The 56547-nt window shown below is 66.1% G+C and carries 51 protein-coding genes and 1 tRNA gene (1 of these 52 cut by a window edge); 29 read left to right on the top strand and 23 right to left on the bottom strand.

The window, feature by feature from the left end; all coding sequences use genetic code 11:
• Both AC3FKG_RS00500 and AC3FKG_RS00495 read right to left on the bottom strand, forming a co-directional pair.
• Nucleotides 1-78 carry the 5' portion of a hypothetical protein gene (locus tag AC3FKG_RS00500; protein ID WP_483708800.1) on the bottom strand. 324 nt of this gene lie to the left of the window's left edge, so 78 of the gene's 402 nt are visible here — the first part of the coding sequence; its start codon is at nt 76-78; its stop codon lies off the left edge, out of view.
• Nucleotides 79-301: 223 nt separating this feature from the next.
• Nucleotides 302-1243, bottom strand: a complete 942-nt coding sequence (locus tag AC3FKG_RS00495) for an LOG family protein (RefSeq protein WP_483708799.1) — start codon at nt 1241-1243, stop codon at nt 302-304.
• 4 nt (nt 1244-1247) lie between these two features.
• Here AC3FKG_RS00495 and polA point away from each other — a divergent pair, with 4 nt between their 5' ends.
• From polA to AC3FKG_RS00475, 4 genes are all read left to right on the top strand, one after another.
• Nucleotides 1248-4067, top strand: coding sequence for a DNA polymerase I (gene polA, locus AC3FKG_RS00490; protein ID WP_483708798.1), 2820 nt, complete (start codon nt 1248-1250; stop codon nt 4065-4067).
• A 217-nt stretch (nt 4068-4284) separates the two neighbouring features.
• Nucleotides 4285-5619, top strand: coding sequence for an NAD(P)/FAD-dependent oxidoreductase (locus tag AC3FKG_RS00485; RefSeq protein WP_483708797.1), 1335 nt, complete (start codon nt 4285-4287; stop codon nt 5617-5619).
• Between the two features lie 119 nt (nt 5620-5738).
• Nucleotides 5739-6614 (top strand): dienelactone hydrolase family protein, encoded by an 876-nt coding sequence (locus AC3FKG_RS00480; protein ID WP_488742149.1) that lies wholly within the window; start codon nt 5739-5741, stop codon nt 6612-6614.
• A gap of 175 nt (nt 6615-6789) precedes the next feature.
• Nucleotides 6790-7602, top strand: coding sequence for a ZIP family metal transporter (locus AC3FKG_RS00475; RefSeq protein ID WP_483711522.1), 813 nt, complete (start codon nt 6790-6792; stop codon nt 7600-7602).
• Nucleotides 7603-7617: 15 nt separating this feature from the next.
• Here the strand turns inward: AC3FKG_RS00475 and AC3FKG_RS00470 are convergent, their stop codons facing one another.
• From AC3FKG_RS00470 to AC3FKG_RS00460, 3 genes are all read right to left on the bottom strand, one after another.
• The gene (locus AC3FKG_RS00470) at nt 7618-8481 is read right to left on the bottom strand and encodes a sulfurtransferase (RefSeq protein WP_483708795.1); all 864 of its coding nucleotides are present in this window, start codon (nt 8479-8481) and stop codon (nt 7618-7620) included.
• A gap of 34 nt (nt 8482-8515) precedes the next feature.
• Nucleotides 8516-9439: a DMT family transporter gene (locus tag AC3FKG_RS00465; protein WP_488742148.1), complete on the bottom strand. Its 924-nt coding sequence runs from the start codon at nt 9437-9439 to the stop codon at nt 8516-8518.
• A gap of 196 nt (nt 9440-9635) precedes the next feature.
• Nucleotides 9636-10739, bottom strand: coding sequence for an aromatic ring-hydroxylating oxygenase subunit alpha (locus tag AC3FKG_RS00460; protein ID WP_483708793.1), 1104 nt, complete (start codon nt 10737-10739; stop codon nt 9636-9638).
• Nucleotides 10740-11104: 365 nt separating this feature from the next.
• Between AC3FKG_RS00460 and AC3FKG_RS00455 the strand changes: the two genes are divergently transcribed.
• From AC3FKG_RS00455 to folE2, 4 genes are all read left to right on the top strand, one after another.
• The gene (locus AC3FKG_RS00455; RefSeq protein ID WP_483708792.1) at nt 11105-11407 is read left to right on the top strand and encodes an exodeoxyribonuclease VII small subunit; all 303 of its coding nucleotides are present in this window, start codon (nt 11105-11107) and stop codon (nt 11405-11407) included.
• A complete protein-coding gene (locus AC3FKG_RS00450; RefSeq protein WP_488742147.1) occupies nt 11404-12288 on the top strand; it encodes a polyprenyl synthetase family protein in 885 nt (294 codons plus the stop codon). The genes AC3FKG_RS00455 and AC3FKG_RS00450 overlap by 4 nt, the downstream gene beginning before the upstream one ends.
• 43 nt (nt 12289-12331) lie before the next feature.
• A complete protein-coding gene (dxs, locus tag AC3FKG_RS00445; RefSeq protein WP_488742146.1) occupies nt 12332-14248 on the top strand; it encodes a 1-deoxy-D-xylulose-5-phosphate synthase in 1917 nt (638 codons plus the stop codon).
• Between the two features lie 234 nt (nt 14249-14482).
• The gene (gene folE2 / locus AC3FKG_RS00440; RefSeq protein WP_483708789.1) at nt 14483-15295 is read left to right on the top strand and encodes a GTP cyclohydrolase FolE2; all 813 of its coding nucleotides are present in this window, start codon (nt 14483-14485) and stop codon (nt 15293-15295) included.
• A gap of 70 nt (nt 15296-15365) precedes the next feature.
• Here folE2 and tsaD read toward each other — a convergent pair whose 3' ends face one another.
• Nucleotides 15366-16400, bottom strand: a complete 1035-nt coding sequence (gene tsaD / locus AC3FKG_RS00435; RefSeq protein ID WP_483708788.1) for a tRNA (adenosine(37)-N6)-threonylcarbamoyltransferase complex transferase subunit TsaD — start codon at nt 16398-16400, stop codon at nt 15366-15368.
• A gap of 163 nt (nt 16401-16563) precedes the next feature.
• Here tsaD and AC3FKG_RS00430 point away from each other — a divergent pair, with 163 nt between their 5' ends.
• From AC3FKG_RS00430 to dnaG, 3 genes are all read left to right on the top strand, one after another.
• Nucleotides 16564-17814 carry a BaiN/RdsA family NAD(P)/FAD-dependent oxidoreductase gene (locus AC3FKG_RS00430; RefSeq protein WP_488742145.1) on the top strand — a complete coding sequence of 417 codons (1251 nt, stop codon included), beginning with the start codon at nt 16564-16566 and terminating at the stop codon, nt 17812-17814.
• A gap of 225 nt (nt 17815-18039) precedes the next feature.
• Nucleotides 18040-18486, top strand: a complete 447-nt coding sequence (locus AC3FKG_RS00425; protein WP_488742144.1) for a GatB/YqeY domain-containing protein — start codon at nt 18040-18042, stop codon at nt 18484-18486.
• Nucleotides 18487-18679: 193 nt separating this feature from the next.
• A complete protein-coding gene (dnaG, locus tag AC3FKG_RS00420; RefSeq protein WP_488742143.1) occupies nt 18680-20494 on the top strand; it encodes a DNA primase in 1815 nt (604 codons plus the stop codon).
• 97 nt (nt 20495-20591) lie between these two features.
• Here dnaG and AC3FKG_RS00415 read toward each other — a convergent pair whose 3' ends face one another.
• Nucleotides 20592-20996: a hypothetical protein gene (locus tag AC3FKG_RS00415; RefSeq protein ID WP_483708784.1), complete on the bottom strand. Its 405-nt coding sequence runs from the start codon at nt 20994-20996 to the stop codon at nt 20592-20594.
• Between AC3FKG_RS00415 and rpoD the strand changes: the two genes are divergently transcribed.
• The 6 genes from rpoD (at nt 20986) to AC3FKG_RS00385 (ending at nt 27673) form a co-directional block, all read left to right on the top strand.
• Nucleotides 20986-23256, top strand: coding sequence for an RNA polymerase sigma factor RpoD (gene rpoD, locus AC3FKG_RS00410; RefSeq protein ID WP_488742142.1), 2271 nt, complete (start codon nt 20986-20988; stop codon nt 23254-23256). The two genes, AC3FKG_RS00415 and rpoD, sit on opposite strands and share 11 nt — an antisense overlap.
• Before the next feature lie 10 nt (nt 23257-23266).
• Nucleotides 23267-23345: transfer RNA gene (locus tag AC3FKG_RS00405), tRNA-Ile, on the top strand.
• A 134-nt stretch (nt 23346-23479) separates the two neighbouring features.
• Nucleotides 23480-23863 (top strand): single-stranded DNA-binding protein, encoded by a 384-nt coding sequence (locus AC3FKG_RS00400; protein WP_483708782.1) that lies wholly within the window; start codon nt 23480-23482, stop codon nt 23861-23863.
• 214 nt (nt 23864-24077) lie between these two features.
• Entirely contained in the window at nt 24078-25415 is a 1338-nt protein-coding gene (locus AC3FKG_RS00395) for an MFS transporter (protein WP_483708781.1), read from the top strand.
• A gap of 1 nt (nt 25416) precedes the next feature.
• Entirely contained in the window at nt 25417-26655 is a 1239-nt protein-coding gene (locus AC3FKG_RS00390) for a metal-dependent hydrolase family protein (RefSeq protein ID WP_488742141.1), read from the top strand.
• Nucleotides 26656-26773: 118 nt separating this feature from the next.
• Entirely contained in the window at nt 26774-27673 is a 900-nt protein-coding gene (locus AC3FKG_RS00385) for a LysR substrate-binding domain-containing protein (RefSeq protein WP_483708779.1), read from the top strand.
• Between the two features lie 34 nt (nt 27674-27707).
• Here AC3FKG_RS00385 and AC3FKG_RS00380 read toward each other — a convergent pair whose 3' ends face one another.
• Both AC3FKG_RS00380 and AC3FKG_RS00375 read right to left on the bottom strand, forming a co-directional pair.
• Nucleotides 27708-28637: a 2-hydroxyacid dehydrogenase gene (locus AC3FKG_RS00380; RefSeq protein WP_483708778.1), complete on the bottom strand. Its 930-nt coding sequence runs from the start codon at nt 28635-28637 to the stop codon at nt 27708-27710.
• A gap of 1 nt (nt 28638) precedes the next feature.
• Nucleotides 28639-29418, bottom strand: coding sequence for a class II aldolase/adducin family protein (locus AC3FKG_RS00375; protein WP_483708777.1), 780 nt, complete (start codon nt 29416-29418; stop codon nt 28639-28641).
• A gap of 117 nt (nt 29419-29535) precedes the next feature.
• Between AC3FKG_RS00375 and AC3FKG_RS00370 the strand changes: the two genes are divergently transcribed.
• The 4 genes from AC3FKG_RS00370 (at nt 29536) to AC3FKG_RS00355 (ending at nt 34354) form a co-directional block, all read left to right on the top strand.
• On the top strand, nt 29536-30216 hold the full coding sequence (locus AC3FKG_RS00370; RefSeq protein ID WP_483708776.1) for a Crp/Fnr family transcriptional regulator: 681 nt from the start codon (nt 29536-29538) through the stop codon (nt 30214-30216).
• Nucleotides 30217-30324: 108 nt separating this feature from the next.
• Nucleotides 30325-31080 carry a histidine utilization transcriptional repressor HutC gene (gene hutC / locus AC3FKG_RS00365; protein ID WP_483708775.1) on the top strand — a complete coding sequence of 252 codons (756 nt, stop codon included), beginning with the start codon at nt 30325-30327 and terminating at the stop codon, nt 31078-31080.
• Nucleotides 31081-31291: 211 nt separating this feature from the next.
• Nucleotides 31292-32965 (top strand): urocanate hydratase, encoded by a 1674-nt coding sequence (hutU, locus tag AC3FKG_RS00360; protein WP_483708774.1) that lies wholly within the window; start codon nt 31292-31294, stop codon nt 32963-32965.
• Nucleotides 32966-33055: 90 nt separating this feature from the next.
• Nucleotides 33056-34354 (top strand): MFS transporter, encoded by a 1299-nt coding sequence (locus AC3FKG_RS00355; RefSeq protein ID WP_488742140.1) that lies wholly within the window; start codon nt 33056-33058, stop codon nt 34352-34354.
• 19 nt (nt 34355-34373) lie between these two features.
• On the opposite strand, the gene AC3FKG_RS00350 is transcribed toward AC3FKG_RS00355, so the two are convergent.
• A complete protein-coding gene (locus AC3FKG_RS00350) occupies nt 34374-34583 on the bottom strand; it encodes a hypothetical protein (protein ID WP_488742139.1) in 210 nt (69 codons plus the stop codon).
• Nucleotides 34584-34938: 355 nt separating this feature from the next.
• On the opposite strand from AC3FKG_RS00350, the gene AC3FKG_RS00345 reads away from it, so the two are divergent.
• A complete protein-coding gene (locus AC3FKG_RS00345) occupies nt 34939-36432 on the top strand; it encodes a DEAD/DEAH box helicase (RefSeq protein WP_483708771.1) in 1494 nt (497 codons plus the stop codon).
• A 50-nt stretch (nt 36433-36482) separates the two neighbouring features.
• Here the strand turns inward: AC3FKG_RS00345 and gluQRS are convergent, their stop codons facing one another.
• Together gluQRS and AC3FKG_RS00335 are read right to left on the bottom strand one after the other, a co-directional pair.
• Entirely contained in the window at nt 36483-37388 is a 906-nt protein-coding gene (gluQRS, locus tag AC3FKG_RS00340) for a tRNA glutamyl-Q(34) synthetase GluQRS (protein ID WP_488742138.1), read from the bottom strand.
• 15 nt (nt 37389-37403) lie between these two features.
• Nucleotides 37404-38327 carry a LysR family transcriptional regulator gene (locus AC3FKG_RS00335; RefSeq protein ID WP_483708769.1) on the bottom strand — a complete coding sequence of 308 codons (924 nt, stop codon included), beginning with the start codon at nt 38325-38327 and terminating at the stop codon, nt 37404-37406.
• Between the two features lie 151 nt (nt 38328-38478).
• Here AC3FKG_RS00335 and AC3FKG_RS00330 point away from each other — a divergent pair, with 151 nt between their 5' ends.
• Together AC3FKG_RS00330 and AC3FKG_RS00325 are read left to right on the top strand one after the other, a co-directional pair.
• The gene (locus AC3FKG_RS00330; RefSeq protein ID WP_488742137.1) at nt 38479-39177 is read left to right on the top strand and encodes a pirin family protein; all 699 of its coding nucleotides are present in this window, start codon (nt 38479-38481) and stop codon (nt 39175-39177) included.
• Nucleotides 39178-39406: 229 nt separating this feature from the next.
• On the top strand, nt 39407-40402 hold the full coding sequence (locus AC3FKG_RS00325) for a CobD/CbiB family protein (protein ID WP_483708767.1): 996 nt from the start codon (nt 39407-39409) through the stop codon (nt 40400-40402).
• A 17-nt stretch (nt 40403-40419) separates the two neighbouring features.
• On the opposite strand, the gene AC3FKG_RS00320 is transcribed toward AC3FKG_RS00325, so the two are convergent.
• From AC3FKG_RS00320 to AC3FKG_RS00310, 3 genes are read right to left on the bottom strand one after another with little or no spacing between them, the layout of a single operon-like run.
• Nucleotides 40420-40725 (bottom strand): putative signal transducing protein, encoded by a 306-nt coding sequence (locus AC3FKG_RS00320; RefSeq protein ID WP_488742136.1) that lies wholly within the window; start codon nt 40723-40725, stop codon nt 40420-40422.
• A gap of 42 nt (nt 40726-40767) precedes the next feature.
• Entirely contained in the window at nt 40768-41739 is a 972-nt protein-coding gene (rsgA, locus tag AC3FKG_RS00315) for a ribosome small subunit-dependent GTPase A (protein ID WP_488742135.1), read from the bottom strand.
• Nucleotides 41736-42983 (bottom strand): M48 family metallopeptidase, encoded by a 1248-nt coding sequence (locus AC3FKG_RS00310; protein WP_488742134.1) that lies wholly within the window; start codon nt 42981-42983, stop codon nt 41736-41738. Before AC3FKG_RS00310 ends, rsgA begins: the two co-directional genes overlap by 4 nt.
• A 191-nt stretch (nt 42984-43174) precedes the next feature.
• Between AC3FKG_RS00310 and orn the strand changes: the two genes are divergently transcribed.
• Entirely contained in the window at nt 43175-43798 is a 624-nt protein-coding gene (gene orn / locus AC3FKG_RS00305; protein WP_483708763.1) for an oligoribonuclease, read from the top strand.
• 84 nt (nt 43799-43882) lie between these two features.
• Complete coding sequence (locus tag AC3FKG_RS00300) at nt 43883-44764, top strand: AEC family transporter (RefSeq protein ID WP_483711521.1); 882 nt, start codon at nt 43883-43885, stop codon at nt 44762-44764.
• Nucleotides 44765-44792: 28 nt separating this feature from the next.
• Here AC3FKG_RS00300 and mog read toward each other — a convergent pair whose 3' ends face one another.
• Together mog and yjgA are read right to left on the bottom strand one after the other, a co-directional pair.
• Nucleotides 44793-45431, bottom strand: coding sequence for a molybdopterin adenylyltransferase (gene mog, locus AC3FKG_RS00295; protein WP_488742133.1), 639 nt, complete (start codon nt 45429-45431; stop codon nt 44793-44795).
• Entirely contained in the window at nt 45428-46036 is a 609-nt protein-coding gene (yjgA, locus tag AC3FKG_RS00290; protein ID WP_488742132.1) for a ribosome biogenesis factor YjgA, read from the bottom strand. The genes mog and yjgA overlap by 4 nt, the downstream gene beginning before the upstream one ends.
• Before the next feature lie 57 nt (nt 46037-46093).
• Here yjgA and pmbA point away from each other — a divergent pair, with 57 nt between their 5' ends.
• Entirely contained in the window at nt 46094-47461 is a 1368-nt protein-coding gene (pmbA, locus tag AC3FKG_RS00285) for a metalloprotease PmbA (protein WP_483708760.1), read from the top strand.
• 149 nt (nt 47462-47610) lie between these two features.
• Here the strand turns inward: pmbA and AC3FKG_RS00280 are convergent, their stop codons facing one another.
• The 4 genes from AC3FKG_RS00280 to AC3FKG_RS00265 form a co-directional block, all read right to left on the bottom strand.
• Complete coding sequence (locus tag AC3FKG_RS00280) at nt 47611-47868, bottom strand: hypothetical protein (RefSeq protein ID WP_488742131.1); 258 nt, start codon at nt 47866-47868, stop codon at nt 47611-47613.
• Between the two features lie 303 nt (nt 47869-48171).
• Entirely contained in the window at nt 48172-48672 is a 501-nt protein-coding gene (locus AC3FKG_RS00275) for a dihydrofolate reductase (protein WP_483708758.1), read from the bottom strand.
• Nucleotides 48669-49463, bottom strand: a complete 795-nt coding sequence (locus AC3FKG_RS00270) for a thymidylate synthase (protein WP_483708757.1) — start codon at nt 49461-49463, stop codon at nt 48669-48671. The genes AC3FKG_RS00275 and AC3FKG_RS00270 overlap by 4 nt, the downstream gene beginning before the upstream one ends.
• A gap of 130 nt (nt 49464-49593) precedes the next feature.
• Nucleotides 49594-50307 (bottom strand): TerC family protein, encoded by a 714-nt coding sequence (locus AC3FKG_RS00265; RefSeq protein ID WP_483708756.1) that lies wholly within the window; start codon nt 50305-50307, stop codon nt 49594-49596.
• 530 nt (nt 50308-50837) lie between these two features.
• On the opposite strand from AC3FKG_RS00265, the gene egtD reads away from it, so the two are divergent.
• Nucleotides 50838-51956 (top strand): L-histidine N(alpha)-methyltransferase, encoded by a 1119-nt coding sequence (gene egtD, locus AC3FKG_RS00260; protein WP_488742130.1) that lies wholly within the window; start codon nt 50838-50840, stop codon nt 51954-51956.
• An 82-nt stretch (nt 51957-52038) separates the two neighbouring features.
• Entirely contained in the window at nt 52039-53295 is a 1257-nt protein-coding gene (locus AC3FKG_RS00255; RefSeq protein WP_488742129.1) for an SUMF1/EgtB/PvdO family nonheme iron enzyme, read from the top strand.
• A 101-nt stretch (nt 53296-53396) separates the two neighbouring features.
• Here the strand turns inward: AC3FKG_RS00255 and AC3FKG_RS00250 are convergent, their stop codons facing one another.
• The gene (locus tag AC3FKG_RS00250; RefSeq protein ID WP_483708753.1) at nt 53397-55265 is read right to left on the bottom strand and encodes a DEAD/DEAH box helicase; all 1869 of its coding nucleotides are present in this window, start codon (nt 55263-55265) and stop codon (nt 53397-53399) included.
• An 831-nt stretch (nt 55266-56096) separates the two neighbouring features.
• Nucleotides 56097-56321 carry a hypothetical protein gene (locus tag AC3FKG_RS00245; RefSeq protein WP_488742128.1) on the bottom strand — a complete coding sequence of 75 codons (225 nt, stop codon included), beginning with the start codon at nt 56319-56321 and terminating at the stop codon, nt 56097-56099.
• Nucleotides 56322-56547 lie beyond the last annotated feature (226 nt).

The raw sequence follows: 56547 nt of genomic DNA, 5'->3' as shown, positions 1-56547 counted from the left end.
CAACACCGCGGCGGCCAGGGCAAGGCGCGGCGTCCGTGCGGTGGCCTTCTCTGCGGACCGGAGTGAGGGGGAGTTCATCAGGGGCTCCTGTGCGGCGCAGCGGTCGGGACGGCACGCTGCGCGGCGGAATGGGGCGTTGGCTGCAACCCGGGACGCCGGGCTTTGGCAAGCGGATACCTCCCATTCTAGCAATTCCTGCCGCGAAAGGGCCGCTGCCGTGGCCTCTGGGGCACCCGGGCAACGCCGCATCGGGTGGCCCTTGCGCCGGTGACGCAGGGCTCCCTTGTCCACCACTCTTGTCTTACAGGTAGAACATTTCTTCCTTGGGCGGGATCGGCTTGTCGCCGCCGCGGCGCTCGTAGTATTCGTAGACCGCTTCGAGCACTTCATGCGGCTCGTCGACGATCTTCATCAGATCGAGGTCGTGTTCCGCAATGAGTCCCATGGGCAGCAGCGTGAAGCGGAACCAGTCAAGCAGGCCCTTCCAGAAGCGGCTGCCGAACATCACCACGGGCACCGAACGCGACTTGCCGGTCTGCACCAGCGTCAGCACCTCGGCGAGTTCATCGAGCGTGCCGAAACCGCCCGGCATGACGATGAAGGCGTCGGAGTTCTTGACGAAGGTGACCTTGCGCGTAAAGAAATGGCGGAACCGCATGGCAATGTCCTGGTACGGATTGCCCTGCTGTTCGTGCGGCAGTTCGATGTTCAGGCCGACGCTGGCCGACTTGCCGGCGTGCGCGCCCTTGTTGGCCGCTTCCATGATGCCGGGGCCGCCGCCGGAGATCACGGCGAAGCCGGCGTCGGAGAACAGCCGCGCGATTTCGATGGTGCGCTGGTAGTAAGGCGAGTCTTCGCGCAGGCGCGCGCTGCCATAGATCGACACCGCTGGCCGGATCTCCGACAGGTACTCGGTGGCCTCGATGAACTCTGCCATAATCGTGAACATTTGCCACGAGGCGCGCGCCTTCTTTGCGGTGGCGCGATCTTCGTCGGCCAGCGCACGCAGGCTCGGAATCATCTTGCGCGGATTCGCGCGCGAGCCCGCCGTGCCATCGGCCGGCGCCTGCGCGGGGTGGCCCGCGGCGGCGGCGTCGGCCGCGGCGGCCACGGCCGCGGCGTGTTCAGCAGCAGCTTCCGGCGGGGGTTGGACGGTATCGCCGGAGATATCGGAAACATCCGGGTCGGCAAGGGGGGCGGTCGAGGCACCGCCAGCTGCAGCACCAGTCAATTTAGAGTCCATGGGAATGTCGGATAGTCCAAAAACACTCTTGCTCGTCGATGGATCGAGCTATTTGTATCGCGCTTATCACGCGCTGCCGGACCTGAGGAATGGTGAGGGTCTGCCCACAGGGGCAATCTACGGCATGATCAATATGCTGCGCAAGCTGCGCAACGATTACCCGGCAGAGTATAGCGCCTGCGTGTTCGACGCCAAGGGCAAGACCTTCCGCGATGACATGTATCCGGCGTACAAGGAGCATCGCCCGTCGATGCCCGAAGACCTGGCGCGCCAGATCGAGCCGATCCACGAAGCCGTGCGCGCGCTCGGCTGGCCGATCGTCGTGGTCGACGGCGTGGAGGCCGACGACGTGATTGGCACGCTCGCGCGGCAGGCGTGCGAGCAGGGCGTGCGCACGGTGGTGTCCACCGGCGACAAGGATCTTGCGCAGCTCGTCAACGACCACGTCACACTGGTCAACACCATGAGCGGCGAAGTGCTCGACCCGGCCGGCGTCAGCAACAAGTTCGGCGTGCCGCCGGAACGCATCGTCGACTACCTGTCGCTGATCGGCGATGCGGTCGACAACGTGCCCGGCGTGCCCAAGGTCGGCCCCAAGACCGCCGTGAAATGGCTGAACGAACACGGCACGCTCGACGCGATCATGGCGAACGCCGCGGGCATCAAGGGCGTGGTCGGCGAGAACCTGCGCAATACGCTGGACTGGTTGCCGAAGGCGCGCGAGCTGGTCACGGTGAAGACCGACTGCGACCTCAACGCATCGGTGGCGGATTTCCACGCGCTGCGCGAAATGGGCGAGGACAAGGAAAAGCTGATCGCGTTTTTCACGCGCTATGGCTTCAAGACGTGGCTGCGCGAGGCGACCGGCGAAAGCCTTCCTGATCCGCGCGCGCAGGCACGCGCACGCGCCGCGGCGGCACCGGCGCAAGGCGGGCTGTTCGATGCTCCGGCCGCCCCCTCGGCCGCGCCGGATGCCATGCCCGCCGAGGACGCGGCGCCGAGCGAGATCCGCTACGAGATGGTGACGAGCGAAGCCGCGTTCGAAGCGTGGATGCAGCGTATTGAAAGCGCGCCGCTGACGGCGATCGATACCGAGACCACATCGCTCGATCCGATGCTCGCACAGCTGGTCGGCATCTCGCTGTCGGTGGAGCCTGGCGAGGCATGCTATATCCCGGTCGGCCACCGCGGCCCCGATGTCGCTGGCATGGACAACAACGGCCAGCTTTCGCGCGATGCCGTGCTCGCCCGCATGCGCGCGTGGCTGGAGGACGACAGCAAGCTGAAGCTCGGCCAGAACATCAAGTACGACATCCACGTGTTCGCCAACCACGGCGTGACGCTGCGCGGCGTCGCGCAGGACACCATGCTGGAAAGCTACGTGCTGGCCTCGCACCGCAATCACGGCATGGACAGCCTGGCTGAGCGCCTGCTGAACCTGAAGACCATTACTTACGAAGAAGTCTGTGGCAAGGGCGCGAGCCAGATCGGCTTCGACCAGATCGACCTGGCGCGCGCCACCGAGTACGCGGCCGAAGACGCCGACGTCACGCTGCGACTGCATCGCAAGATGTTCCCGCAGGTACACGCTGCGCCGGGCCTGCGCCGCGTGTACGAGGAGATCGAGATCCCGGTGTCCGTGGTGCTGCAGAAAATCGAACGCAACGGCGTCCTGATCGATGCCGAACGGCTGGCCACGCAGAGCGCCGAACTGGGCCAGCGCATGCTCGCGCTGGAGCAGGCCGCGTACGATGCGGCGGGGCAACCGTTCAACCTGGGCTCGCCCAAGCAGATCGGCGAGATCCTCTTCAACCAGATGAAGCTGCCGGTGGTCAAGAAGACCGCGAGCGGCGCGCCGTCGACCGACGAAGAGGTGCTGCAGAAGCTGGCCGAGGATTACCCGCTGCCCAAGGTGCTGCTGGACTACCGCGGCCTGGCCAAGCTCAAGTCCACCTACACGGACAAGCTGCCGAAGATGGTCAACCCGAACACCGGTCGCGTGCATACCAGCTACGGTCAGGCTACGGCGGTGACGGGCCGGCTGGCATCGACGGAGCCGAACCTCCAGAACATCCCGGTGCGCACGGAAGAGGGCCGTCGCATCCGCGAAGCGTTTATCGCGCCGCCGGGCAGTGTGATCGTATCGGCCGACTACTCGCAGATCGAGCTGCGCATCATGGCCCATATCTCGGGCGACGAGAACCTGCTGCGCGCGTTCGCCAACGGCGAGGACATCCACCGCGCCACCGCCGCCGAAATCTTCGGCGTCGAGCGCGAGGCCGTCAGCAGCGAGCAGCGCCGCTATGCCAAGGTGATCAACTTCGGCCTGATCTACGGCATGAGCGCGTTCGGGCTGGCCAGCAACCTGGGCATCGAGCGCGAAGCCGCCAAGCACTATATTGACCGCTACTTCATGCGCTACCCCGGCGTGGCGCAATACATGGAAGACACGCGCCAGACCGCGCGCGAACAGGGCTATGTCGAGACCGTGTTCGGCCGCCGCCTGTGGTTGCCGGATATCAAGGGCGGCAGCGGGCCGCGCCGCCAGGCCGCGGAGCGCGCGGCCATCAACGCGCCGATGCAGGGCACGGCCGCGGACCTGATCAAGCTGTCGATGATCGCGGTGCAGGGCTGGCTGGAACGCGACGGCTTGCAGACGCGCCAGATCATGCAGGTGCACGATGAACTGGTGCTCGAAGTGCCGCAGGCCGAACTGGAGCTGGTCAGGGTCAGGTTGCCGGAACTGATGTGTTCGGTGGCGCAGCTGCGCGTGCCACTGGTCGCGGAAGTCGGCACCGGCGCGAACTGGGAAGAAGCGCACTAAGACCACGTTGCGCACGCAATGAAGAGACGGCCGGTGAGTACCCGGCCGTATTCATTTGCATGCCCTTGAGGCCCCGAAAATACGACACCTGATGTACGGAATGAAGCGACCGCTGAATCGGTAATTGCCGTCTTGCCTGCGCTATTGCGATGCAGCAAACTGAGGGCAAGTGCCGGACGGCCAAGCGTTTCTCAGCAAAAAAAGCATCGGGTAGACCATGACCACAGGAGCAGACGGCAGGGCGCATCGCATCATCGTTGTAGGGGGCGGGGCAGGCGGACTGGAGCTGGTGACACGGCTTGGCGACAAGCTCGGCAAGAAGGGCGTCGCCGAGGTGGTGCTCGTGGACCGCTTGCCCACGCATATCTGGAAACCGCTGCTGCATGAAGTTGCCGCGGGCAGCATGGATCCCAACACGCACCAGCTCGAATACGCGGCGCAGGCGCGCTGGCATCACTTCGAGTTCCAGCAGGGCGAGCTGACCGGCATCGACCGCTCGCGCAAGACGATTTCGGTTGCCGCGTGCATGGACCCCGACGGCGCGGAACTGCTGCCGGCGCGCGAACTGCGATATGACACGCTGGTGCTGGCCATCGGCTGCGTCACGCATTTCTTCGGCGTGCCCGGCGCGGCGCAGAACGCGATTGCCCTTGATACCGTCGCGCAGGCGGAGCGTTTCCGCCGCAGGCTGATTGCGGCCTGCGTGCGCGCGCAGAACGGTCGCGGGCGTGTCGGCGAAGACGGCCGACCACGCGTGGATGTGGCCATCATCGGGGCGGGCGCGACCGGCGTGGAGTTGTCGGCGGAACTGCGCAACACCGCGCACGTGCTCAATGCTTACGGACTGCACCAGCTCGACCCGCGCCGCGATGTGCGCATCCATGTGATCGAGGCGGGCCCGCGCATCCTGCCGGCGCTGTCCGAACGCGTCTCGGCCGAGACGGCGAAGCTGTTGCGCAAGCTCGATGTCGACGTCCTTACCAGCGAGCGCGTGACCGAGGTGACGACCGAAGCGGTGCTGACCGCCAGCGGCAAGCGCATCGACGCGGACCTGACGGTGTGGGCCGCGGGCATCACGGCGCCGCCCGTACTGGCCGCGCTCGGCTTGCCGGTCAGCCGCCAGGGGCAGATCCTGGTGCGCCCGACGCTGCAGAGCGAGGGCGATCCGGATATCTTCGCGTTTGGCGATTGCGCAAGCTGCCCGTGGCCCGAAAAGCAGACCGCGGTGCCGCCGCGCGCCCAGGCCGCGCATCAGCAGGCTACCTTCCTGTTCGACGCGCTGCGCGCGCGGCTGTCCGGCAAGCCGCTGCCGGAATTCGGGTTCAAGGATTTCGGCTCGCTGGTGTCGCTCGGGCATTTCAGTGCGGTGGGCAGCCTGATGGGCGGGCTGATCGGCGGCTCGATGTTTATCGAGGGCCTGATGGCGCGCTTTATGTACACCTCGCTCTACCGCATGCACGTACTTGCGCTGCACGGCGCGGTCGGCATGGGGCTGGACACGGTGACGCACTGGCTGCGCAGCAAGACGAGCCCGCGGGTGAAGCTGCACTGAGCCGCACCCGGGTGAGGGCGGGTGCACGTGACGGCATGTTTGCTTAGAATCGGCGGTTGGCGTCCCCTCGGGCATTTCCCGGGGCGGCCGCCCAACCGCCAACGATCCTGGAGACATGCATGCTGCAACCCGAAGTGGAGAGCCTGGTACCCGGCCAGACTTTCAATCGCCGCGGCTTCGTCAAGACAGCGCTGGGCTCGGCGTTCGCCGCGGCCGCGCTGCCCGTGATGGCGCAGGCGATCAAGACTGACTTCGCGGGCCTGACCGCCGGCGAGGTGACGATTCCTTCCGGCGGATTCGGCATGCCGGCCTACCGTGCGCTGCCCGAAGGCAAGGCGAAGTTGCCGGTGGTGCTGGTGGTCAGCGAGATCTTCGGCGTGCACGAGTACATCGCCGATGTTTGCCGCCGCTTTGCCAAGCTCGGCTACCTGGCGATCGCGCCGGAGTTGTTTGCGCGCCAGGGCGACCCGCAGAGCTTCGGCACCATCCAGGAACTGCAGGCGAACCTGATCGCCAAGGTGCCCGACGCGCAGGTCATGGGCGACCTCGACGCCGCGGTGGCCTGGGCCGGTGCGAATGGCGGCGACGTATCGCGGCTGGCCATTACGGGTTTCTGCTGGGGCGGGCGCATTACGTGGCTGTATGCCGCGCACAGCGAGCGCCTGAAGGCCGCGGTGGCTTGGTATGGACAGCTGGCCGGCGAGCCTACGCCGCTGAAGCCGAAGAGTCCGCTGGACCTGGTTGGCAAGCTGGACGCGCCGGTGCTGGGCCTTTATGGCGGCAAGGACACGGGCATCACGCAGGAACAAGTGGAAAAGATGAAGGCGGCGCTGTCGGCGTCCTCCGATCCGGAAGCCAAGGCGTCCAAAGTGATCGTCTATCCGGAGTCCGGCCACGCTTTCCACGCCGACTACCGCCCCAGCTACCGCGAGGCGGATGCCAAGGATGGCTGGAACAAATGCCTGGACTGGCTACGGCAACACGGAGTCGCCTGACAGGCTGTGCCGCTGCCGCGGCGCGCGAGGATTGCAAAGTGAGCGCCGGAATACGTACAATGCGGCCTTCCAGTTGCAACATTGTTGCGTTTGCCGTCCGACCAGCGCCGGGCGGATCCGGCCCGTCGCCAACGCGGCATGGCCGCCCCGGGAGCCCATCATCCACTCGACCCTTCTGTATATCCTGCTCGCCGCCACCATTTCCGGCGTGGGCAGCATTTTTGGCGCCGCGCTGCTATCGCTGACGATGGCCGGGCGCGTGGTCGAGCGCATGGTCAGCTTTTCCGTCGGCGTGTTGCTGGCCACTGCCTTGCTCCATTCGCTGCCGGAGGCGTTTGAATCGGGCGCCGATCCGCGGGCGCTGTTCGGCACGCTGCTGGCCGGACTGCTCGGCTTCTTCCTGCTGGAAAAGATCTCGCTGCTGCGCCATTCACACCATCATGAGGGCGACGGGCACCACCATCACCACGGGCATGACCGCGAGGAGGCCGGCCGCAGCGGCCTTACCATCCTGGTCGGCGATACCTTCCACAACTTTGCCGACGGCATCGTCATCGCGGCGGCTTTCCTGGCCGATCCGCATATCGGCCTCGTCACGGCGCTGGCCATTGCCGCGCACGAAATTCCGCAGGAAGTCGGGGATTTCATCGTGCTGCTCAACGCTGGCTTCTCCAAGGCACGGGCGTTCGCCTTCAACCTGCTGTCGAGTGTCGCGGCCGTGGCCGGCGGCCTGGTCGGGTATTTCCTGCTCGACCAGATGAGCGGCTGGATCCCCTATGTGCTGGTGATCGCGTCCAGCAGCTTCCTTTACATCGCCGTGAGCGACCTGATGCCGCAGATGCAGCGCAAGCCGCGCTGGCGCGAGTCGGCCATCCAGGTGGTGCTGGTGGCCGCCGGCATCACGGCGATCGTCTTCATTACCAATGGGGTTCACGAGCGCCACGCCCACGTCGGCCATGGCCATGCGGCAGCCGTGGCTGCCGACTGAGTCTTCCGCGCAGGATCAGCCCGCGGCGCCGGTCGCGACCGGGCGAGCCGGATCGGCGCACCATTCGCTCCACGAACCCGGATACAGCGCGGCGCCTTCCAGCCCGGCGACTTCCAGCGCCAGCAGGTTGTGGCAGGCGGTAACGCCCGAGCCGCACTGCATCACGGCGTTCGTCGCCGCATGCTGGCCCAGCACGGCCGCAAACTCCGCGCGCAGTTGGGCCGCTGGCTTGAACTGGCCTTCCGAAGTCAGGTTGTCCTTGAAGAAGCGGTTGGCCGCGCCGGGGATGTGTCCGCCGACAGGATCCAGCGTCTCGTTCTCGCCGCGGAAGCGGTCCGGCGAGCGGGCGTCCACGACCAGCCGTGTCGGGCGATCGAGGTTTTCGAGCAGCGCGGCGGCGTCCACGGTGGTGACCAGCGGCTGGCCGCGCTCCAGATTGCCCGGCATCTCGGGGTCCGGCGTTGCGCCATGTTCGAGCGCTAGTCCGGCCTTGACCCAGGCGGGCTTGCCGCCATCGAGCACGCTCACGGCGGCGTGGCCGATCCAGCGCAGCAGCCACCACAGGCGGGCGGCGTACATGCCACCTTGCGCGTCATAGGCAACCACTTCGGTGCCGCTGTTCACGCCCAGCGCGCGCAGTCGGGCCGTGAACGCGTCGGGGTCTGGTAGCGGGTGGCGGCCGTTGCGGCCGGTTTTCGGCCCCGATAGTTCGTTGTCGAGATGCAGGTAGAACGCGCCGGGCAAATGGCCGACCTGGTAGGCCTCGCGGCCGGCGGCCGGGTTGGCCAGGTCAAAGCCGCAATCGATGACCACAACTTGGCGCGCGGGCGCCGCCTGCAAGGCCTGCAGCGCGGCGACGGAAATCAGCGGATTTGGCATGGGGCTCCTGGAGCAATGGGTGAACCCGAAAATGCTACACCTCCGGATGCACTTCCGCCTCCGGCGATTTGACCGGCGTATCCGGCGTCGGCTTGTGTCCGGAGTCCTGGCGCGCGCGGGCGAGCGTGGTGGCGATGCCGCTGGCAATGATCAGCGCCATGCCGAGCCACGAAAGCCAGTTGAGCTTGTCCGACCAGATCAGCATGCCCCAGATGCTCGAGAACACGATGCCGGCGTACTGCAGGTTGGCCGTGAGCAGCGTATTGCCGCGCTTGTAGGCGCGCGTCATGGCGGTCTGGCCGAGCGTGGCCAGGACGCCGATGGCGAGCAGCAGGCCAATGCCGTGCCAGGTGTGAGCGGTGGGGCCGGAATACAGCATCCAGATCAGCCCGACCACCAGGCCGACGGCCGAGAAGTAGAAGACGATACGGTGCTCGGGCTCGCCAAGCTGTCCGAGTTGCCGGACCTCGACATAGGCCAGCGCGGTAAACATGCCCGAGATCAGCCCGATCAGGCCGCCGGTGAGCTGGTCCTTGCCCACCGACGGCTGCAGCAGGAACAGCACGCCCGCGAAGGACATCAGGATGGCCACGATCAGCTTCTTATCCGCGGTGCCGGCGGTGCCCGCGAGCGCGGCACCGGCGCCCAGGATCAGCGCGATCCACACGGGCGACATGTAGTTCAGCGTCATCGCCGTGGCCAGCGGCAGCAGCGTGATGGACGTGAACCACAGCAACAGGGCGGTCACACCGAACAGGCTGCGCTTGATGTGCGTCACCATGTGCGGCGTGCGCACCGACACGCCTTGCGACGCCATCAGCGCCCACATGATGGCCACGCCGATCACGCTTCGATAGAAGACGATCTCGCCCGTGGTGTAGAACTCGGATGCCAGCTTGACGCCCACCCCCATCAACGAAAACGAGAAGGCGGCAAACAACATCCAGAGCGATTGCATGGCGTGGGAGGAGGGGGCGGATCGAATGGGGGCGCGAGCGGGGCTTCATGGTGCGGGGCCGCGTCGCGAATCGGAGCGGTGAGGCGAGGGCCACGACCGAGCCGCCATTGTAGCGTGCGTTGTGATGCCGCCAACGCAAAACGGACCGCCTGGGCGGTCCGTTCCTGTCTGCCTTGTGCGGTAATCGCCCGTCGGGTCAGCCCTGGTAGGCCATGGCGCGGCGGTACCACTCATGGAAGTGCTGCATGCCGTCTTCCATCGGCGACTGGTAGGGGCCAACCTCGCTGGTGCCGCGCTTCATCAGCGCCAGGCGGCCGGCATCCATGCGCTCGGCGATCTCGTCGTCCTCGATGCAGGTCTCCATGTAGGCGGCGCGCTCGGCCTCGACGAACTCGCGCTCGAACAGCGTGATTTCCTCGGGGTAGTAGAACTCGACCACGTTGCGGGTCTTGCGCGGGCCCATCGGGTGCAGCGTGGAGACCACCAGCACGTTCGGGTACCACTCCACCATGATGTTGGGGTAGTACGTCAGCCAGATCGCGCCGTGCTTGGGCAGCACGCCGTTATTGAAGCGCAGGACTTCGTCGTGCCACTTCTGGTAGGTCATGCTGCCGGGCCGCTTCAGGCCGGCGTGCAGCCCCACGGTCTGCACGCTGTGCCACTCGCCGAACTCCCACTTCAGGTCGTCGCACGAGACAAAGCTGCCCAGTCCCGGGTGGAACGGCACGACATGGTAGTCCTCCAGATAGACCTCGATAAAGGTCTTCCAGTTGTAGTTGCACTCGTGGACCTCGACGTGGTCGAGCAGGTAGCCTTCGAAGTTCAGGTCCTCGGCCACGCCCAGCCTGGCCAGGTCGGCGCGTACATCGCGCTTGCCGTCGAACAGCAGGCCGTTCCAGTTCTGCAGGGGCGAACGCTTCAGGTGCAGGCAGGGCTGCTGGTCGAAATGTGGCGCGCCGAGCAGCTCGCCCTTCAGGTCGTAGGTCCAACGGTGCAGCGGGCAGACGATGTTCTTCGAATTGCCCTTGCCGTTGAGCATAATGGCCTGGCGATGACGGCAGACGTTGGACATCAGCTCCACGCCGGCCGCGTTGCGGACCAGCATGCGGCCTTCGTCCTCGGCCTTCAGCGTGTGGTAGTCGCCGACCTCCGGAACCATCAGTTCGTGGCCGACATAGCCCGGACCATTCCTGAACAGCAGTTCTAGTTCTTGTTGATGCAGCGCCTCATCGAAGTAAACATCAACGGGCAGTTGCGTATCAGCCGGCGCCAGTTGGAGCGCGGTGCTGAGATTGGACATTATCCCCACTCCCAGATAACTAGGTGAAAGCAGTGAACAACCCAACCATCGAAAAATGAATCGATTTGGGAAACTTTGTCGACCGCCTTGCGGGCCTGGCAGGGCCGGCGCGGACTGCGGCGACGAGCCGGGGATTGTACCCCGGCCAAAAAGTTAAGGGCCTGATTTTTTTGCCTTTTTAGCGAAAAAGTCGACCCGGGTCGTCTTTTGGGTGCCGTACTGGGCGCATTCGGAATGACGACCCAAGCGCACAAGTCACATTCCGCGAAATGGTGAACGCGAGGTGACGGATTCGCCTGGCGCCGGAGTGGGGCGGGAGCCAGCTTTGGCGTAAAATCCGGCTTCCCACTGATCCAGGGCCTGACATGCCAAGAACCACGACCGATCCGGTCCAGACCGAAGACACCGCCGCGGGCTCCGCGCCCCCCGCGTCGTATGAAGCGGCAATGGCCGAACTGGAAACGCTGGTCGCCAGCATGGAAAGCGGCGAGCTGCCGCTGGAAGCGTCGCTCTCGGCGTATCGCCGCGGCGCCGAGCTGGTCCGCTATTGCCAGCAGAAACTCGAACGCGTGGAGCAGCAGGTCCGGGTGCTGGAAGGCGACGTGCTGAAACCCATGGCTGCAGACGCCGGAAATGCCGGCAACGCCAACGGCCTGGAGCAGGAATGACGGATTTCGCAAGCTGGATGCGGGCGCTGGGCGCCCGGACCGAGGCCGCGCTGGACCAGGCGTTGCCAAATGCCGACACCGTGCCCCAGACACTGCACGAGGCCATGCGCTATGCTGTGCTCGGCGGCGGCAAGCGCGTGCGGCCGCTGCTGGTGCATGCCGCCGGCGATGTGACGGGTGCGCGTGCCGAGGCCTGCGATGCGGCGGCCTGCGCGGTCGAAATGATCCACGCCTATTCGCTGGTGCACGACGACATGCCCTGCATGGACGACGACGACCTGCGCCGCGGGCGACCGACCGTGCACAAGGCCTATGACGAGGCCACCGCGCTGCTGGTGGGCGACGCGCTGCAGACCCAGGCCTTCATCGTGCTGGCCCAGGTGCAGGCGGTGCAGCCCGAGGCGCGGCTGAAGCTGGTCGCCGAACTGGCCATGGCGTCGGGTTCGGTCGGCATGGCCGGCGGACAGGCCATCGACCTGCAGAACGTCGGCAAGGCCATGTCGCGCGAGGCGCTGGAAGCCATGCACCGCATGAAGACCGGCGCGCTGCTGCGCGCGAGCGTGCGCATGGGCGCGCTATGTGGTGAAATCGACGCCCAAGGCCTGGCGGCGCTGGACCGGTACGCCGCGGCCGTGGGTTTGGCGTTCCAGGTGGTGGACGATATTCTGGACGTCACCGCCGATACCGCCACGCTGGGCAAGACCGCGGGCAAGGACGCCGCGCATGACAAGCCGACCTATGTCTCGCTGATGGGACTGGAAGCGGCGCGCGCACTGGCCGCGGAACTGCGCCAGTCGGCGCATGACGCCCTGGCCGGATTCGGCGCACGGGCGACCCGCCTGGCCGATCTGGCTGACCTGATCGTGCTGCGCACACATTGAACTGACAAGCCGGACAGCAGAAACCGGCGGCCGAACGGACATCATGACCTACGCACTGCTCAAAAAGATTGACGCCCCCGCAGACCTGCGCAAGCTGGACCGGCGCGAATTGCGGACACTGGCCGATGAACTTCGCGCCTATGTGCTGGAGTCGGTCTCGCAGACTGGCGGCCACCTTTCGTCGAATCTCGGCACGGTGGAACTGACCATCGCGCTGCATTACGTTTTCCACACCCCCGACGACCGCGTCGTCTGGGACGTCGGTCACCAGAGCTACCCGCACAAGATCCTGACCGGCCGTCGCGACCGCATGAATACGCTGCGCCAGTTCGGCGGCATCTCGGGCTTCCCGCGCCGCAGCGAGAGCGAGTACGACACCTTCGGCACGGCGCATTCGTCTACCTCGATCTCGGCCGCGCTGGGCATGGCCCTGGGCGCGCGCACGCTCGGCGAGAAGCGCGTGTCGATCGCCGTGATCGGCGACGGGGCGATGACCGCGGGCATGGCCTTCGAGGCCCTGAACAATGCCGGCGTGTACAAGGACCTGCCGCTGCTGGTGGTGCTGAACGACAACGACATGTCGATCTCGCCGCCCGTCGGCGCGCTCAACAAGCATCTGGCGCGGCTGCTGAGCGGCCAGTTCTACGCAGCCACCAAGAAGGGCATCGAGAAGGTGCTGTCGGTGGCGCCGCCGGTGCTGGAATTCGCCAAGCGTTTCGAGGAACACGCCAAGGGCATGATGGTGCCGGCGACGCTGTTCGAGGAATTCGGCTTCAACTACATCGGGCCGATCGACGGCCATGATCTCGATTCGCTCGTGCCGACGCTGCAGAACATCCGCAAGCGCGCGCTCGAAGGCGCGGGCCCGATGTTCCTGCACGTGGTGACCAAGAAGGGCCAGGGCTACAAGTTGGCAGAGGCCGATCCGATCCTGTACCACGGCCCGGGCAAGTTCAACCCGGCCGAGGGCATCCGCCCGGCCGCCAAGCCGGCGCGCAAGACCTATACGCAGGTCTTCGGCGAATGGCTGTGCGACATGGCCGCCGCCGACAAGCGCCTGGTCGGCATTACGCCGGCGATGCGCGAGGGCTCGGGCATGGTCGAGTTCGAGAAGCGCTTTCCGGAGCGCTACTACGACGTCGGCATCGCCGAGCAACACGCGGTGACGTTCGCGGGCGGCATGGCCTGCGAAGGCCTGAAGCCGGTCGTGGCGATCTACTCGACGTTCCTGCAGCGTGGCTATGACCAGCTGATCCACGACGTGGCGCTGCAGAACCTGCCGGTGGTGTTCGCGCTGGACCGCGCGGGCCTCGTCGGTGCCGACGGCGCCACGCACGCCGGGGCCTACGATATCCCCTACCTGCGCTGCATCCCCAACATGATGGTGATGACGCCGTCCGACGAGAACGAATGCCGCCAGTTGTTGACGACCGCGTTCCACCAGAATTGCCCGACCGCCGTGCGCTACCCGCGCGGCGCCGGCCAGGGCGTCGCCACCGAGGCCGCGCTGAAGGACTTGCCGGTCGGCAAGGGCGTGATGCGCCGCACCGGCGGCGCGCGCGCAGGCCAGCGCGTGGCGCTGCTGGGCTTCGGTTCCATGGTGCACCCGGCGCTCGGCGCGGCGCAGGCGCTGGACGCATCGGTGGCCGACATGCGCTTCGTCAAGCCGCTCGATGTCGAGCTGGTCAAGCGCCTGGCCCAGGAGCACGACTACCTGGTCACGGTGGAAGAGGGCAGCATCATGGGCGGCGCCGGCAGCGCCGTGCTCGAGGCGCTGGCCGAAGCCGGCATCGATATCCCGGTGCTGGTGCTGGGCCTGCCCGACCGCTTCATCGACCATGGCGACCCGGCCCTGCTGCTGTCGCAGTGCGGGCTCGACGCCGCCGGCATCGAACGCTCGGTGCGCGAACGCTTCGGCATTGGCCAGGCGAGCGTCGCGATCGCTTCGCGCGTGGCCTGACACGGCCGGGCGCGCCGATCACCCGTACGATCTGTAAGGGTACGGAGCCGCTTCGGGCGGCTCCGTGTGAATTCCCTTAAACTCCCCTTTTTTTGTGTTCGCAGCTGCGGGTCGGCTTGAATTTGGCCGGCGCCGTGGTTTCACACTCGTTGCGCGGCATGGATGGACTGCGAAAATGCCGCGACCGTAAGGGCTTGCGCCACTCCGCTGGTGTGGTCCTGGAGGAAACCGTAGATGAATGACATCAATCCCGCCTTCGTGATGCCCGACGTCCAGTCGAGCCGTGACACCCGCCAGATCCCCATCCAGCGTGTCGGGGTCAAGGGCGTGCGCTATCCGGTCTCGCTGAAGACGCCGGCCGGCGTGGTCCCGAGCGTGGGCACCTTCAACCTCGACGTGCATTTGCCTGCCGAGGTCAAGGGCACGCATATGTCGCGCTTTGTCGCGCTGCTGGAAGAGGAGCGCGCCCCACTGGAGCTGGCGAGCTTCCGCGTGCTGCTCGACAAGATGCTGGAAAAGCTCGAAGCCGAAGCCGGCCGCATCGAGGTCACGTTCCCGTACTTCATCAGCAAGATCGCGCCCGTGTCGGGCGTGGAATCGCTGATGGACTACGAGGTCACGTTGACCGGCGAGATCCGCAACGGCGTGACGCGCGTGTTCCTGAAGGCGCTGGTGCCGGTGACCAGCCTGTGCCCGTGCTCGAAGAAGATCTCGCAGTACGGCGCGCACAACCAGCGTTCGCACATCACGATGAACGTGGAACTGGCGGGCGAATTGCCGGTGGAGGCGCTGGTGCGCATGGCCGAGGAAGAGGCCTCGTGCGAGCTGTGGGGCCTGCTCAAGCGTCCCGACGAGAAGTTCGTGACCGAGCGCGCCTACGAGAATCCCAAGTTCGTGGAAGACCTGGTGCGCGACATTGCCATGCGTCTCAATGCGGATGATCGCATCGTGGCCTACGTGCTCGAGGCCGAAAACTTCGAGTCGATCCACAACCACAGCGCCTATGCGGTGATCGAGCGCGACAAGCGGCTGGAACCGACGGCGTAAGCTGGTCTCCATCCAAACAAAAAGGCCACCTTTCGCGGTGGCCTTTTTGTTTCCTGCGCAGGCAGCCCGTTCAGGCGGCAGAAGGCAGGCGGATATCCGACAGGTCCCAGCGCGGCGTCACGCCATAGCCGTAGCTGCGCTGCGCCAGCTGCGGCGCGGCCTGCAGCCGCATGGCGCCGGCGAAGGCGATCATTGCGCCGTTGTCGGTGCAGAAGGCCAGGTCCGGGTAGTAGACGTCGATCTTGCGCTGCTTGCCAAGCTGGTCCAGGCGTTCGCGCAACTGGCGATTGGCGCCGACGCCGCCGGCTACCACCAGCCGCTTGTGCCCGGTCTGCTTGAGCGCGGTGAAGGACTTGGCGGCCAGTACATCGACGATGGCGTCGACGAAGGACCGTGCCAGGTTGGCGCGGTCCTGCTCGCAGGTATTGGCCAGCTTGCGGGTCTGCGTCAGCACGGCGGTCTTGAGGCCGGCAAACGAGAAATCGAGGTTGCCCGAATGCAGCATCGGCCGCGGCAGCTCAAACGCGCCGGGCGTGCCGAATTCGGCCAGGCGCGAGACCTCGGGTCCGCCGGGATATCCCAGGCCGAGCAGCTTGGCGGTCTTGTCGAAGGCCTCGCCGGCGGCGTCGTCGAGGGTCTCGCCGAGCAGGGCATAGTCGCCGACGCCTTTCACTTCCATCAGTTGGGTATGGCCGCCGGAAACCAGCAGCGCCACGAACGGGAACGGCGGCGGCTCGTTTGTGAGCAGCGGCGACAGCAGGTGGCCTTCGAGATGATGCACGCCGATCATCGGCACGCTCAGCGCGAAACCCAGCGCGTTGGCGACCGAGGCGCCGACCAGCAGTGCGCCGGCCAGTCCCGGGCCCTGGGTGAAGGCAATGGCATCGATATCGGCGCGGCTGCGGCCGGCGTCGTCCAGCACCTGCTGCAGCAGCGGCAGTACGCGGCGGATATGGTCGCGCGAAGCGAGTTCGGGGACCACGCCGCCGTACTCGCGGTGCATGGCGATCTGCGAATGCAGGGCGTGGGCGAGCAGGCCGGCTTCGGTGTCGTAGAGGGCGAGGCCGGTTTCGTCGCAGGAAGATTCGATGCCGAGGACAAGCATGGGAGCGGTGCGGCGATCCGGTCCGGTCGGGAACCGAACGAAACCGCCGTCAAAACAACGAGTTGCGTGAAGCGTAGCAGGGTAGCACACCGGCGCCCGGTCCGCTTTTCGCTACAATCTGCGCTTTCCTGCGTGGCAGGGTCTGGATTTGGCGAGGGTTGGGATGAGCAGTTCGGCGGGCTCGCAGGCGGGCCGGTATGACGTGGCCGTGCTGGGCGCTGGCGCGGCCGGCATGATGTGTGCCGCAGTGGCGGGCCAGGGCGGCGCGCGCGTGGTGCTGATCGACCACGCCACGCGGCTGGCCGAGAAGATCCGCATTTCGGGTGGCGGCCGCTGCAATTTCACCAACCTGCAGGCGGGGCCCGCCAACTATCTCTCGGCCAATCCGCACTTCTGCCGATCGGCGCTGGCGCGCTACACGCCGCAGCATTTCCTGGACCTGATGCGGCGCTATCGCATCGACTGGCACGAGAAGCACCGCGGCCAGCTGTTCTGCAATGACAGCGCCGAGGACGTCATCGCCATGCTGCGCGCCGAGTGCGATGCCGGCCACGTGCGCTGGCAGACCGGCTGCAGCATCGTCGAGGTCCGCCGTGAGGGGGACGACTACCTGCTGCTGACCTCGCAGGGCGCCGTGCGCGCGGGCGCGCTCGTGGTGGCCACCGGCGGCCTGTCGATCCCCAAGATCGGCGCCACGGACATTGGCTACCGCATTGCGCGCCAGTTCGGGCTGAAGGTCGTGGAGACCCGGCCGGCGCTGGTGCCGCTGACCTTCGACGGCCAGGCCTGGCAGCCGTTTGTGCCGCTGGCCGGAGTGTCGCTGGAGGTGGATATCTCCACCGGCTCGGGCAAGGCCGCCGGCGCCTTCCGCGAAGACCTGCTGTGGACGCACCGCGGACTGTCCGGTCCGGCTGTGCTGCAGATTTCAAGCTTCTGGCAGCCGGGAACGCCCATCAAGATCGACCTTTTCGACGGCGAGGATGCCGCCGACTGGCTGCTGGAGCACAAGGCGGGCAGCCGCAAGCACCTGGCCAACCTGCTGGGGCAGCGCCTGCCGGCGCGCCTTGCGGATGCATGGTGCACGGCGGCTGGCGTGGACGGCGGCCTGCCGCTGCACGACATTGCCGACAAGGCGCTGCGGCGGCTTGGCGCAGCGCTGAACGACTGGCGCGTGGTGCCGTCCGGCACCGAAGGGTATCGCAAGGCCGAAGTGACGCTGGGCGGGGTGGATACGCGCGGCCTGTCTTCCTCCACCATGATGGCGCGGGACGTTCCGGGCCTGTATTTCATTGGCGAAGTCGTCGATGTGACCGGCTGGCTGGGCGGCTACAACTTCCAGTGGGCCTGGGCTTCGGCCGTCGCGGCCGGACAGGCGCTGGCCGAGACAGCGCATAACGGGCGCGCCATCGCCTGAGTGAGGCGTTTGGGGCGCAATTTCCGCCGCTGAGGCGTGGTGCTACAATCGACAACTCTGCATAACTGGCCCTGCGACAAGCACATTGGTAGCCAGGTGCTGCCCAACATTGCTGTACTGACGGCGCCCGCCTTTGCGCGCAGGCCCGCTGTGGCCAGGCCGCGGCGGGTTTTTGCGTTTCTGGCTTGCCGCAGCCGCCTGCCAACCCGTTTCCGGAAGATCACGATGTCCCTCAAAGCCAGAATCAGCGACGACATGAAGGCCGCCATGCGCGCCCGCGAAACCGAGCGTCTCGGCACTATCCGCCTGCTGCTGGCCGCGATCAAGCAGCGCGAAGTCGACGAGCGCATCGAGCTGGACGACGCCGCCGTGCTCGCCGTTGTGGACAAGATGCTCAAGCAGCGCAAGGATTCGATCACCCAGTTCCAGCAGGCCGGCCGAGACGACCTGGTTCAGAAGGAGCAGGCCGAGGTCGATGTGCTCAAGGTCTATATGCCGGCCGCGCTGTCCGATGCCGAGATAGCCGCCGAAGTCCAGCAGGCCGTGGCCGATACCGGTGCTGCAGGTCCGCAGGACATGGGCAAGGTCATGGGCGTGCTCAAGCCCAAGCTTGCGGGCCGTGCCGACATGACCGCCGTCTCGGCGCTGGTCAAGGCGGCGCTGTCCAGTTAAGTGCGCGTTTAACCCAGTAGTTGGAAAATTGCCGGTAGATAGTTGGAAATGGCCGGCGATGCAGATAGTGCGGGCGCAATGTCGCGCCTACACTACAATCATTCCATAGCAGCCGGGAGCATTTCCGGTCACGCATCTTCAAAAAAGCGGCTGCCCGGCCACGGGACGGCCATGCCACAGGACGGTCAGTCGGGTGATTCCGCAATCCTTCATTCAGGACCTGCTCAACCGTGTCGACATTGTCGATGTGGTGGGCAAGTATGTGCAGCTGAAGAAGGGCGGCGCCAATTTCATGGGGCTGTGTCCGTTTCATAACGAGAAGTCGCCGTCGTTCACGGTATCGCCGACCAAACAGTTCTATCACTGCTTTGGATGCGGTGCGCATGGCTCGGCTATCGGTTTCCTGATGGAGTATTCCGGGCAGTCTTATCCGGAAGCGGTGCGTGAGCTTTCCCAGTCGGTCGGCATGACCGTGCCCGAGGAGCGCGACCGCCTGCCGCCAGGACAGCGTGCGGAGCAGCAGGCGCGCTCGGTAGCGCTGTCCGATGCCATGACACGCGCCACCGATTTTTATCGCCGCCAGTTGCGCGGCGCGCCGCAAGCCATCCAGTACCTGAAAGGGCGCGGCCTGACGGGCGAGATCGCGGCCAGTTTCGGCCTGGGCTATGCGCCGGATGACTGGCAGGGCCTGGAAGCGGTGTTTGGCAGCTACCGCGACGACGGCATTGCGGCTCCGCTCGTGGAAGCCGGCCTGCTGATCGAGAGTAGCGAAAAGCGCGATGCGGACGGCAAGCCGCGCCGCTATGACCGCTTCCGCGACCGCATCATGTTCCCCATTCGCAACACCAAAGGCGCCGTCATTGGCTTCGGCGGGCGCGTCATGGGGCAGGGCGAACCCAAATACCTTAATTCGCCCGAGACGCCGCTGTTCAGCAAGGGCACCGAGTTGTACGGCTTGTTCGAGGCGCGGCACGCGATTCGGGAAACCGGCTACGTCCTGGTGGTCGAAGGGTATATGGACGTGGTGGCGCTGGCGCAGCTCGGGTTTGCCAATGCCGTGGCGACGCTCGGCACGGCGTGTACGCCCGTGCACGTGCAGAAGCTGTTGCGGCAGACAGATTCCGTGGTGTTTTCGTTCGACGGGGACGCGGCGGGCCGCCGTGCTGCCCGCCGTGGACTGGAAGCCTGCTTGCCGCATGTGGCGGATAACAAGTCCATTCGCTTCCTGTTCCTGCCGGCCGAGCACGACCCGGACAGCTATGTGCGCGAAGAGGGCACCGAGGCGTTCGCGGCGCAGGTGCGCGATGCCATGCCGCTGTCGCGCTTCCTGCTGCAGTCGGTGACGGAAGAACTTGACCTGCGCCAGCCGGAAGGCCGCGCCCGCGCGCAGTATGAAGCCAAGCCGCTGCTGCAGGCCATGCCGGCTGGCGGGCTGCGGCTACAGATTATCCGCGAACTTGCCGATGCTACCGGTACGACGCCCGCCGAAATCGAGGCGCTTTGCGGCCTGCGCAGCGACCCGGCCCGGGCTGGGCGCTTTGCCCAGCCGCGTCCGCGTACCCGGCGCCAGGCGCCGACGGGTCTGGAGCAGCGCGTATTGCAATTGTTGATGTGCTATCCGTCATTGTCGGCACGACTGGACGAGGACAGTCGTGCACTTCTGTTAGATTCGGAGGGCGGCGAAGCCGACGTTCTCGCGCACCTGGTCGCCGCCTGCGACGAGGTGGAGGGCCAGGTGAATTTCGCGGCATTCAGCGAGCATCTGGCGCAATCGCCCTATGCCGAGGCATACGCGGCTGCACGCACCGCGGTGCTTCGAGAAGAGATCGAAGAGGAACCGGCGACACAGGAATTCGACGCCGCCGTTACCAAACTGCTGGCCGAACCATTGAGTCGTGAGCTGGAACGGCTTCAGGCCGCCGTGATCGCGGGCACGGCCGACGAGGCAACCAAGGAACGCATGCGCTGGCTGGTTGGCGAAGTCCATCGCCGCAGGCGGCTTGGCTAGTGCACAGATACGCACAATCGCTGGTGCATGGGGCGGTGGTGCCAACGAGGAGGTAAAGGGGAAAGCCAGCACAGTGTTGAGCTTAACCCTTGATTTTTCAGGTGAAACCCATACCTGACAGGAAGCTGGCTATCTGTGGCGTGCTACAATAGCCGGTTTGGATTGCGAAATCTTTCTCTCCATATCTGGTGAAAGTGAGCGTGCCAATGGCAAAGGCCAAAGCAACCGAAAAGGTTTCCGTAAAGGCTTCCCAATCCGGGAGCGGCAAGGCGTCTGTGAAATCCGCGGCGGCGAAAACATCGACCGCGCCCGTCAGGACGCCAGCCCGGTCTGCGCCATCAAAGTCTGCGCGAGGCGCTGAATCGCCCGCCGAGACCACTGCCACCAGAAATCGCACATCTGAAACGACAAAGGCCTCGACTTCGGCACGCGAGAGCGGCAAGAGCGCCAGCAGCGCCAGTACCAGCGGCAAGGTCGCCGCATCTGCACCAGTGAAAGGCAAGAGTATCACCGTGGCGAAACAGCAGAATACCGAAGTCGAGAGCAAACAGCCGGCCGCCGCCGGTGCCAAGAGGGCGAGCGCCAAGGCAGGCGCTGCTGCGCCGGCGCCGAAGGCACGCGCGGCATCTCCTGCAGCCGTTGCATCCGAGCGTCCCGCAGCGCCGGCCAGCAAGCCCGAGCCGAAAAAGCGCGGCCGCAAGCCCAAGGCCGAGATGCAGCACGATGACAGCACGACGGGCGACGTGATCGAAGAGTTCGACGAGAACGAGACCCGCACAGCAACGCCTGCCGCGGCACCGAAGTCCGAAAAGCAGAAAGCCAAGGACCGCAAGGCCAAGGAAAAGGCGCTGCTCAAGGAGTTCGCCTCGACCCGGCAGGGCACCGAGGAAGAACTCGAGCTGCGCCGCCAGAAGCTCAAGGCGCTGATCAAGCTCGGCAAGTCGCGCGGCTATCTCACGTACGCCGAGATCAACGATCACCTGCCGGACGACATGGTCGATTCGGAGACGATCGACACGCTCGTCGCCACCCTGAACGACATCGGCATTGCCGTGTACGAGCAGGCGCCGGACGCCGAAACGCTGCTGCTCAACGACAACGCCCCGTCGGCCACCAGCGAGGAAGAGGCCGAGGAAGAAGCCGAAGCCGCGCTGTCGACGGTGGACTCCGAATTCGGCCGCACCACGGACCCCGTGCGCATGTACATGCGTGAAATGGGCACGGTGGAGCTGCTGACGCGCGAAGGCGAAATCGTGATCGCCAAGCGCATCGAGGCGGGCCTGAAGGACATGGTGATGGCCATTTCGGCCTGCCCGGTCACGATCTCGGAGATCCTGGCCAATGCCGAGCGCGTCGCCAGCGACGAGATCAAGATCGACGAATTCGTCGATGGCCTGATCGACCCGAACGCCGACGACATGGCGCAAGAAGCTGCCGGCGCATCGGCGGCGGACGAGGAAGAGCTCGACTCGGATGACGAAGAGGAATCCGACGAAGAAGACGAAGACGACGACGCTGCCGGCGCCGGTGCCTCGGCTCGCCAGCTCGAAGAGCTGAAGTTGTCCGCGCTCGAAAAATTCCGCGTGATTGCCGAGCAGTTCGACAAGATGCGCCGCGCCTTCGAGAAGGAAGGCTACAAGTCCAAGCCTTACGTCAAGGCGCAGGAAGCCATCCAGTCCGAGCTGATGGGCATCCGCTTCACCGCGCGCAGCGTCGAACGGCTGTGCGACACGCTGCGCGGCCAGGTGGACGAAGTGCGCAAGCTCGAACGCGCCATCCTGAACAACGTGGTGGACAAGTGCGGCATGCCGCGCGCGGATTTCGTCGCCCGCTTCCCTGGCAACGAGACCAACCTCGAGTGGATCCACACGGTGATCGCCGACGGCAAGCCGTACAGCACCATCGTCGAGCGCAACGTGCCGGCCGTGCATGAACTGCAGCAGAAGCTGATCGACCTGCAGGCGCGCGTGGTGCTGCCGCTCAAGGAACTCAAGGGCGTCAACCGCAAGATGGCCGAGGGCGAGAAGCGCGCGCGCGAAGCCAAGCGCGAGATGACCGAGGCCAACCTGCGCCTGGTGATCTCGATCGCCAAGAAATACACCAACCGCGGCCTGCAGTTCCTCGACCTGATCCAGGAAGGCAACATCGGCCTGATGAAGGCGGTGGACAAGTTCGAATACCGCCGCGGCTACAAGTTCTCCACGTACGCGACGTGGTGGATCCGCCAGGCCATCACGCGCTCGATCGCCGACCAGGCGCGCACCATCCGCATCCCGGTGCACATGATCGAGACGATCAACAAGATGAACCGCATCTCGCGCCAGATCCTGCAGGAAACCGGCAATGAGCCGGATCCGGCAACGCTGGCCGAGAAGATGGAGATGCCGGAAGACAAGATCCGCAAGATCATGAAGATCGCCAAGGAGCCGATCTCCATGGAAACGCCGATCGGTGACGACGACGACTCCCATCTGGGCGACTTCATCGAGGACACCAACACGCTGGCTCCGGCCGAAGCGGCGCTGCACGGCTCCATGCGCGGCGTCGTCAAGGACGTGCTGGATTCGCTCACGCCGCGCGAAGCCAAGGTATTGCGCATGCGCTTCGGCATTGAGATGAGCACCGACCACACGCTCGAAGAAGTCGGCAAGCAGTTCGATGTCACGCGCGAACGGATCCGCCAGATAGAAGCCAAGGCACTAAGAAAGCTGCGCCACCCGAGCCGCTCTGATAAGCTCAAGAGTTTCCTGGAGGGCAGTTAAACGCTTCCAAGGGCCTCTAGCTCATGCCTGGTTAGAGCAGCGGACTCATAATCCGTTGGTGCCGTGTTCGACTCACGGGAGGCCCACCAATTGCCACGAGGGGTTGCGGAAATTGTCCGCAACCCCTTTGTTTTTTTGGCTCGGCGGAACACTTCGCCAAAATCAGCGCCTCACCACCCGCGAGCCGAAACGCCCTCCACGACTACCACCAAAGAGTCCCCAAATGATTGATGCCCTGATCTCCGGAAAGCTGTACGGCCAGCCGGCCGAGCGCACCGGCAATGGCGGCCACCGCTTCGTCACCGCAAGGGTGCGCGCCGCGACCGGCGACGGTGAAGCCGTGATCGTGAACGTGATCACGTTCACGCAGAGCGTAGGCGATGCGCTTCTGGCCCTGCAGGACGGCGACAGCGTGTCGCTGTCTGGTTCGCTGACGCCGAAGGTCTGGACGGACAAGAACGGCCAGGTACGCCCCGCGCTTGACCTGGTGGCGCATGGGCTGCTGACGCCTTACCACGTAAAGCACAAGCGTGAGGCGATGGAGCAAGAGCCGGCATCGCGCCGTGCCGACTCCGGCGGGTTCGAGGATGACGACGATCGTCGATAGCGGTTAGCGCCACGAGGGTCTCGAAGTCTCGCTTCCGTGCAGTGGGATGATTTACACCGGCGTTGGCCTACCCATGCGCTGCGCGCATGCCCGCATGCAGAGATATCGCTAACGCTCGCTGCGCCCCTTCTCCTAACATCGGCTCACCATCTGCTAGTCAGTCGAACGGTGCATCCGCCACGAACCGCGGCAGTGGTTACCGATGAGGAGACCCATGCACAACAGCGCCGCGCCCACAAGCGCCACCGCCACCTATTCGTCCGCGAGCCGCACCCAGCCCGCGCCTGTCATCGAGCCCGCCCAGCGGCGGCGCGCCATCATCGCGACGGTGATCGGCAATGGCCTGGAGTGGTTTGACTTTACCGTCTACAGCTTTTTCGCGATCATCATCGCGAAGCTGTTCTTCCCCACCGGCAATGACCTCAGCTCGCTGCTGCTGGCCGTGGCCACGTTCGGCGTGGGCTTCTTCATGCGGCCGGTCGGCGGTATTGTGCTCGGCATCTATGCCGACCGTGTCGGCCGCAAGGCCGCACTGTCGATGACTATCCTGCTGATGGCGCTTGGCACCACGCTGATCGGCCTCGCGCCGACCTACCAGCAAGTCGGGATTTTCGCGCCGCTCCTGATCGTGGTGGCGCGCCTGCTGCAGGGCTTCTCCGCCGGCGGCGAGATGGGTGGCGCCACGGCCTTCCTGACCGAATACGCGCCCGAGCGCGAGCGCGCCTACTACTCGAGCTGGATCCAGGCGAGTATCGGCGTTGCCGTGCTGCTCGGCGCAGCGGTCGGAACCTTCGTCACGCGTTCGCTGAGCCCCGAAGCGCTCAGCAGCTGGGGGTGGCGCCTGCCGTTCCTGCTCGGTATCGTGATCGGGCCCGTGGGCTACTACATCCGCCACCATCTCGACGAGACCCCGGCCTTCCGCGAAACCACGGAACGCGCCGACTCGCCGCTCAAGGAAGTGTTCCAGGCCTACCCGCGCGAAACGTTCGCCAGCTTCTCGATGGTGATCCTGTGGACGGTGTGCACCTACGTGCTGCTGTTCTACATGCCGACCTATGCCGTCAAGGTGCTGAGCGTGCCGCAGTCGGACGGCTTTATCGCCGGCATGGTGGGCGGCTGCACCATCATGCTGTTCGCGCCGCTGGTCGGCAGGCTGGCGGACCGCATCGGCCGCCGGGTGCTGCTGAGCGGCTCGGCGCTGCTGATACTGGTGCTGGCCTGGCCGATGTTCGCGTATATCAACCATGTGCCCGGCCTGCTGTCGCTGCTGGTGTTCCAGCTGGTGTTCGGCATCCTGATCGCTGCCTATACCGGCCCGATCCTGGCCGCGTTCTCCGAGCTGTTCCCCGCGCGCGTGCTGTCGACCGGCCTGTCTGTGGCCTACAACTTCGCGGTGACGATCTTCGGCGGCTTTGCGTCGTTCATCATCACCTGGCTGATCGCCACCACCGGCAGCAGCATGGCGCCGGCTATCTACGTCATGATCGCGGCCGCCATCAGCCTGGCCGGCACGCGCTTTGTCCGCGAACCCGCTTACCTGCAACAACGCTGATATGACCCAGATTCCACAGATCCTCTTTCGCGGCGGCGATGTGCTCGACCCCGGCATGGGCGAGCTGCTGCGCGGCCACGATGTCCTGGTAGAGGGCGAGCGCATCGTCGCTGTCGGCCCGGCCATCGATGCACCCAACGCCACGCGTATCGATGCACGCGGCAAGACCGTGATGCCCGGCTTGATCGACTGCCATGTGCACGTGCTGGCGTCGCTTGCGAACCTCGGCCTGAACGCGGTGCAGCCCAACGTACTGGTCGCCATCCGCGCGTTGCCGATCATGAAGGGCATGCTTGACCGCGGCTTCACCACGGTGCGCGATGCTGGCGGCGCTGATTGGGGCCTGTCGCAAGCGGTGGCCACCGGCCTCGTGCCGGGGCCGCGCATTTTCCCGTCGGGCAAGGCGTTGTCGCAGACCGGTGGCCATGGCGACTTCCGACCGCGCTCCGACGTGCTGGAGCCGTGCTCGTGCGCGTTCCGCGCCGGCGCCATTGCGCGCGTGGCCGATGGCGTGGACGCGGTGCGCCTCGCGGTGCGCGAAGAGATCCAGAAGGGCGCCACGCAGATCAAGATCATGGCGTCCGGCGGCGTGGCGTCTCCGACCGATCCGATCGGCAATACCCAGTACAGCGAAGACGAGATCCGGGCCATCGTGGCCGAGGCCGAGGCCGCGCAGACCTATGTGATGGCCCACGCGTACACCGGCCGTGCCATCACGCGCGTGGTGCGCTGCGGCGTGCGCACCATCGAGCACGGCAATCTGGTCGACCGCGCCGCCGCGGACGAAATGCGCAAGCACGGCGCCTTTGTCGTGCCGACGCTGGTGACCTATGACGCGCTGGCACGCGATGGCGCGCGCCTGGGCCTGCCCGCCGACTCGGTTGCCAAGATCGAGACCGTGCGCCAGGCGGGCCGCGACTCGCTGCGCATCTACGCCGATGCCGGCGTACAGATGGGCTACGGTTCGGACCTGCTCGGTGAAATGCACGACCATCAGGCCGAAGAATTCCGCATTCGCTCCGAACTGCTCGGCAACCTCGAGGCCATCCGTTCGGCCACCTCGATCGCCGCGGCGATCCTGCAGCGCGATGGCGAACTCGGTGCCGTGCGGGCCGGGGCGACGGCGGACCTGCTGCTCGTGGATGGCAATCCACTCGACGATATCGGCCTGATCGCCGGTCAGGGCGAACACCTCAGCGTGGTGATGCAAGCCGGGCGCATTCACCGTCGCGCGTCCTGATCCACGAAACCTAGGCCCGGTGGCCGCGCCGGGCCTGGCGTGCATTCGCTCCCGCCTTCCTCTCGCTCTCCCTCGTACTCGCGGTCTATCATGGCAGCTCCCGCGACCGGAAGCTCCCATGCGCATCTCTCCGCTACCGCCCCTGGCCAACCTGGTCGCCTTCGAAGCCGCGATGCGGCTTGGCAGCTTCACACGCGCCGCCGTGGAGCTGCATCTGACGCAAAGCGCGATCAGCCGGCAAGTCGCTCAGCTCGAAAGCTTTCTCGGACGCAAGCTGTTCATCCGCGAGCCGCGCGCGCTGCGCCTGACAGTCAGCGGCCAGCGCTATGCCGAGGTTGTGCAACGATTGCTGGTCGGCTGTGCCGAGGCCACCGAAGACGTGATGAAGGTGCGCAGTCACACGGCGCTGACCGTGGCGTGCTCCACTGGCGTGGCCGTGCTGTGGTTGACGCCGCGGCTGGCTTCGTTCCGTGCGGCACATCCCGAGATCCAGTTGCGGCTCATTGTGAATGACAGCCTGGCGTCGCTGTCCGCCGCCGAATTCGACATTGGCCTGTACTACCTGCGCGAGGGTCCGCCGCCCGGGCTGGCGGCGCGGCGACTGTACGGCGAGGATGTCTTCCCGGTGTGCGCGCCGGCCTATCTCGACGGGCGCACGCTAGCCCCGTCGGCACTGGTCAACGAGACCCTGCTGATGCTCGACGATGGCCAGCGGCAATGGATGTCGTGGCAGGCATGGTTTGCGCACCAGGGCGTGCCTGACGCGAATCCGCGTACCTTCCTGACCTCGAACCAGTATCCGATCCTGCTGCAGCTGGCGATAGAAGGGCAGGGCATCGCGCTCGGCTGGCGGCACATGATCGACGGCTGCCTGCGCGACGGCCTGCTGGTGCGTGCTTGCGAAGCGAGTGCCAGTCTTGGTGGCGGCTACTACGCGATCTGGCCGCGCGATCGCATGGAGCCCGCCGCCGCGCGTGCCTTCCGCAACTGGATGGTGCGGCAGGCGACGGCGGCGTGATACCTGGCAGCCCCGCGCGGGCTGCGGCCTGACATCAGTATCCGGCCGCCCGGTCGACCAGGTTCATCAGTTCCCGGCCATCACGCATCCTGCGCACGTTCTCCACGCACTGCCGTGCCACAAGTTCATACGACGGATCGCACGCAATATGCGGAGTCGCTTCGATGCGCGGATGGTTCCAAACCGGATCGCCAGGTTCCGGCGGTTCCTTCGAAAACACATCGAGCGCCGCGCCGGCCAGGTGGCCTTCGTCGATCAGCGCGACCAGGTCGGGTTCCACCAGGTGCTCGCCGCGACCAACGTTGATGAAGAAAGCGCCGGGCGGCAATTGCGAGAGTGTCTGCCGGTTCAGCAGGCCATGCGTTTGCGGCGTGAGCGGCAGCGTGCAAACCAGGATGTCGGTCTGCGCGAGCATCGCGGACAAGCCGGCATCGCCGGTGTAGTCGATCACATCGGGAATGCCTTTGCCGCTGCGGCTCCATCCCGCCACCGGAAAGCCGATGGCCGCGAACGTGCGCGCCACGGCGCTGCCGATCTCGCCCATGCCCAGCACGCCGACGCGGCAGCGCGAGAGGTCCGGTGCCGGGTGGCGCTTCCATTCGCCACGGCGCTGTTGCGCAGCATAGTCGCCCAGGCGACGCGCATGACGCAGGGCCATGGCCAGCACGTAATGCGCGATGCCGGTCTGCTGGCCCGGATCAACCACGCGGGTGACGGGCATGCTTGGCGGCAGGTCGGGCGCGGCCAGCAGCTTGTCGACGCCCGCCGCGGCGGCGCAGACCAGGCGCAGGTTTGGGAAGGCGGGCAGCACGCCCGGCTTCAGGCCCCAGGCCATGATGGCTTCGACTTCGTCCGCGGGTGCGTTTTCGCGGCCGTTCCAGACGGCGATGTCGGGCGCGGCTTCACGCAGCGCGGCGGTGATGGGGCCCGCCATGAATGAGGGAAGATGTACGAGGATGCCCATGTCAGTTGCGGAAGTCCGGTTGGATTCGGTCCAGGCGGCGCAGCAGGCCCGGCCATGCCAGGCCCGAGCCCTTTCCCTTGGTAGCCTGGCGCGCCTGCGCGCCCACGTCGGTGCTGACGGCTTCCGGCACCAGCGTCAGCGGCGTGCCGCCGCTCTGCGCGAGTATCTGGACGCGGCATGCGGACTCCAGCGTGTACATCGTCAGGAACGCGTCGGACACCGTGCGCCCGCAGGTCAGCAGGCCGTGGTTGCGCAGGATCATCTGCTTGCTGCCGCCAAGGTCGGCCACCAGTCTCACTTTCTCGTCCTCGCGCAGCGCCACGCCTTCGTAGTCGTGGTAGGCCAGGCCCATGCGCGCGAACATGGCCTGCTGCGAGAGCGGCAGCAGACCGGCCTGCTGCGCCGACACCGCCACGCCGTGCGGGGTGTGGGTGTGCATGACGCAGCCGATCTCTGGCCGCGCCTCGTGCACGGCGCTGTGGATGATGAAGCCGGCGGGGTTGACGTCATACGGCGTGTCCAGCACGGGGTGGCCGTGATGGTCGACCTTGACCAGGCTGGACGCCGTGATCTCGTCGAACAGCATGCCGTAGGGATTGATCAGGAACTGGTCGGGCGCGTCGGGCACGCGTGCCGAGATATGGGTGAAGATCAGGTCATCCCAGCCGAAATGCGCGACCAGGCGGTAGGCCGCCGCCAGGTCGACGCGCATCTGCCATTCCGCGTCGGAAACGCGGTCCCTGACGGAATCGACCGCATCGACGAGTTGTACTTGCGCCATGTGAAAGCCTCCGGGGGTGTGTTCTGTGTCGTGAGTGCGGTGGCATTCTGCGCCCGGGCCTGCGCGCAAGTCTGTTAAGTATTGGACAATCTCGCTTTGGCCAGCAGGGAGGGTGATGTGAAAGCCGTGGATTCCGGCAGGGCGCTGCCGCGCAGCGTGTTGGCAAGCGGCTGGCTGCGCAATGCGCCGGCGCGCGTGCTCGACGCCGTGCAGAAGGCCGCACGCCGGCAGCGGTTCGGCGACGGCGACATGATCTTCGCGCGCGGCGATCCGCCGACGTATTTCTGCATGGTGCTGGCGGGCCGCGTGCGCATGAGCCGCGTCAGCGCGAGCGGACGCGAGTCGGTCTATTCGGTGATCGGCCGCGGCCGCTGGTTCGGCGAGATCTCCCTGCTCGACGGCAAGCCGCGCACGCATGACGCTTTCGCCGTGGGCAGCACCGAGTTGCTGGTGCTGGGCCGGCGCGATTTCGACCGTATCCTGGCCGCCCATCCGGAAGGCATGCAACTGATCGTCCAGCAGATCTGCGCGCGCCTGCGCGTCGCCTTCGATCACGCCGAGCGCGCGCAGCAGGCACCCGTCGATGCGCGCATGGCGGCGCGCCTGCTTGAACTGGCCGACCGTACCGACCATGTGGTGCGGGTCTCGGCCGAGGACCTCGGCGATATGGTCAACCGCTCGCGCCAGACCGTCGCCAAGTACCTGCAGGCATGGGAGGACGCCGGCTGGATACGCCGCCATTACCGCCAAGTGGAGTTGCTTGAGCCAGCGGCGCTGCGGCGGCTCGCCACGGCGTGATTCGTGTGCGCCGCGTGGTACATTCGCCGCTGATGTAGATACCACGCTATACAAGTCCAGCGGATATCGCGCACAGTGCCGAGTGTGTCCGCGTCATGGGGAAAACCGTTGTCTCAAGCCTCCGCACAGCCGGGCCGGCCGGCCGCCGGGCTGTCCGACACGCTACCGGCGCCGCTCTACGCGCGCGTTAAGCAATTCATCAGCGGCAAGATCGCCGACGGCAGCTGGCCGCCGCATCATCGCGTGCCGTCCGAAACCGAACTGGTCGAGGACCTGGGCGTAAGCCGCATGACGGTGAACCGCGCGTTGCGCGAGCTGACGGCTGACGGATTGCTGGTGCGCATGCAGGGTGTCGGCACGTTCGTGGCCGAACCGAAGCGCAATTCCGCGCTCTACGCGGTCAACAATATCGCCGAGGAAATCGCCGCGCGCGGCCGCCGCCACCATGCCAGGGTGGTGAAGAGCAGCGAGGAACCGGCCGGCGCGGCCAGGGCCGCCGCACTCGATGTGGGCGAGGGCCAGCGCGTCTTCCACACGGTGATCGTGCACTACGAGGACGATGTGCCGATCCAGCTTGAGGACCGCTACGTCAACGCGACGGTGGCGCCCGACTACCTGGCGCAGGATTTCACCCGCCACACGCCGTACGAATACCTGTCGCGCGTGGCACCGCTGACCGAGGGCGAGCATGTGGTTGAAGCCGTGCTGGCCACGCCCGAGGAGTGCGCCCTGCTGCAGATCGATCGCGGCGAGCCATGCCTGCTGATCCGGCGCCGCACGTGGTCGTCCAATCGCGTGGTGACGGCGGTGCGGCTGCTTCATCCGGGCTCAATGCACCGGCTCGAAGGACGCTTCACGTCCTGAGGCGCCTGCTACAGGTCAAGATGAGCCTGATCTGACGTAGCGGCTGCAACACTCGACGCCCCGGCAAGCCGGGGCGTCGTCACATTCCGTCCCTCATCATGCCTAGCCTCGGGAATACCCCAATACCTCTATACTTGTATATACAAGACTATACATACCCAAGAGATGTTGATTCCCGGCGTGGCCGGGCCAGTGATTCCAAGGAGCTGCCGTGAGTGTGAACCCCCGTTTCCGCGATGTTGAGATCCGTGCCCCGCGTGGCAACAAGCTGACCGCCAAGAGCTGGCTGACCGAAGCGCCGTTGCGCATGCTGATGAACAACCTCGACCCGGAGGTCGCGGAGAACCCGAAGGAGCTGGTGGTCTACGGCGGTATTGGCCGTGCCGCGCGCAACTGGGAATGCTATGACCGTATCGTCGAGGTGCTGACCCGTCTGGAAGACGACGAGACCCTTCTGGTCCAGTCGGGCAAGCCGGTCGGCGTGTTTCGCACCCACCGCGACGCGCCGCGCGTGCTGATCGCCAACTCGAATCTGGTGCCGCACTGGGCCAACTGGGAACACTTCAACGAACTCGACGCCAGGGGCCTGGCCATGTACGGCCAGATGACCGCCGGTTCGTGGATCTATATCGGCAGCCAGGGCATCGTGCAGGGCACGTATGAAACCTTTGTCGAGGCGGGCCGCCAGCATTACGGCGGCAGCCTCAAGGGCCGCTGGGTGCTGACCGCCGGCCTGGGTGGAATGGGCGGCGCGCAGCCGCTGGCCGCCACGCTGGCCGGCGCGTGCTCGCTGAACATCGAATGCCAGCAGAGCCGCATCGATTTCCGCCTGAAAACGCGCTATGTCGACGAGCAGGCCACCGATCTCGACGACGCGCTGGCCCGCATTGACCGCTACACCTCGCAAGGCAAGTCGATTTCGATCGCGCTGTGCGCCAACGCCGCCGAAGTGCTGCCCGAACTGGTGCGCCGCGGCGTGCGCCCTGACATGGTCACCGACCAGACCAGCGCGCACGACCCGCTCAACGGCTACCTGCCGGCGGGCTGGAGCTGGGATGAGTACCGCGAGCGCGCCCAGCGCGAACCGGCCGTGGTGGTGAAGGCCGCCAAGGTTTCGATGGCCGCGCATGTGCGCGCCATGCTGGCCTTCCAGAAGATGGGCGTGCCGACCTTCGACTACGGCAACAACATCCGCCAGATGGCCCAGGAAGAGGGCGTCGAGAATGCGTTCGATTTCCCGGGCTTCGTGCCGGCCTATATCCGTCCGCTGTTCTGCCGCGGCATTGGCCCGTTCCGCTGGGCCGCGCTGTCGGGCGATCCGCAGGACATCTACAAGACCGATGCCAAGGTCAAGGAACTGATCCCCGACGATGCCCACCTGCACCGCTGGCTCGACATGGCGCGCGAGCGCATCAGCTTCCAGGGCCTGCCGGCGCGCATCTGCTGGGTCGGCCTTGGCCTGCGTGCCAAGCTGGGCCTGGCGTTCAACGAGATGGTGCGCAGCGGCGAGTTGTCGGCTCCCGTCGTGATCGGCCGCGACCACCTGGATTCGGGCTCGGTTGCCAGCCCGAACCGCGAGACCGAGTCCATGCAGGATGGGTCGGACGCTGTCTCCGACTGGCCGCTGCTCAACGCGCTGCTCAACACCGCGAGCGGTGCGACCTGGGTGAGCCTGCACCACGGCGGTGGCGTCGGCATGGGCTTCTCGCAGCATTCGGGCGTGGTGATCGTCTGCGACGGCACCGATGAAGCCGCCGCGCGCATTGCCCGCGTGCTGAACAACGACCCCGCCACCGGCGTCATGCGCCATGCCGACGCCGGCTACCAGATCGCCGTCGACTGCGCACGCGAGCAGGGCCTGGACCTGCCGATGCTGCGCGGCTGATCGCTTGACTAAGGCGACTGCCAACAAGAGCAGCATAAGCGGCCGGCTGCCCGCGCGCCGGCCGTTGCCATACCGTTCACGGAGACACCCATGTCCATCCAAAGCACCGCCGGCGCGGCGGTTGCGGCGCCACAGCCGCAACTGTCGCGCGCACGTGCCATTGCCGCGATCACCGTCGGCAATGGCCTGGAGTTCTACGATTTCGTCGTCTACAGCTTCTTCGCCACGCTGATCGGCCGGCTGTATTTCCCGGTTGAAAATCCGACGGGCCAGTTGCTGATGTCGTTCGCCACGTTTGGCGTCGGCTTCCTGATGCGCCCGCTCGGCGGCCTGCTGATCGGCATGTATGCCGACCGCGCCGGGCGCAAGCCGGCCGTCGCGCTGACGCTGTGGCTCATGGGCCTGAGTTCGCTGATCTTCGTGGTGGCGCCGTCGTACGCGCAGATCGGCATCCTGGCGCCGGTCATGGTGGTGGTGGCGCGGCTGGTGCAGGGTTTTGCCATCGGCGGCGAAATGGGCGCTTCGACCGCGCTGCTGCTCGAGTACGCCGATGACCGCACGCGAGGCTTCTATACCGCGTGGCAACCGTTCAGCCAGGGCCTGGCGGCGCTGCTGGGCGCGGTCACCGGCCTGGTGCTGAGCAACGTGCTGGCGCCGGCCGAGCTCGAAGCGTGGGGCTGGCGCCTTGCGTTCCTGATCGGCATTCTCGTGATTCCGGTCGGCCTGGTGATCCGCCGCCGCCTGGAGGAAACCGCCGAGCCCCTGCATCACGGCGAACACGCCGCGCAATGGCCGCTGCTGCGCCGGCATGCACGCGAGGTGCTCGCCAGCATCCTGCTGATGATCGGCCTGGCCTCGTCGACGTATATCGTCATCTACTACCTCAGCAACTACGCCGTGAGCGTGCTGAAGATGCCGCTGTCGCTGAGCATCTGGGCCGGCTGCATCGCGGCGCTGGTGCAGGTCGTGCTGTCGCCATTTGCTGGCTGGCTGGCCGACCGCGTCGGCCGCAAGACGGTGGTGCTGTGGTCGCGCGTGGCGCTGCTGGTAATGGTCTATCCGGCGTTCGTGCTGATCAACGCCGAGCCGTCGCTGGCACGTCTGCTGGTGGTCGTGGCCTGCCTGTCGGTGCCGATGTCGATGACCTCGCCGGCCTCGATGGTGCTGGTCAGCGAGGTGCTGCCGCAGCGCCTGCGCGCCACGGGCCTGTCGATCGCCTACTGCGTGGCGATTGCGATCTTCGGTGGCTTTGCGCAGTACTTCTCGACGCACCTGATCCAGATCACGGGTGACGCCAATGCGCCGGCGCTCTATGTGATCGGCTGCGGTCTGGTGTCGCTGATCGGGCTGGCGCTGGTGCCGGAAACGCTAGGGCGCCGCCTGAAATGAAGGCAACGGCGGCCGGTGCTCAACCGGCTGCTGGCAAACGGTGCTGTGCGAACGGCCAGGTCGGCAATTGCGTACCGTTGCAGTGCGGCTGGCCGGCGGCCGCCGCGGACGGCGCTGCCGGGCCCGTCGCGCCTGGCAGGCCGAGGAACACCGTGGAAGTCATCAGGAAGCGGTCACGCGCCTGGCGAAGAAAGTCCAGATCCATGTTCAGGCTCAAGGTCAAGGTCAAAGGTTCGGTGTCCTGTCGTGTCGGGGAGTCAATCCGGCGCCGCGACAGCTGTCGTTGGCGACGGACTGGCGGCATCATCGCCGCGCTGTGTGACACGTTGTTGAAATCCTCAAAGCCCATACTGGCTTGAGAGATCAACCGGCGCGATCGGCGCGTGCGCGCAGTGCCGCCTTGCCCACCTGTTCAGTGTGGTGGCAGAGGTGCTAAAATCTAAGTCTTTGATTCGCTTAGGCAAATGCCGTTGGAGGCATTGCCGCGCCAGGATCCGCCCCGGATCCGGCCTGTAGCAAGGCGAGATGAGTTCCAGACGCGTATCCGTTTGTGCCGGGTTCGCCTCCCGCCGCACCCCGATACCATGACGACTACGACCCTACCTGAACAGAACGCCGCCGAGCAGACGTTCGAGAGCTTTGGCCTGGACGCGCGCATCCTGCGCGCCTTGTCCGAGCAAGGCTATACCAAGCCGACGCCGATCCAGGCGCAGGCCATCCCCGTGGTGCTCCTCGGCAAGGACGTGATGGGCGCTGCCCAGACCGGCACCGGCAAGACCGCCGGCTTTGCCCTGCCGATCATCCAGCGCCTGCTGCCGATGGCCAATGCGAGCGCCTCGCCGGCGCGCCACCCGGTGCGCGCGCTGATGCTGACGCCCACGCGCGAACTGGCCGACCAGGTCTATGACAACGTCGCGCGCTATGCCAAGCACACCGACCTGCGCAGCACGGTGGTGTTCGGCGGCGTGGACATGAACCCGCAGACCGATGCGCTGCGCCGTGGCGTGGAAATCCTGGTGGCCACGCCGGGCCGCCTGCTGGACCACGTGCAGCAAAAGTCGGTGAACCTGTCGCAGGTGCAGATGCTGGTGCTGGACGAAGCCGACCGCATGCTCGACATGGGCTTCCTGCCGGACCTGCAGCGCATCATCAACCTGCTGCCGGCGCAGCGCCAGACGCTGCTGTTCTCGGCCACGTTCTCGTCCGAGATCAAGCGCCTGGCCGCGAGCTACCTCAAGCAGCCGGTCACGATCGAAGTGGCGCGCAGCAACTCCACCAATGAAAACGTGCGCCAGATGGTGTACCAGGTGGAAGACGGCCACAAGCAGGCTGCCGTGGTGCACCTGCTGCGCCAGCGCGCGGCGCAAGGCCTGTCGCGCCAATGCATCGTGTTCGTCAACAGCAAGATCGGCTGCTCGCGCCTGGCGCGCCATCTGGAACGCGAGGGCATCAACGCCGCCGCCATCCATGGCGACAAGACGCAGACCGAGCGGATGCAGACGCTTGAAGGCTTCAAGAGCGGCACCATCGACGCGCTGGTCGCCACTGACGTGGCGGCACGTGGCCTCGATATTGCCGACATGCCGTGCGTGATCAATTTCGACCTGCCGTTCAGCGCCGAAGACTATGTGCACCGCATTGGCCGAACCGGCCGCGCCGGCGCCAGCGGCGACGCGCTGTCGATCTTCGTGCCGGGCGATGAGCGCCTGCTGGTCGATATCGAGAAGCTGATCAAGCGCAGCGTCCCGCGTGGCACGCTGGAAGGTTTTGATCCCACCGGCGAGAAGGCCCGCCAGGAAGAGACCGATCGCCGTCGCCAGCGCAGCGATGTGCGCCGCGCGCGCAGCAACGGTGACGGTGAGGGCGATGACCGTCGCCGCCGCCCGGACCACGGTGGCGGCCGCAACGCGTTCCGGCCTTCGGACGACCCGTTCTTCTCGCGTCCCTACGAGCCCAGCCCGAACAGTGCCCCCGCCAAGCCGGCCGAGGAGATGATCGCGGCGGCGCTGTCGCGTGGCCGCCAGGGACCCAAGCGCCCCGTCGCGGCCCTGCTGGGCGGCGCACCGCGCAAGTCCTGATCGCGTATCGCGCACAAATCGCGCACAAGCCGCGAGGCCGGCGCTGCCTGTCAGCGCCCGGCCACGGCTGGCAGCGCCGCCAGGCGCTGCAGCCAGCCCGCGGTGGCTCGTTCGAGCCAATCCTGCACATCCCTCCCTTCGTTTCTTAGCCCGAGGTGCTCGCCTGCCGTTCGCAGTGCATCGAGCGGTGCGCTCGTGTCAATCGCCTTCGCGCCGCTCTGCTTGCTCAGCTTTTCCCCGACCGCATTGACCACCACGGGCACGTGCAGATAAGCGGGCGTCGGCAGCCCGAGCAGGTGCTGCAGGTGGATCTGGCGCGGTGTGGAATCGAGCAAATCGGCGCCGCGCACGATGTGGGTGATGCCCTGCAGGCCGTCGTCGACCACCACGGCAAGCTGATAGGCCCATAGGCCATCCGCGCGGCGCAGCACGAAGTCGCCTACCTCGGTTTCAAGGTCCTGGCATTGGCGGCCCTGCCAGCGATCATCGAAGCAAAGGGTGGCCGCCGGGCCGTCCGGCACGCGCACGCGCCACGCCCGCGGCAACTTGCCATTGAGCCCGTTGCGGCACGTACCGGGATACCCAAGCGTCTGGTGCCGCTCGCGCACATGCAGCAGCGAATCGGCGATTTCCTTGCGTGAGCAGCCGCAGGGGTAGAGCTGTCCCGCCACGTCAAGGCGATGCAATGCGTCGGCGTACAGCGCCTCGCGCCGGCTTTGCCAGACCGGCGGCTCGTCGGGCACCAGGCCGAGCCGTTCGAGCGTTTGCAGGATGTCCGTGTCTGCGCCGCGCACGCAGCGCGGATAGTCGAGGTCTTCGATCCGCACCAGCCACTGGCCGCCGTGCGCGCGCGCATCGAGCCAGGTGGCCAGCGCAGTCACCAGCGAGCCCATGTGCAGCGGGCCGGTGGGGGAGGGGGCGAAGCGGCCGCGGTAGCCGCTGGCGGGTACTGCCATGCGCGTGCCCCTGCCTTAGCCTGCCAGTTCGGGTTGCTGCAACAGCAGTGCCTGCGCCAGCCGCGGATCTTCAAGCTTGCCTGACCACCATTGCAGCGCCTTGCCGCGGTTGCTCGTGCGCCAGGCCACCTTGAAGTTGCCGGGCGCGCGCACCTCGACGGTCTCGCGGGCCTGCAGTACGCCGCTTTCGATATGCGGCTGCGCCATCGGCGCCGGCAGCCAGCCGCAGCCAAGGCCGCGGATCTGCGCTTCGAGCTTGTCGCGCATGGTTGGCACCACCAGCACGTCCTGTCCGGCCAGCACGCCGTGCGTGCGCGCAGGCAGGTTGCGCGAGGTGTCGCCCACGGCCACGATCCGGTGCCGGGCGATCTGGATGGTCGACAGCGGCCCTTCCTCGGTCGCGAGCGGGTGGTGCGCGGCCACGGCGAAAACGAACGGCATGCTGCCCAGCGGCCGGATCTGGAAGCCCTGCGTGCTGGGGGCGTCATAAGCGCCGCCGATCACCAGGTCTGCGCGGTTGCTGACCAGCGCATCCCAGGCGCCGCCGAGCACTTCCTTGGCAAAGCGCAGCCGCGTGGCGGTGTTCTCGTTGTAGAAATCCTGGATCACGGGCAGCAGCGCGCGAAAGTTGATCAGGTCGTCCACCACGATGGTCAGTGTGGCTTCCCAGCCGGTAGCCAGCCGCTTGACCCGTCGCGCCAGGTCGTCGGCCGCGTGGAGCAGGTGGCGCCCCTCATCGAGCAAGGCGCGGCCGGCGGGCGTCAGTTCGGCCCGGTGCCGGCGGCGATCGAACAGCAGCACGTCGAGGTCTTCTTCGAGCTTGCGTACCACATAGGTCAGCGCGGAAGGCACCTTGCCCATCTCATGGGCGGCGGCGGCGAAGCTGCCCTTGCGCTCGATGGCGTCCAGGACTTCAAGGGATTCGAGGGAAAGTGGCATATTCAGAAATTCTGAATGATTACTTCTAAGTGGATGCCGTTCAATATACGCCACAGCGCCTAAACTTCCTAGCATCGAAAGCAAATGCCATATCCCACGGCACTATGCCGCAAGGGAAAGGCAAGCCAGGGCCACAAGGAGGGCCATCAAAATGATTGAAATCAGAAGGTCTGAAGAGCGCGGTTACGCCGATCACGGCTGGCTGAAGTCGTATCACTCGTTCTCCTTTGCCGACTACTACGACCCGAAGCACGTCCAGTTCGGGCCGCTTCGCGTGATCAATGAAGACCGCGTTGCCCCGGGCATGGGTTTTGGCACCCATGGCCACCGCGACATGGAAATCATCAGCTACGTGCTGGAAGGCGAGCTGGCGCACAAGGACAGCATGGGCAACGGCAGCGTGATCCGCCCGGGCGACGTGCAACGCATGAGCGCCGGTACCGGCGTGCAGCATTCGGAGTACAACCATGCCGCCCATGACACCACGCATTTCCTGCAGATCTGGATCATGCCGAACCAGACCGGCATCGAGCCCGGCTACGAGGAAAAGCGCTTCGACGCGGCGGACAAGCGCGGCCGGCTGCGCCTGGTTGCCAGTTCCGATGGCGCCGAAGGTTCGGTGCTCGTGCATCAGGACGTGCGCCTGTACGCCGGGCTGTTCGATGGCGATGAGTCTGCCACGCTGGCGCTCCGGCCCGGACGCCGCGCTTACGTGTATGTGGCGCGCGGCCGGATCGTGCTCAATGGCCAGGCGCTGGAAACCGGCGACGCGGCCACGCTGGAGTCCGTGGACGCCCTGGCGCTGACGCAGGGCGAAGGCGCTGAAGTCCTGGTCTTCGACCTGCCCTGATCCCGGGAGCCAGGCCGGTGCGGCGCATGCCGCGCCGCACCGCCATCCCTAACAGCCCGCCGGCCCGCGCCTGCGGGCTGTTTGCCTTTTACCGCGGGATCGTCGTCGGGCATGTACCGCTGTGCTATCTTCTTGCTATGTATTTGCGACCGGCCCCGCACATCGCCGGCAGGTTGCCACCCCCTAGTTTCCGGCCTGGCCGACGCCCGGCCCGTCACCCGGTACCGAGATGACCTTCGTATCCGTTCTCCTGGCGCTGATCGCAGAGCAGTTCCGCGCCCTGGGCCGCAATAACCCGATCCATGAGATCGTGCGCGCGCTCGGTGACCGCGCCGAACACGCGTTCGACACCGGCCGCCCGCGCGATGCCGCGCTGGCCTGGCTCACCGTGGTGCTGCCGCTCACGCTGGGCGTGATGGTGGTGCACTACCTGCTCGCGTCGATCAGCGTCGCGCTCACGCTCGCGTGGAATGTGCTGTTGTTGTACCTGACGCTGGGCTTTCGCCAGTTCAGCCACTACTTCACTGATATCCACGAGGCGCTGAACCGCGACGACCTGCTCGCCGCGCGCGCGTTGCTGCATGAGTGGACCGGCATCGACACCATCGAGATGCCGGTGACCGAGATCGTGCGCCACACGCTTGAAGCGGCGATCGTCGCGGTGCACCGCCATGTGTTCGGCGTGTTCTTCTGGTTCCTGGTGCCGATCGGGCCGGGCGGCGTGGTGCTGTACCGGGCCGCCGAATTCCTGGGCCGCCAGTGGAACCTGCCGTCGACCGAGCGCAGCCCGGCGCTCGGTCGCTTTGCCGCGAGCGCGTTCTACCTGCTGGACTGGGTGCCGTCGCGGCTGACGGCGATCGGGTTTGCCATCGTGGGCAACTTCGAGGATGCCGTCTACGCGTGGCGCAACCACGCCCGCAAGTGGAACGATGCGGTCAACGGCATCCTGCTCGCGAGCGGTGGCGGGGCGCTCGGCGTGCGCCTGGGCACGCCGCTGCCCGAAGACGACTCCAGCGTGGTGCTGCGTACCAGCATGGCGGCAGGCCCCGCGATCGACTACGCGCCCGGCATGGAAGAAGACAACGGCCCCGAGCCCTCGGCCCCGGAATTCGGCGCGGAGCCGGGCGTCCGTACGCTGCAGTCCGCTGTGGGGCTGGTCTGGCGCGCGGTGGTGCTGTGGATGCTGCTGTTGGCGATGCTGTCCCTGGCGCTGTGGGTTGGCTGACCGGCGCACTGACTGACCTAATCACGCGGCGCGCCGCAGCGCCAGCAGGCGCCGAACTGCGGCTCATGCCATTCGTGGCAGTGGCCGCACTGCCACGGCGGCCCCGGCGGCGGTTCGGCCGCCGTCTTCAGCGCGGCCCAGGCTTGCGCTTCCATGTGATCATCGAGAATCCAGACCTGCGGCGCGCTTTCCCGGAATGGGATTTCGCCGATCGCGCCTGACAGCCACGTGTTGCGCAATTCGGCGCGGATGCCGGCGGCGCGCAACACGTTGCGGCAATGCGCCGCGTGCACGATCGAGGTGGCGGACAGCAGCAGTTTCATTGGCAGCGCACCGGCAAGGCAGGTGCAGCCACCTTACCACGGCTACCAGGGCTTCTGCTGGCTGGACTCGTGCAGCAGCTGCGTGTAGAGCTGGTGACGACGCTCCGAAATGCCGCCGTTCCCGATCGCGGCCAGCACGCCGCAGCCCGGCTCGTTGATGTGGTGGCAGTTGTAGAAGCGGCACTCGGTCAGCAGCGGCCGGAATTCCGGGAACGCGCGCTCGAGCATGCCCTCGCTCAGGTGATGCAGGCCGAATTCCTGGAAGCCCGGCGAATCGAACAGGCAACCGTCGCGGCCATCGACGTTGCCCCACTCCGGCGGCAGGTGGTACAGCCGCGTGAAGGTGGTGGTGTGCTTGCCGGAATCGAGCTTGGCCGAAATCTCGCGCGTCTGCGCCTCCACGCCCGGGATCAGCAGGTTGAGCAGCGACGACTTGCCCATGCCCGACTGGCCGATCAGGATGCTGGCGAGCCCCGCCAGGCGTGGCTTCAGCGCGGCCAGCGCATTCTCGGGATCGCCGTGTACCGACAGCTCGACCGTGTCGTAGCCCAGGTCCCGGTACAGCGCGAGCCTGCGGCGGGCCTCTTCGAGGCGGTCGGGCAGGTCGGTCTTGTTGAGCAGGATCAGCGGGCGGATTTCCATGGCTTCTGCCGAGACCAGCGCGCGTCCGAGCAGATCCTCTGAAAATCCGGGCTCGGTCGCCAGCACAACCACCACCTGGTCGATATTCGCGGCAAGAAGCTTGGACTTGAACTGGTCGGAGCGGTACAGCAAGTTCTTGCGCGGGCTGACGGCGGTGATCACGCACTGGTCGACCGCGGTACGTTCCACGCTGACATGGTCGCCCACCGCGGTGTCGCTCTTCTTGCCGCGCGGAAACGCATGCATGTGCGTGCCGTCGGCCATCTCCACGACGTAGTGGCGGCCGTGCGCGGCGATGACCAGCGCGCCTTCGGCGGCGTTGCCCTTGCCGGAATTACCGCCGGCGGTACGGTGTCGGCTGGTGCGGCTCATGCGTGCGCCAGCAGCCGGTCGATCCGCTGCGCGGCGGGCGGGTGCGAATAGTAGAACGCGCTGTAGAGCGGGTCGGGTGTCAGCGTCGAGGCATTGTCCTTGTACAGCTTGACCAGTGCCGAGACCAGGTGGCTGGCGTTGGTCTGGTCGGCGGCAAAGGTATCGGCCTCGAATTCATGGCGGCGCGACGACTGGCTGGACAACGGCCCCAGCAGGAACGTGAATACCGGCAGCGTCAGGAAGAACAGCACCAGCGCCAGCGCACTGTTGGAAACGCCCAAGTTCGGCGCCACGCCCAGTCCGGTATAGAACCATGTGCGCGTCGACAGCCAGCCCAGCAGCGCCAGGAACACCAGGCTCAGCGCGAACGTCACGGCGATGCGCTTGGCCACGTGGCGGCGCTTGAAGTGGCCGAGCTCATGGGCCAGCACCGCCTCGATCTCGTCGCCTGACAGGCGCGCGAGCAGCGTGTCGAAGAAGACGATGCGCTTGGCCGCGCCAAAGCCGGTGAAGTAGGCATTGCCATGGGCGCTACGCTTGCTGCCGTCCATCACGAACAGGCCCTTGCTGGCAAAGCCGCATTTCTGCATGAGCGCCTCGATGCGCTGGCGCAGCGATTCGTCGTTGAGCGGCTCGAACTTGTTGAACAGCGGCGCGATGAAGGTCGGGAACACCACCAGCAGCAGCAGGTTGAAGGCCATCCATACCAGCCAGGTCCAGACCCACCACAGGCTGCCGGCGCGGTCCATCAGCCAGAGCACCGCCAGCAGCAGCGGCAGGCCCAGCGTGCAGGCTACCAGCAGCATCTTGACCATGTCCGCCAGCCACAGGCCGAGCGTCATCTTGTTGAAGCCGAAGCGCTCCTCGATGCCGAACTGGCCATACAACGTGAAGGGCAGGTCCACGAGCCCGCCGATCAGCGCCACGCTGGCGACCAGCGCAATGCCGTAGGCGTAGCCAGGGCCAAACATGTCGAGCCAGAACTGGTTCAGCCACTGCAGGCCGCCCAGCATGGTAAAGCCGATCAGCACGGCAGCGCCGGCGAGTACTTCAAGCATCGACAGGCGCGTGCGCGCAATGGTGTAGTCGGCGGCCTTCTGGTGCGAAGACAGCGCGATGGTGTCGGCAAAGCGGGCCGGCACGGCGTTGCGGTGCAGGCCAACATGGCGCACCTGGCGGGCCGCCAGCCATAGCTTGGTCAGCACCATGACCACCAGCGCGGCGAGGAAGATGAGGGTGAACATCGGCAAGAGCCTTGTGAGCCAGCGGCGACCGGATGTGTGGCCGACGCTGCGCAGGTTATCCGCGTGGGGTGCCGCAGGTGCGCTGCGACGGACACGGCGGACGGATATGCGAGAATTATAAGTTGTTCGCGCGCGCGGGCCTTCCGCGGCGCTTTTCCCGTTTTTCCCTATCGCCAGACACCGCAGTCCAGATGACAAGCCAAGCCGCCACCAAATCCGTCAAGAGTGAAAACAACCTGGTCTGGTTGGACATGGAAATGACCGGCCTGTCGCCGGAAAACGACCGCATCATCGAAGTCGCGGTGGTGATCACCGATTCCGAACTCAACATCCTTGCCGAGGGCCCGGTGCTCGTGATCCACCAGTCCGACGCCGTGCTCGACGGCATGGACAACTGGAACAAGGGCACCCATGGCCGCTCGGGCCTGATCGACAAGGTCAAGGCCTCGACCCTGACCGAGGAGCAGGCGGAAGCCGAGCTGCTGGCCTTCCTCAAGCGCTGGGTGCCGGCCAGCAAGTCGCCGATGTGCGGCAACTCGATCTGCCAGGACCGCCGCTTCATGGCGCGCTACATGCCAAAGCTGGAGGCGTTCTTCCACTACCGCAACCTGGACGTGTCGACGCTCAAGGAACTGTGCAAGCGCTGGGAGCCGGCGATCCACAAGGGCTTCATCAAGCGCCAGCTGCATACGGCGCTGGCTGACATCCTCGAATCCGTCGAGGAGCTGCGCTATTACCGAACCCACTTCATCCGCCATACGCCTGCCGGGGCTGCAGCGCCCGCCACGCCGGATGACGGCACCGCCGCGCAATAAACAAGAATCGGCGGACCGGCCAGCGCCGGTCACGCCGCCCGCCTGCTCCTGCAGGCAGCCTTGGATCCGCTCTGCCTGTTCTCCATGTTCGCCCGCATCGTCTCCATCATCACACCGGTCATCCTGATCATCCTGGTGGGGTGGCTGTATGGACGCAAGGCGCACCCTGACATGGCGGGCATCAACCGCGCGACGCTGGACGTAATCGCGCCGCTGCTGGTGGTGTCGGCCTTCGTCAGCAAGGAATTCGTGCTGGCCGACCAGCTCGTGCTGCTGGCGTGCGCGATCGCGGTGGTGATTGGCTCGGGCGTGCTTGCGTGGATCGTGGCGCGCGCGCTGCGGGTCGATCCGCGCACCTTCGTGCCGCCGATGATGTTCAACAACTGCGGCAACATGGGGCTGCCGCTGTCGGTCTTTGCCTTCGGCCCGGCGGGCCTGGCGCCCGCGGTGGCGTTGTTCGCGGCATCGAACCTGATGCATTTCACGATCGGCATGAAGATCGTGAATCGTCATGCTTCGATTGCGCAGATCGCGCGCAATCCGATGGTGCTGGCTACCGTGGCGGGCGTGGGGCTGTCGCTGGCAAAGCCGTGGTTCGTGTTGCCGGAACCGGTCTACCAGTCGATCAAGCTGCTCGGCGATGCCACCGTCCCGCTGATGCTGTTCGCGCTCGGCGTGCGCATGAAGGACGTGAGCCTGCGCAACTGGGGCATGGGGATCGTGGGGGCCGCGGCCTGTCCGCTCACGGGCATCGCCGTGGCGCTGTTGCTGACAAACTGGGTGCCGCTGACCGAACTGCAGCGCGGTCTGCTCTTTGTCTTCGCCGCGCTGCCGCCGGCGGTGCTGAATTTCCTTGTCGCCGACCACTTCCGGCAGGAGCCGGACCAGGTCGCGTCGATCGTGATGCTCGGCAATATTGCCGCCGTGCTGTTCGTGCCCGTGGGGCTGTACCTGGGGCTGCGCTGAGCCCCCGGCACGGCTGCCACGATGCCGCTCAGGCGGCGGTCTTGCTGCGGATCGCGTTCTTGGGCCGCCAGGCCTTGACCACGTTCTCGTCGGTTTCCATGTAGGGACCGCCGATCAGGTCGATGCAATATGGCACGGCCGCAAAGATGCCTTGGACGACCGGCTTGCCGGCATCGTCGCGCAGGCCTTCGAGGGTTTCGCGGATGGCGCGCGGCTGGCCCGGCAGGTTGATGATCAACGCCGCGCGGCTGGCCGTTTCACGGATCACCGCCACCTGGCGCGACAGGATTGCGGTCGGCACGAAATGCAGGCTGACCTGGCGCATCTGTTCGCCGAAGCCGGGCATCTCCTTGGTGGCAACTGCCAGCGTGGCTTCGGGCGTGACATCGCGGCGCGCCGGGCCGGTGCCGCCCGTGGTCAGGACCAGGTCGCAACCGGCTACGTCCACCAGATCGATCAGCGTGCGCGAGATCTGCGCCTGCTCGTCGGGGATCAGCCGCTCGACGCCTTGCCAGGGGGAAATCAGCGTGCGGCCCAGCCATTCGCGCAGCGCCGGGATGCCTTCGTCCTGGTAGGTGCCGGCCGACGCGCGGTCGGAGATCGAGACGAAACCCACCACCAGTTCGTCGGGATGGTTGCGGGCGATCGGTTGCGTGGTCTGCGTCATGCGTCGGGCTCCGGGGTAGGGGGTTGCTCGCTTGCCGCTGCCGCGCTGTCCTTCGCCTCCAGCGCCGTCTTGATGGCCTGGAACAGCTCGCGGAAGTAGCGCGGCGGCTTGGACTGTTCCTTTTCCCTGCGTGCGCTGCGGATAATGTTGCGCAGCGTCTGCACGTCGATGCCGGGGTGCTCGGCCAGGAAACGGGTGAGCGCGGCGTCGTCGGCCAGCAGCAGTTCGCGCCAGCGTTCGATCAGGTGCATGCGCGCGGTCTCGGCCTTGCTGGTGCCCTTGAAGCCTTCGAGGGCGGCGCGGATGGCCTGCACTTCGTCGTCTTCCAGCCCGCGCATGACCTTGCCCACGAACTGCATCTGGCGCCGCTTGCCTTCGTGGCTCGTGGTGCGCCGGGCTTCGTGGATGGCGTCGGCCAGTGCTTCAGGCATCGGCACGCGCGCCAGGCGGTCCTTGGCCAGGGCTTCGAGTTCGGCGCCGATGGCCTGCAAGGCGGTCATGTCGCGCTTCTTCTGCGACTTGCTTTTGGGCTCGTCCATCTCGGGTTCCGGCGCAAAGGCGCCGGGAAAGCGGGAGCCGGGGGAGTTACGGGAATTTCGCGTCATGGGCGGCATTTTATCTTGCTATGATTCCCGCTTGCACTTTTGATGACACCGCCCAGCATGGACACCATCGCCGAACAGACCGCGCATTTCACCTATACCCAGGCCCAGCTCAGCGAGATGGCGGCTGATGTGCTGCGTGTAGCACGCGAGCTCGGCGCGACCGATGCCGCGACCGAGATCTCCGAGGGCAGCGGCCTGTCGGTGTCGGTGCGCAAGGGGCAGGTGGAGACCATCGAGCAGAATCGCGACAAGGTGGTCGGCGTGACGGTCCTGATCGGCAAGCGCCGGGGCAATGCCAGCACGTCGGACTTCTCGCCGGCAGCGCTGCGCGCCACGGCCGAGGCGGCCTACAACATCGCCCGCTTCACTGCCGAAGACGACTGCGCCGGCCTGGCCGAGGAAGAACTGCTCGAACGCGAGCCGCGCGACCTGGACCTGTTCCACCCCTGGACCATCGACGCCGAAGGCGCCATCGACATCGCGCGCCGCTCCGAGGCAGCGGCGCTGGCGGTGTCGCCGCGCATCAAGAACAGCGATGGCGCGAGCGTATCGGCGCAGCATTCGCAGTTCGTGCTGGCCACCTCGCGCGGCTTCACGGGCGGCTATCCGTATTCGCGCCACTTCATTTCCTGCGCGCCGATCGCCGGCTCGGGCAGCGGCATGCAGCGCGACGACTGGTACTCGTCCAAGCGTTCGCCGCTGGCGCTGGCCGCGCCGGAAGACATCGGCCGCTACGCCGCCGAGCGCGCGCTGGCGCGCCTCAACGCGCGCAAGCTGTCGACGCGCCGCTGCCCCGTGCTGTTCGAGGCTCCGCTTGCCGCCGGCCTGCTCGGCGCCTTCGTGCAGGCGGTCTCGGGTGGCGCGCTGTATCGCAAGTCGACCTTCCTGCATGACACGTTGGGCAAGGCGGTATTCGCCCCGCATATCCAGATCCACGAGCGGCCGCACGTGCCGGGCGCCATGGGCAGCGCGCCGTTCGACGAAGAGGGCGTGCGCACGCGCGAGCGCGATGTCGTGCGCGACGGCGTGGTCGAGGGTTATTTCCTCTCGACCTACTCGGCGCGCAAGCTCGGCATGCAGACCACCGGCAACGCCGGCGGCTCGCATAACCTGACGCTCACCAGCAGCCTTGCCACGGCCAGCGACGATTTCCGCGGCATGCTGAAAAAGCTCGGCACCGGCCTGCTGGTGACGGAGCTGATGGGGCAGGGCGTCAATTACGTGACCGGCGACTACTCGCGCGGCGCCTCGGGCTACTGGGTCGAGAACGGCGAGATCCAGTATCCGGTCGAGGAGATCACCATCGCCGGCAACATGGCCGAGATGTTCCGCCAGATCGTGGCCATCGGCTCGGATTCGCTGGTGCGCGGCACCAAGGAGACAGGTTCGATCCTGATCGAACAGATGACGATCGCCGGCAACTGACGGCACGCAGCCCCAGAACAAAAAAGACCGCCCGAAGAACGGGCGGTCTTTTTTTGCACCCGGCGTACCGCAGCCGGGCCCTGCATGGGACGGATAGCGCGAACTGGCGCCGGCTTCTCCGATCCTTTCCTCCGCTCCGGTCGCGTGGCTCAGTGCTGCAGCGCCGCGACCACGCCCCCCACATTGTTGATCGTGTTCATGACGCTCTTCATGTCGACGTCAGTCCGGGTCGAGGCATCGACTTGCGTGACCGGCGCCACGATGGTGTTCGGGCTTGCGAACATGACGCCGCCGCCGGTAATGGCATTGACGCCGCTGTTCAGGAACAGGCTGCCGCCGCGGACGGCGCCCATCCTGGCACGGTCGAGGTCTTGTTCGAGCGGGAGGTTCTGGATGGTCAGGGACATGATGGACTCCTTGGGTATGGCTGGGTGGTTGGCTGGTAGAGCACGTTTGCTGCGCTCGGGGATATATACGCACAGGGTGTGCCAGAGCCCGCCAATGCCGTTGCCAGCTATTTCAAGTCCATGAAAGGAAAGAGGAAATTGGATTTCTTGGCTTGGCTGCCGCCTCGGCCAGCCATGAGGTTGAGTTGGTGGCTCGCCAACATCTCCCCAGTCGGTGTTCGCGCATGGGCAACACATCGGTATCCACGAAAAAAAGCAGGTGCCTATCGCACCTGCTTTCATCCTGCCTGGCTGTGGGACTGGCTACTCTTCGCCCGAAGGCGGCCGGTCGTACGTCACAAAGGCGTAGTCGAAGTCATTCGCTTCCGAATGATGGATCTCGCGCGATGTCTCGATCCACTGCGCCCGGTCGATGGCGGGAAAGAACGCATCGCCTTCGACATCGGCATCGATCTCGGTCACTACGAGCCGGTCCGCGCTGGGCATAGCCTCGGCATACAGCTGCGCACCACCGATCAGGAACACTTGCTCCGCACCGATGCACAGCAACTGCGCCGCTTCGAGCGAGCCCGCCACCTCCGCGCCTTCCAGTTTCAGCGCGGTATTGCGGCTCACCACGATATTGCGGCGCCCCGGCAGCGGCCGGCCGATCGAATCCCAGGTCTTGCGGCCCATGATGATCGGCGCGCCCAGGGTAGTGCGCTTGAAATGCGCCAGGTCTTCCGGCAAGCGCCACGGCAGCGTGTTGTTGCGGCCGATGGTGCCGTTGCGGGCGCGGGCGACGACAAGGGTCAGCAGCGTCATACGGCCACCGGTGCCTTGATGGCGGGATGCGACTGGTAGCCGACGAGCTCGAAGTCTTCATAGCGGTAGTCGAAGATGCTGTCCGGCTTGCGCGCGATCTTCAGCGTCGGCAGCGGTAGCGGCTCGCGCGCAAGCTGCGTCTGCACCTGCTCGAAGTGGTTGCTGTAGATATGGCAGTCGCCGCCGGTCCAGATGAAGTCGCCGACTTCCAGCCCGGTCTGCTGCGCCATCATGTGCGTCAGCAGCGCGTAGCTGGCGATATTGAACGGCACGCCGAGGAAGATGTCGGCGCTGCGCTGGTAAAGCTGGCACGACAGTTGCCCGTCGGCCACATAGAACTGGAAGAACGCGTGGCACGGCGGCAGCTTCATGCGCGGGATGTCGGCCACGTTCCAGGCCGACACGATCAGCCGGCGCGAATCCGGGTTGGCGCGGATCTGGTTCAGCAGGTCGGTGATCTGGTCGATGTGGCGGCCATCGGGCGTGGGCCACGAGCGCCACTGCGAGCCGTAGACGGGGCCCAGTTCGCCGTTCTCGTCGGCCCATTCATCCCAGATCGAAACGCCGTTCTCCTGCAGCCAGCGCACGTTGGTCGAGCCCTGCAGGAACCACAGCAATTCCAGGATGATCGACTTCAGGTGCAGCTTCTTGGTGGTGACCACCGGGAAGCCTTCGCGCAGGTCGAAGCGCATCTGGTGGCCGAACACCGAGCGCGTGCCGGTGCCGGTGCGGTCGGCCTTTTCGGTGCCATGCTCGTACACATGGCGCATGAAGTCGAGATACTGTTTCATCGGCGCGGGGCGGGGAGAAGTGACGCGGGCGCGGGCCCGCAAACCATGCATTTTAAAGCAAGAAGGGCCACCCCTTCGGGCGGCCCTTCCGGCGGTGGCCAGGGCACCTGCCCTGGCTTGGCCGCAAGCCTTAGTGGCTGCTGGCCGGCTGCTGCGCCTCGTGTTGCCCGCGGCGCTTCTGCACCAGGTAGCCGGCACCCAGCACGCCGCCGATGATCAGCACGTACAGGCCCCAGTTGATGACCGGGTTGGCTTCGAAGAAGGCCTTGACCATGGGCTCGTGCACGATCATCTTCACGGCCGTGAAGGCCAGCACGCCGGCGCCGATGTAGATGATGGCCGGGAAGCGCGACATCAGCTTGAGCACCAGGCTCGAACCCCACACCACGATGGGAATGCTGATCAGCAGGCCCAGCACCACCAGCAGGAAGCTGCCGTGCGCGGCGCCGGCCACGGCCAGCACGTTGTCAACGCCCATGACGGCGTCGGCGATGATGATGGTCTTCATCGCGCCCCAGAGGGTCGAAGCGCCTGAGCCATGCTCGTCGCCATCGCCTTCGTCGGACAGCAGTTTGTAGGCGATCCACACCAGTGCGAGACCGCCGATCAGCAGCAGGCCCGGGATCTTGAGCAGCCACACCACGCCGATCGTCATGGCCGAACGCACCACCACGGCACCGACGGTACCCCAGACAATGGCCTTCTTTTGCAGATTCGGCGGCAGGTTGCGCGCCGCCAGGGCAATCACGATGGCATTGTCGCCGGCCAGCACCAGGTCAATGACGACGATGGACAGCAGCGCCGTCAGGAACTGCATCGTGAACAGATCGGTAAACCACTCCATGAACTCTCCTCAAGTACGAATCGCCGCAAACGCGCGTTTGGTTCGCCTGGAGTCATGGAGTAAGAGGGGGGACCGGGGTCACCTTTGCAAACCATGATTCCAGGTTGCAAAGGTCTTGCTCGACGCCCGGCGCGGTCTGCGCACCAGTGTCAGCACAACCGGAGACGTCAGTCTCGGAATGACGATTGTGCTAAGGGCATGGCCCCGGAGCTACTCCCCTTTGAAGGGGCGCGGACAGCGTGCATCCGCGCTGGGCGCGATTATAAACGAATTGTTGCGTCATAGCGGCATTGGGGAAGATACGAAGTACGGAGGCGCGTCACAGGTTCCGCCTGCCGCACACAGACAGCGCGAATATTGTGCGATGCAACAAGCGCAATCGCCGTGCGGCACCTATGCTTGAAGATCGGTTTTCGGCCGATGCGTCCCGGACAGCACAGCGGCGCGTCCCGGACCCGGCGCGTCGCCGGAGGGCCGCGCCACGACTCGGGGGAATAAGAAGTGGACCCACGACCACACAAGGAAACGTCATGCCGGCTGTCCCGACCCAGCTTAATGGTTCCCGCTCCGCCAACCCATCGGGCTTCGGCCACCGCAACGCCAACGACGCGCCAGCTGCCCGTGATGCAGCCGGCACGCACGATGCCAATCCGTCGCTCTTGACCGCGGCCAACGGTCATGGGCCCATGACCGCACCGCCGCAGCCCGAGTTCATCCAGCAGTACCACGAAGACAGCAGCGCCCTGCGCGGGCAGATACTGGCCGGCTTGCAACAGTCCGAAGCGAGCATCGGTCCCAAGTTCTTCTACGACGTGCTGGGCTCGCGGCTGTTCGAGGCCATCACCGACCTGCCCGAGTACTACCCGACGCGTACCGAGGCATCGATCTTCGCCAGCGCCGCGCCCGCCATCGCCGCGCGCGCCGGCGCCGGCTGCGTGCTGATCGACCTGGGTGCCGGCAACTGCGAGAAGGCGGCGCGGCTGTTCGGCAGCCTGAGGCCGGCGCAGTATGTGGCGCTGGATATCTCGGTGGAGTTCCTGCGCGGCACGTTGTCGTGCCTGCAGCAGCAGAATCCGGCCATTCCCATGCTCGGGCTCGGGGCCGACCTGTGCGGCAGCTTCGACCTGCCACGCAATGTCCGGCGAGGCAGGCGGCTGTTCTTCTATCCGGGCTCCAGCATCGGCAATTTTTCGCCGATTGACGCGCTGGCGCTGCTGCAGCGCCTTCGTGGCGCAGCCGGGCGTGGCGATGGAGTACTGATCGGCGTGGACCTGCTGAAGGACGAAACCACGCTGGTCGCAGCCTATGACGATCCGCTGGGCGTCACCGGGGCCTTCAACCGCAACGTGCTGCGCAACGTGAACCGCATTGTCGAGACGGATTTCAACGTCGATGACTGGCGCCATGTGGCGAGTTTCGATCGCCAGGCGTCACGCATCCAGATGCACCTGCAGGCGTGCGCGCCGGTCAGGGTGCGCTGGCATGGCGGCGAGCGCAGGTTTGGCGAAGGCGAGCGCATCCATACCGAGGATTCCTACAAATACCGGCCCGGCGATTTCGCCTTGCTGCTGGAAGCCGCCGGCTTCGACGATCCGGTGTACTGGACCGATCCGCTGGGCTGGTTCGCGGTGTTCCACGCGCGAGCCTGAAGGGTCTCCCGCCTGGTGTCATAATGGCCGCTGCCATGGCGGGCGGCCGCCCGTCTGCGTCCTTCCGAACGGATGTCTACCGATGAGCGGCTTCTCCATGCTTCCCGATCTCTACTTCAGTGGCGGCCCGGCTGGCTGGTCCGATGCCCGGCGCCTGCCACGCGAAGGGCTGGCCCAGGCCCTGGTCGACGCGCGCAGCCGCACCCTGGCCTGGCTGGCCGCCTTCGGCCAGACCCGCAAGGGCTGGGACGTGCCGCGTCAGCACGATGCCAGTCCGCCGCTGTGGACCCTGGGATTTATCGCCTGGCACGCCGAAAGGTGGTGCCTGCGCGGCGTGCGGCAGCTTGATCGGGGCGGTGTGCCGGTGCCCGTGGCCCGGGAGCCGTCGCGGCTCGGCGGGGCCGATGAATGGTTCGACCCCGACCGTATCGGTCCGGACGAGCGCTGGGAAATCGTCCTGCCCGATGTCGCCGTGGTCAAGCAGTACGCGTCCGATGTGCTGGACGGCCTGCTGCGCCGCCTGGCCTTGTTGCCAGACGATGGCGACCTCACGCTCTATCCTTTTCGCCGCGCGCTGTTCCTGGAAGACGGGCAGGCCGAAAATCTGGCCGCGTTGCTGCAGGCGCTCGGCCTGGCACCCGCCGCGCCGGTTGCGCCCGGACCGGGCGCGTCGGTCGCGCATGCCGGCACGCTGCATTTCCCCGGTGGCCGCTTCACGCAGGGCTGGTCGGATCCGGACGGCTACGCGCAACCCGACGAATTGCCGCCGCAGCCCACCTATGTGCCCGCCTTCGAGATCGACGCCGCGCTGGTCAGCAACGCGCAGTTCCTGGAATTCGTCGAGGACGGGGGCTATGAGAACCCGGCCTGGTGGTCGGCCGCTGGCCGGCAGTGGCTGATGGCGCAGGAGCGCTCCGCACCGCGCTACTGGTCGCGGCATCCGGAATCGCGCAACTGGATGGTGGAGCGATTCGGCACGCTGCGAACGCTCAATCCCGACGAGGCCGTGCGGCACGTTTCGCTGTTTGAAGCGCAGGCCTGGTGCGGATGGGCCGGCCGCCGCCTGCCCGTGGAGGCGGAGTGGGAACTCGCGGCGTTGCAGAACCGCGGGCTGCAGTGGGGAATGTTGCGGGAGTGGACGGCTTCGCCGTACGAGCCGTATGCGGGGTTTGCGGCATCGCCGTCGGACGGCGAGATGGTGTCGCGCTTCGGGACGCATCAGGCGGTGCGGGGGACGACCTTTGTCAGTGCCTCGCGCCAGCGGCATGTGCGGGCCCGGGTGGCGCTGCTGCCGGAGGACGACTTCGCCTTCGTAGGGTTCCGGACGTGTTCGATGTAGAGCCGGTTCCGGCCCGGGGCTGAGCCGCAGGCAGACAAAAAAAGAGCACCCCGCAGGGTGCTCTTCATCACTGTGCCGGCGCCTGTGGCGCCACCAGTGTTTTACCGCTCGTAACGCGAACGGCTGTTGCGCTGCCCACCGAAACCGCCTTCGCGGTTGCCGAAGCTGCGGCCGCCATCACGGGCGCCACGGTCGCCAAAGCTGCGGTTGTCGCCGCCGGCCTTGCGATCGCCGAAGCTGCGGTCGCCGAAGGTGCGCTCGCCACCGCGGTAGCCGTTGCCTCCTTCGCGGTTGCCGAAACCACGGCTTTCGCCGCCGCCGAAGCCGCGGTTTTCGCCGCCGCCGAAGCCGCGATTTTCGCCGCCGAACTTGCGATCGCCGAAATTGCGGTCGCCAAAGCTGCGCTCGCCGCCACGGTAGCCGCCTTCACGGTTGCCGCGGTTGTCGTCGCCGCCACGATAGCCGCCGCCTTCCTGGCCGCCGCGATTGCCGAAGCCACGGTTTTCACCGCCGAACTTGCGTTCGCCAAAGCTGCGCTCACCGAAGCTGCGCTCGCCGCCGCGATAGCCGCCACCGTTGCCACGGCCGCCGCCGCCCGGCTTGCCACCGCCAAAGCCAGCACGCGGCTTAGGCGAACGGCGCGGTTCCAGGCCTTCGATCACCGAGGCGTCGATGCGATGGTTGGTGAAGCGCTCGATACGGCGCCACTGGAACATGTCGCCATGGTTGACCAGGTTGATCGCGATGCCCGAGCGGCCGGCACGGCCGGTACGGCCGATACGGTGCACGTAATCCTCGGCCTGCTTGGGCAGGTCGAAGTTCACCACGTGGGTGATGTCCGGCACGTCGATGCCGCGCGCGGCCACGTCGGTTGCCACCAGCACGCGCAGGTTGCCGCGGCGCAGGGCGGTCAGGGTGCGGTTGCGCGCGCCCTGAGTCATGTCGCCGTGCAGGGCGCCGGCGGCAAAGCCGGTGTCGGACAGGCGTTCGGCCAGCGAGTCGGCGTCACGCTTGGTGGCCGTGAAGACGATGGCCTGCTTCAGCGACGAATCGCGCAGCAGGTGGTCGAGCAGGCGTTCCTTGTGCGACATGTCGTCGGTGAAGTGCAGGCGCTGTTCGATATTGCTCTGGTCGGCGCGGACCGCGGCGATCTCGATGCGCTGCGGATCCTTCAGCTGGCGCGAAGCGAGTTGCGCGATGCGGGCGTCCAGCGTGGCCGAGAACATCAGCGTCTGGCGGCTGGCCGGCGTGGCGTCGACGATAGCGTCGATGTCATCGGCGAAGCCCATGTCCAGCATGCGGTCGGCTTCGTCGAACACCAGCATGTCGAGTGCCGACAGGTCGATGCGGCCGGCCGTGATGTGGTCAAGCAGGCGGCCCGGCGTGGCGACCAGGATGTCCGGCATCTTCGACAGCATGGCGAGCTGCTTCGGGTAGGGCATGCCGCCCAGGATGCTCGCGCAGACGATGCGGCGCATGTTGCGGCCATACTTGGCAGCGGCTTCGGTCACCTGCAGGGCCAGTTCGCGCGTGGGCGTCAGCACCAGCAGCGACGGCTGTGCCGGCGACGGACGGGGACGCTTGCCCTTCATGCGCTTGGCGGGTTCGGTCGGGCGGTTCGGCGCCGGCTTTTCGCTGATGCGCTGGATGGCGGGCAGCATGAACGCCGCCGTCTTGCCCGAGCCGGTCTGGCTCGATACCAGCAGGTCGCGGCCAGCCAGGAAGGCCGGAATGGCCTGCGCCTGGACGGGCGTCGGGTTGTTGTAGTTCAGTTCGGAGAGTGCGCGCAGGATGGCCGCATCGAGGCCAAGCGCGGCGAAACCGTTCTCCACTGCATCGGCGCTGGTCGCTTGTTCCGGGCCATTGAGCATGGCGTCGAGCTTGTCGAGCGGGCTTTGGGCGGCGGAAGTGATCGAAGCGTCGGTAGCGGAGGCAATAGCTTGCTCCGCACGAATGTCGTGCTGGGTCATGTCGTAATGATCAAAAATGCATGGCACCCCTGCAACGCAAATCGAAATAGGGGTGGGCGCAGTGCAAAGTCTTTAAAAAGGCTTCGGCGCCAATCGGTGAGGCCGTTACGACAGACTCAGCTGACAGTACGGCGGCAGGCAGGGGTGTAGGCAGGCGCTAGGCCAGCCGCTGTTCCCTGGCAGGCAAACAGCTCACAGGCTGTTCAACAGGATCGGAGACGAGGCTACGTCGGTGAGCGGTGCGTTCTGTCGACTACTGAATCCAGGTATAAAACCAGGTTCGGCAGCAGGAAAACAGAGCTTGGGAGGGCAGCGGATGCGCCTTGGCGGGATGTGCCTGGCGGGTGGCGGAACTCACAGTTGCGAAACTCACGGCGCGGATTATAGCAGAACCGCGAAAATTTGTTGCGCTGCGAAAAGGTAACCAGATATGTCAGTCGCGCGACACATGGCGCACCTGGCGCTGGCACTCACTCACCTGCGTTGCCAGTTATGGGTTGAAAGCGGGAGGGGCCCGCCTATACTCAAGTCGCGAGCAACGAGATTGCTCGACCGGGGCGGACAATCAAGTTCCCGTATTGGCCTCCTACAGCGATACTGAATCACTGCTCGCTGTGAGCATTGCGGTCATTGTCGTCACTGCCAGAATTCCTGCGAACCTCCGGGTGGTCCGGTGGATCGTCCGCGTCATGGGCGGAGTCATGGGAAGCCTGCTCGACAAGAAATGACCGAACTGCTGATGGCGTTGACCCAGGAAGTCCGGGGCCGTCCGCAACCAGCCCGCCAGGCCATGGCGGGCTTTCTTTATCCGGGCTGCGATCCAGCCACGCGTCACTTTCGGGGCAGCTTGCCCTCGATGCGCTCCAGCGGACGGACATGAGGATTCGCCGGCCAGCCCTGCGGATACGAAGCCAGGCGCGATGGCCCCCGTTGCCGCAGTCCGTGCCACCCGCGTCCGCCCGCGCCACCGCTGCGGCTGCCGCCGAGAATGGCGCTCATTGCCTCCCGGTCGAGGTCGACGTTCTCGGTCAGGTCCTTGATCACGATCACTGCCATGGCTTTCTCCGGTCGTGCGGCGCCGCGTCCGCGCGGGGGCGGCGCCGGTTCAGTATAGGCTTGCGTTTTGATGCGCAGGCACGCCGCTGCACCCATCGGTATTCATCTTCCCCGAAGAGCAAAAACGCAGGAGTCGTGCCAGCCTGCTAGCCATTTGCGTTGGAATGCGCCCATGGCAAGCCCCGCGCGGGTTTGCAGATTGAAAGGACATCGCACCCCGCGCGAG

Source organism: Cupriavidus sp. 22TCCZM04-2, assembly GCF_057798895.1.
Note: the sequence above shows the minus strand (reverse complement) of the source record. Positions and strands in the feature narration are given on the sequence as shown.

Coding starts and splice junctions, on each gene's coding strand:
- AC3FKG_RS00495 (WP_483708799.1), bottom strand. CDS start 1,243: ATGGACTCTAAATTGACTGGTGCTGCAGCTGGCGGTGCCTCGACCGCC.
- polA (WP_483708798.1), top strand. CDS start 1,248: ATGTCGGATAGTCCAAAAACACTCTTGCTCGTCGATGGATCGAGCTAT.
- AC3FKG_RS00485 (WP_483708797.1), top strand. CDS start 4,285: ATGACCACAGGAGCAGACGGCAGGGCGCATCGCATCATCGTTGTAGGG.
- AC3FKG_RS00480 (WP_488742149.1), top strand. CDS start 5,739: ATGCTGCAACCCGAAGTGGAGAGCCTGGTACCCGGCCAGACTTTCAAT.
- AC3FKG_RS00470 (WP_483708795.1), bottom strand. CDS start 8,481: ATGCCAAATCCGCTGATTTCCGTCGCCGCGCTGCAGGCCTTGCAGGCG.
- AC3FKG_RS00465 (WP_488742148.1), bottom strand. CDS start 9,439: ATGCAATCGCTCTGGATGTTGTTTGCCGCCTTCTCGTTTTCGTTGATG.
- AC3FKG_RS00460 (WP_483708793.1), bottom strand. CDS start 10,739: ATGTCCAATCTCAGCACCGCGCTCCAACTGGCGCCGGCTGATACGCAA.
- AC3FKG_RS00455 (WP_483708792.1), top strand. CDS start 11,105: ATGCCAAGAACCACGACCGATCCGGTCCAGACCGAAGACACCGCCGCG.
- AC3FKG_RS00450 (WP_488742147.1), top strand. CDS start 11,404: ATGACGGATTTCGCAAGCTGGATGCGGGCGCTGGGCGCCCGGACCGAG.
- dxs (WP_488742146.1), top strand. CDS start 12,332: ATGACCTACGCACTGCTCAAAAAGATTGACGCCCCCGCAGACCTGCGC.
- folE2 (WP_483708789.1), top strand. CDS start 14,483: ATGAATGACATCAATCCCGCCTTCGTGATGCCCGACGTCCAGTCGAGC.
- tsaD (WP_483708788.1), bottom strand. CDS start 16,400: ATGCTTGTCCTCGGCATCGAATCTTCCTGCGACGAAACCGGCCTCGCC.
- AC3FKG_RS00430 (WP_488742145.1), top strand. CDS start 16,564: ATGAGCAGTTCGGCGGGCTCGCAGGCGGGCCGGTATGACGTGGCCGTG.
- AC3FKG_RS00425 (WP_488742144.1), top strand. CDS start 18,040: ATGTCCCTCAAAGCCAGAATCAGCGACGACATGAAGGCCGCCATGCGC.
- AC3FKG_RS00400 (WP_483708782.1), top strand. CDS start 23,480: ATGATTGATGCCCTGATCTCCGGAAAGCTGTACGGCCAGCCGGCCGAG.
- AC3FKG_RS00395 (WP_483708781.1), top strand. CDS start 24,078: ATGCACAACAGCGCCGCGCCCACAAGCGCCACCGCCACCTATTCGTCC.
- AC3FKG_RS00390 (WP_488742141.1), top strand. CDS start 25,417: ATGACCCAGATTCCACAGATCCTCTTTCGCGGCGGCGATGTGCTCGAC.
- AC3FKG_RS00385 (WP_483708779.1), top strand. CDS start 26,774: ATGCGCATCTCTCCGCTACCGCCCCTGGCCAACCTGGTCGCCTTCGAA.
- AC3FKG_RS00380 (WP_483708778.1), bottom strand. CDS start 28,637: ATGGGCATCCTCGTACATCTTCCCTCATTCATGGCGGGCCCCATCACC.
- AC3FKG_RS00375 (WP_483708777.1), bottom strand. CDS start 29,418: ATGGCGCAAGTACAACTCGTCGATGCGGTCGATTCCGTCAGGGACCGC.
- AC3FKG_RS00355 (WP_488742140.1), top strand. CDS start 33,056: ATGTCCATCCAAAGCACCGCCGGCGCGGCGGTTGCGGCGCCACAGCCG.
- AC3FKG_RS00345 (WP_483708771.1), top strand. CDS start 34,939: ATGACGACTACGACCCTACCTGAACAGAACGCCGCCGAGCAGACGTTC.
- gluQRS (WP_488742138.1), bottom strand. CDS start 37,388: ATGGCAGTACCCGCCAGCGGCTACCGCGGCCGCTTCGCCCCCTCCCCC.
- AC3FKG_RS00335 (WP_483708769.1), bottom strand. CDS start 38,327: ATGCCACTTTCCCTCGAATCCCTTGAAGTCCTGGACGCCATCGAGCGC.
- AC3FKG_RS00330 (WP_488742137.1), top strand. CDS start 38,479: ATGATTGAAATCAGAAGGTCTGAAGAGCGCGGTTACGCCGATCACGGC.
- AC3FKG_RS00325 (WP_483708767.1), top strand. CDS start 39,407: ATGACCTTCGTATCCGTTCTCCTGGCGCTGATCGCAGAGCAGTTCCGC.
- AC3FKG_RS00320 (WP_488742136.1), bottom strand. CDS start 40,725: ATGAAACTGCTGCTGTCCGCCACCTCGATCGTGCACGCGGCGCATTGC.
- rsgA (WP_488742135.1), bottom strand. CDS start 41,739: ATGAGCCGCACCAGCCGACACCGTACCGCCGGCGGTAATTCCGGCAAG.
- AC3FKG_RS00310 (WP_488742134.1), bottom strand. CDS start 42,983: ATGTTCACCCTCATCTTCCTCGCCGCGCTGGTGGTCATGGTGCTGACC.
- orn (WP_483708763.1), top strand. CDS start 43,175: ATGACAAGCCAAGCCGCCACCAAATCCGTCAAGAGTGAAAACAACCTG.
- AC3FKG_RS00300 (WP_483711521.1), top strand. CDS start 43,883: ATGTTCGCCCGCATCGTCTCCATCATCACACCGGTCATCCTGATCATC.
- mog (WP_488742133.1), bottom strand. CDS start 45,431: ATGACGCAGACCACGCAACCGATCGCCCGCAACCATCCCGACGAACTG.
- yjgA (WP_488742132.1), bottom strand. CDS start 46,036: ATGACGCGAAATTCCCGTAACTCCCCCGGCTCCCGCTTTCCCGGCGCC.
- pmbA (WP_483708760.1), top strand. CDS start 46,094: ATGGACACCATCGCCGAACAGACCGCGCATTTCACCTATACCCAGGCC.
- AC3FKG_RS00280 (WP_488742131.1), bottom strand. CDS start 47,868: ATGTCCCTGACCATCCAGAACCTCCCGCTCGAACAAGACCTCGACCGT.
- AC3FKG_RS00275 (WP_483708758.1), bottom strand. CDS start 48,672: ATGACGCTGCTGACCCTTGTCGTCGCCCGCGCCCGCAACGGCACCATC.
- AC3FKG_RS00270 (WP_483708757.1), bottom strand. CDS start 49,463: ATGAAACAGTATCTCGACTTCATGCGCCATGTGTACGAGCATGGCACC.
- AC3FKG_RS00265 (WP_483708756.1), bottom strand. CDS start 50,307: ATGGAGTGGTTTACCGATCTGTTCACGATGCAGTTCCTGACGGCGCTG.
- egtD (WP_488742130.1), top strand. CDS start 50,838: ATGCCGGCTGTCCCGACCCAGCTTAATGGTTCCCGCTCCGCCAACCCA.
- AC3FKG_RS00255 (WP_488742129.1), top strand. CDS start 52,039: ATGAGCGGCTTCTCCATGCTTCCCGATCTCTACTTCAGTGGCGGCCCG.
- AC3FKG_RS00250 (WP_483708753.1), bottom strand. CDS start 55,265: ATGACCCAGCACGACATTCGTGCGGAGCAAGCTATTGCCTCCGCTACC.
- AC3FKG_RS00245 (WP_488742128.1), bottom strand. CDS start 56,321: ATGGCAGTGATCGTGATCAAGGACCTGACCGAGAACGTCGACCTCGAC.